This window comes from Pseudomonas sp. GW821-FHT09C08 (assembly GCF_059418125.1).
Map to the genome: position 1 here is coordinate 1 of NZ_JBWKPG010000016.1, position 55,447 is coordinate 55,447.

56 protein-coding genes (1 of these 56 cut by a window edge) are annotated in these 55,447 nt (G+C 61.8%); 24 read left to right on the top strand and 32 right to left on the bottom strand.

Annotated features, from left to right (window positions below; translation table 11 throughout):
* The 7 genes from AC07OJ_RS29370 to AC07OJ_RS29400 all read left to right on the top strand — a co-directional run.
* Positions 1 to 1,350: RHS repeat domain-containing protein (locus AC07OJ_RS29370; protein ID WP_495095711.1), on the top strand; the 1,350-nt coding region annotated here is incomplete at its 5' end.
* Between the two features lies 1 nt (position 1,351).
* On the top strand, positions 1,352 to 1,666 hold the full coding sequence (locus tag AC07OJ_RS29375) for a hypothetical protein (protein WP_495095712.1): 315 nt from the start codon (positions 1,352 to 1,354) through the stop codon (positions 1,664 to 1,666).
* 502 nt (positions 1,667 to 2,168) lie between these two features.
* Complete coding sequence (locus AC07OJ_RS29380; protein WP_495095713.1) at positions 2,169 to 3,308, top strand: Fic family protein; 1,140 nt, start codon at positions 2,169 to 2,171, stop codon at positions 3,306 to 3,308.
* Positions 3,309 to 3,382: 74 nt separating this feature from the next.
* Positions 3,383 to 3,625 carry an exodeoxyribonuclease VII small subunit gene (locus tag AC07OJ_RS29385; protein ID WP_003176346.1) on the top strand — a complete coding sequence of 81 codons (243 nt, stop codon included), beginning with the start codon at positions 3,383 to 3,385 and terminating at the stop codon, positions 3,623 to 3,625.
* A complete protein-coding gene (gene ispA, locus AC07OJ_RS29390) occupies positions 3,622 to 4,509 on the top strand; it encodes a (2E,6E)-farnesyl diphosphate synthase (protein ID WP_065909986.1) in 888 nt (295 codons plus the stop codon). The genes AC07OJ_RS29385 and ispA overlap by 4 nt, the downstream gene beginning before the upstream one ends.
* Before the next feature lie 110 nt (positions 4,510 to 4,619).
* Positions 4,620 to 6,518, top strand: coding sequence for a 1-deoxy-D-xylulose-5-phosphate synthase (gene dxs / locus AC07OJ_RS29395; RefSeq protein WP_495095714.1), 1,899 nt, complete (start codon positions 4,620 to 4,622; stop codon positions 6,516 to 6,518).
* A 136-nt stretch (positions 6,519 to 6,654) separates the two neighbouring features.
* On the top strand, positions 6,655 to 8,556 hold the full coding sequence (locus AC07OJ_RS29400) for a TonB-dependent receptor domain-containing protein (RefSeq protein WP_495095715.1): 1,902 nt from the start codon (positions 6,655 to 6,657) through the stop codon (positions 8,554 to 8,556).
* Positions 8,557 to 8,647: 91 nt separating this feature from the next.
* On the opposite strand, the gene AC07OJ_RS29405 is transcribed toward AC07OJ_RS29400, so the two are convergent.
* The 11 genes from AC07OJ_RS29405 to nrdR form a co-directional block, all read right to left on the bottom strand.
* On the bottom strand, positions 8,648 to 9,436 hold the full coding sequence (locus tag AC07OJ_RS29405; protein WP_495095716.1) for a cobalamin-binding protein: 789 nt from the start codon (positions 9,434 to 9,436) through the stop codon (positions 8,648 to 8,650).
* Positions 9,433 to 9,852, bottom strand: coding sequence for an MFS transporter (locus tag AC07OJ_RS29410; protein WP_065909981.1), 420 nt, complete (start codon positions 9,850 to 9,852; stop codon positions 9,433 to 9,435). Before AC07OJ_RS29410 ends, AC07OJ_RS29405 begins: the two co-directional genes overlap by 4 nt.
* Entirely contained in the window at positions 9,849 to 10,466 is a 618-nt protein-coding gene (gene ribA / locus AC07OJ_RS29415; protein WP_065909979.1) for a GTP cyclohydrolase II, read from the bottom strand. Before ribA ends, AC07OJ_RS29410 begins: the two co-directional genes overlap by 4 nt.
* 129 nt (positions 10,467 to 10,595) lie before the next feature.
* The gene (locus AC07OJ_RS29420) at positions 10,596 to 11,324 is read right to left on the bottom strand and encodes a substrate-binding periplasmic protein (RefSeq protein ID WP_495095717.1); all 729 of its coding nucleotides are present in this window, start codon (positions 11,322 to 11,324) and stop codon (positions 10,596 to 10,598) included.
* Positions 11,325 to 11,390: 66 nt separating this feature from the next.
* Positions 11,391 to 12,356, bottom strand: a complete 966-nt coding sequence (gene thiL / locus AC07OJ_RS29425; protein ID WP_495095718.1) for a thiamine-phosphate kinase — start codon at positions 12,354 to 12,356, stop codon at positions 11,391 to 11,393.
* Between the two features lie 17 nt (positions 12,357 to 12,373).
* Positions 12,374 to 12,874, bottom strand: coding sequence for a transcription antitermination factor NusB (nusB, locus tag AC07OJ_RS29430; RefSeq protein ID WP_044269051.1), 501 nt, complete (start codon positions 12,872 to 12,874; stop codon positions 12,374 to 12,376).
* On the bottom strand, positions 12,871 to 13,347 hold the full coding sequence (gene ribH, locus AC07OJ_RS29435; protein WP_003176356.1) for a 6,7-dimethyl-8-ribityllumazine synthase: 477 nt from the start codon (positions 13,345 to 13,347) through the stop codon (positions 12,871 to 12,873). The genes nusB and ribH overlap by 4 nt, the downstream gene beginning before the upstream one ends.
* Before the next feature lie 88 nt (positions 13,348 to 13,435).
* On the bottom strand, positions 13,436 to 14,527 hold the full coding sequence (gene ribBA / locus AC07OJ_RS29440; RefSeq protein ID WP_065909973.1) for a bifunctional 3,4-dihydroxy-2-butanone-4-phosphate synthase/GTP cyclohydrolase II: 1,092 nt from the start codon (positions 14,525 to 14,527) through the stop codon (positions 13,436 to 13,438).
* Between the two features lie 15 nt (positions 14,528 to 14,542).
* On the bottom strand, positions 14,543 to 15,205 hold the full coding sequence (locus AC07OJ_RS29445; RefSeq protein WP_065909971.1) for a riboflavin synthase: 663 nt from the start codon (positions 15,203 to 15,205) through the stop codon (positions 14,543 to 14,545).
* Between the two features lie 47 nt (positions 15,206 to 15,252).
* Positions 15,253 to 16,389, bottom strand: coding sequence for a bifunctional diaminohydroxyphosphoribosylaminopyrimidine deaminase/5-amino-6-(5-phosphoribosylamino)uracil reductase RibD (gene ribD, locus AC07OJ_RS29450; RefSeq protein ID WP_495095719.1), 1,137 nt, complete (start codon positions 16,387 to 16,389; stop codon positions 15,253 to 15,255).
* A complete protein-coding gene (gene nrdR, locus AC07OJ_RS29455; protein WP_016978538.1) occupies positions 16,386 to 16,850 on the bottom strand; it encodes a transcriptional regulator NrdR in 465 nt (154 codons plus the stop codon). Before nrdR ends, ribD begins: the two co-directional genes overlap by 4 nt.
* A gap of 139 nt (positions 16,851 to 16,989) precedes the next feature.
* Here nrdR and AC07OJ_RS29460 point away from each other — a divergent pair, with 139 nt between their 5' ends.
* The 3 genes from AC07OJ_RS29460 (at position 16,990) to trxA (ending at position 19,087) form a co-directional block, all read left to right on the top strand.
* Entirely contained in the window at positions 16,990 to 17,445 is a 456-nt protein-coding gene (locus tag AC07OJ_RS29460; RefSeq protein WP_065909967.1) for a YbaY family lipoprotein, read from the top strand.
* Complete coding sequence (locus tag AC07OJ_RS29465) at positions 17,442 to 18,098, top strand: class I SAM-dependent methyltransferase (RefSeq protein WP_495095720.1); 657 nt, start codon at positions 17,442 to 17,444, stop codon at positions 18,096 to 18,098. Before AC07OJ_RS29460 ends, AC07OJ_RS29465 begins: the two co-directional genes overlap by 4 nt.
* A gap of 116 nt (positions 18,099 to 18,214) precedes the next feature.
* Positions 18,215 to 19,087, top strand: coding sequence for a thioredoxin (gene trxA, locus AC07OJ_RS29470; protein ID WP_065909965.1), 873 nt, complete (start codon positions 18,215 to 18,217; stop codon positions 19,085 to 19,087).
* On the opposite strand, the gene AC07OJ_RS29475 is transcribed toward trxA, so the two are convergent.
* Positions 19,084 to 19,431 (bottom strand): hypothetical protein, encoded by a 348-nt coding sequence (locus tag AC07OJ_RS29475; protein WP_106802509.1) that lies wholly within the window; start codon positions 19,429 to 19,431, stop codon positions 19,084 to 19,086. The two genes, trxA and AC07OJ_RS29475, sit on opposite strands and share 4 nt — an antisense overlap.
* Positions 19,432 to 19,562: 131 nt before the next feature.
* On the opposite strand from AC07OJ_RS29475, the gene AC07OJ_RS29480 reads away from it, so the two are divergent.
* The 5 genes from AC07OJ_RS29480 to AC07OJ_RS29500 all read left to right on the top strand — a co-directional run bounded on the left by AC07OJ_RS29480 (position 19,563) and on the right by AC07OJ_RS29500 (position 23,609).
* The gene (locus AC07OJ_RS29480) at positions 19,563 to 20,162 is read left to right on the top strand and encodes a DUF2796 domain-containing protein (protein ID WP_495095721.1); all 600 of its coding nucleotides are present in this window, start codon (positions 19,563 to 19,565) and stop codon (positions 20,160 to 20,162) included.
* Between the two features lie 151 nt (positions 20,163 to 20,313).
* Positions 20,314 to 21,024 (top strand): ABC transporter ATP-binding protein, encoded by a 711-nt coding sequence (locus AC07OJ_RS29485; RefSeq protein ID WP_495095722.1) that lies wholly within the window; start codon positions 20,314 to 20,316, stop codon positions 21,022 to 21,024.
* A gap of 1 nt (position 21,025) precedes the next feature.
* Complete coding sequence (locus AC07OJ_RS29490; protein ID WP_065909957.1) at positions 21,026 to 22,291, top strand: ABC transporter permease; 1,266 nt, start codon at positions 21,026 to 21,028, stop codon at positions 22,289 to 22,291.
* Positions 22,292 to 22,302: 11 nt separating this feature from the next.
* Positions 22,303 to 22,815, top strand: coding sequence for a DUF3299 domain-containing protein (locus tag AC07OJ_RS29495; RefSeq protein ID WP_065909956.1), 513 nt, complete (start codon positions 22,303 to 22,305; stop codon positions 22,813 to 22,815).
* Positions 22,816 to 22,910: 95 nt separating this feature from the next.
* Positions 22,911 to 23,609, top strand: coding sequence for an OmpW/AlkL family protein (locus AC07OJ_RS29500; protein ID WP_106802505.1), 699 nt, complete (start codon positions 22,911 to 22,913; stop codon positions 23,607 to 23,609).
* A 165-nt stretch (positions 23,610 to 23,774) separates the two neighbouring features.
* Here AC07OJ_RS29500 and AC07OJ_RS29505 read toward each other — a convergent pair whose 3' ends face one another.
* Positions 23,775 to 24,659: a sugar nucleotide-binding protein gene (locus AC07OJ_RS29505; protein ID WP_083221509.1), complete on the bottom strand. Its 885-nt coding sequence runs from the start codon at positions 24,657 to 24,659 to the stop codon at positions 23,775 to 23,777.
* A gap of 166 nt (positions 24,660 to 24,825) precedes the next feature.
* Between AC07OJ_RS29505 and AC07OJ_RS29510 the strand changes: the two genes are divergently transcribed.
* Positions 24,826 to 29,073 (top strand): Lhr family helicase, encoded by a 4,248-nt coding sequence (locus AC07OJ_RS29510; protein WP_495095723.1) that lies wholly within the window; start codon positions 24,826 to 24,828, stop codon positions 29,071 to 29,073.
* 117 nt (positions 29,074 to 29,190) lie between these two features.
* On the opposite strand, the gene AC07OJ_RS29515 is transcribed toward AC07OJ_RS29510, so the two are convergent.
* A complete protein-coding gene (locus tag AC07OJ_RS29515) occupies positions 29,191 to 31,296 on the bottom strand; it encodes a mechanosensitive ion channel family protein (protein ID WP_495095724.1) in 2,106 nt (701 codons plus the stop codon).
* A gap of 177 nt (positions 31,297 to 31,473) precedes the next feature.
* Here AC07OJ_RS29515 and AC07OJ_RS29520 point away from each other — a divergent pair, with 177 nt between their 5' ends.
* The 5 genes from AC07OJ_RS29520 to AC07OJ_RS29540 all read left to right on the top strand — a co-directional run bounded on the left by AC07OJ_RS29520 (position 31,474) and on the right by AC07OJ_RS29540 (position 37,135).
* Complete coding sequence (locus tag AC07OJ_RS29520; RefSeq protein ID WP_106802502.1) at positions 31,474 to 32,676, top strand: MFS transporter; 1,203 nt, start codon at positions 31,474 to 31,476, stop codon at positions 32,674 to 32,676.
* Between the two features lie 554 nt (positions 32,677 to 33,230).
* Positions 33,231 to 34,157, top strand: coding sequence for a DUF72 domain-containing protein (locus tag AC07OJ_RS29525; RefSeq protein ID WP_495095725.1), 927 nt, complete (start codon positions 33,231 to 33,233; stop codon positions 34,155 to 34,157).
* Complete coding sequence (locus tag AC07OJ_RS29530) at positions 34,154 to 34,930, top strand: endonuclease/exonuclease/phosphatase family protein (protein ID WP_065909948.1); 777 nt, start codon at positions 34,154 to 34,156, stop codon at positions 34,928 to 34,930. The genes AC07OJ_RS29525 and AC07OJ_RS29530 overlap by 4 nt, the downstream gene beginning before the upstream one ends.
* Positions 34,927 to 36,189, top strand: a complete 1,263-nt coding sequence (clsB, locus tag AC07OJ_RS29535) for a cardiolipin synthase ClsB (protein WP_201145980.1) — start codon at positions 34,927 to 34,929, stop codon at positions 36,187 to 36,189. The genes AC07OJ_RS29530 and clsB overlap by 4 nt, the downstream gene beginning before the upstream one ends.
* Positions 36,179 to 37,135 (top strand): lysylphosphatidylglycerol synthase domain-containing protein, encoded by a 957-nt coding sequence (locus AC07OJ_RS29540; RefSeq protein WP_065909945.1) that lies wholly within the window; start codon positions 36,179 to 36,181, stop codon positions 37,133 to 37,135. The genes clsB and AC07OJ_RS29540 overlap by 11 nt, the downstream gene beginning before the upstream one ends.
* Before the next feature lie 105 nt (positions 37,136 to 37,240).
* On the opposite strand, the gene AC07OJ_RS29545 is transcribed toward AC07OJ_RS29540, so the two are convergent.
* The 3 genes from AC07OJ_RS29545 to AC07OJ_RS29555 form a co-directional block, all read right to left on the bottom strand.
* Positions 37,241 to 37,996: an alpha/beta hydrolase family protein gene (locus tag AC07OJ_RS29545; RefSeq protein WP_016969461.1), complete on the bottom strand. Its 756-nt coding sequence runs from the start codon at positions 37,994 to 37,996 to the stop codon at positions 37,241 to 37,243.
* Positions 37,986 to 39,095: a DUF3182 family protein gene (locus tag AC07OJ_RS29550; protein ID WP_495095726.1), complete on the bottom strand. Its 1,110-nt coding sequence runs from the start codon at positions 39,093 to 39,095 to the stop codon at positions 37,986 to 37,988. The genes AC07OJ_RS29545 and AC07OJ_RS29550 overlap by 11 nt, the downstream gene beginning before the upstream one ends.
* Before the next feature lie 171 nt (positions 39,096 to 39,266).
* The gene (locus tag AC07OJ_RS29555) at positions 39,267 to 40,226 is read right to left on the bottom strand and encodes a GlxA family transcriptional regulator (RefSeq protein WP_262134423.1); all 960 of its coding nucleotides are present in this window, start codon (positions 40,224 to 40,226) and stop codon (positions 39,267 to 39,269) included.
* 96 nt (positions 40,227 to 40,322) lie between these two features.
* On the opposite strand from AC07OJ_RS29555, the gene AC07OJ_RS29560 reads away from it, so the two are divergent.
* On the top strand, positions 40,323 to 40,886 hold the full coding sequence (locus AC07OJ_RS29560) for a cysteine hydrolase family protein (RefSeq protein ID WP_106802497.1): 564 nt from the start codon (positions 40,323 to 40,325) through the stop codon (positions 40,884 to 40,886).
* Positions 40,887 to 40,907: 21 nt separating this feature from the next.
* Here the strand turns inward: AC07OJ_RS29560 and tam are convergent, their stop codons facing one another.
* Positions 40,908 to 41,666 (bottom strand): trans-aconitate 2-methyltransferase, encoded by a 759-nt coding sequence (gene tam / locus AC07OJ_RS29565; protein ID WP_495095727.1) that lies wholly within the window; start codon positions 41,664 to 41,666, stop codon positions 40,908 to 40,910.
* Positions 41,667 to 41,767: 101 nt separating this feature from the next.
* Here tam and AC07OJ_RS29570 point away from each other — a divergent pair, with 101 nt between their 5' ends.
* Positions 41,768 to 42,676: a LysR family transcriptional regulator gene (locus AC07OJ_RS29570; protein ID WP_495095728.1), complete on the top strand. Its 909-nt coding sequence runs from the start codon at positions 41,768 to 41,770 to the stop codon at positions 42,674 to 42,676.
* Between the two features lie 67 nt (positions 42,677 to 42,743).
* Here AC07OJ_RS29570 and AC07OJ_RS29575 read toward each other — a convergent pair whose 3' ends face one another.
* Complete coding sequence (locus AC07OJ_RS29575; RefSeq protein WP_003232445.1) at positions 42,744 to 43,259, bottom strand: single-stranded DNA-binding protein; 516 nt, start codon at positions 43,257 to 43,259, stop codon at positions 42,744 to 42,746.
* A gap of 9 nt (positions 43,260 to 43,268) precedes the next feature.
* Complete coding sequence (locus tag AC07OJ_RS29580; protein WP_065909934.1) at positions 43,269 to 44,663, bottom strand: MFS transporter; 1,395 nt, start codon at positions 44,661 to 44,663, stop codon at positions 43,269 to 43,271.
* Positions 44,664 to 44,841: 178 nt separating this feature from the next.
* On the opposite strand from AC07OJ_RS29580, the gene uvrA reads away from it, so the two are divergent.
* Complete coding sequence (gene uvrA / locus AC07OJ_RS29585; RefSeq protein WP_106802493.1) at positions 44,842 to 47,676, top strand: excinuclease ABC subunit UvrA; 2,835 nt, start codon at positions 44,842 to 44,844, stop codon at positions 47,674 to 47,676.
* 66 nt (positions 47,677 to 47,742) lie between these two features.
* Here uvrA and bfr read toward each other — a convergent pair whose 3' ends face one another.
* The 12 genes from bfr to rpsE all read right to left on the bottom strand — a co-directional run.
* On the bottom strand, positions 47,743 to 48,207 hold the full coding sequence (gene bfr / locus AC07OJ_RS29590; protein ID WP_003176400.1) for a bacterioferritin: 465 nt from the start codon (positions 48,205 to 48,207) through the stop codon (positions 47,743 to 47,745).
* 155 nt (positions 48,208 to 48,362) lie between these two features.
* Positions 48,363 to 49,811 (bottom strand): catalase, encoded by a 1,449-nt coding sequence (locus tag AC07OJ_RS29595; protein WP_065909929.1) that lies wholly within the window; start codon positions 49,809 to 49,811, stop codon positions 48,363 to 48,365.
* Positions 49,812 to 50,049: 238 nt separating this feature from the next.
* Complete coding sequence (gene rplQ, locus AC07OJ_RS29600) at positions 50,050 to 50,436, bottom strand: 50S ribosomal protein L17 (protein WP_003176402.1); 387 nt, start codon at positions 50,434 to 50,436, stop codon at positions 50,050 to 50,052.
* 41 nt (positions 50,437 to 50,477) lie between these two features.
* Entirely contained in the window at positions 50,478 to 51,479 is a 1,002-nt protein-coding gene (locus tag AC07OJ_RS29605) for a DNA-directed RNA polymerase subunit alpha (RefSeq protein WP_003176403.1), read from the bottom strand.
* A gap of 22 nt (positions 51,480 to 51,501) precedes the next feature.
* Positions 51,502 to 52,122: a 30S ribosomal protein S4 gene (gene rpsD / locus AC07OJ_RS29610; protein ID WP_003176404.1), complete on the bottom strand. Its 621-nt coding sequence runs from the start codon at positions 52,120 to 52,122 to the stop codon at positions 51,502 to 51,504.
* An 18-nt stretch (positions 52,123 to 52,140) separates the two neighbouring features.
* Entirely contained in the window at positions 52,141 to 52,530 is a 390-nt protein-coding gene (gene rpsK / locus AC07OJ_RS29615) for a 30S ribosomal protein S11 (RefSeq protein ID WP_002555466.1), read from the bottom strand.
* Between the two features lie 30 nt (positions 52,531 to 52,560).
* On the bottom strand, positions 52,561 to 52,917 hold the full coding sequence (rpsM, locus tag AC07OJ_RS29620; protein ID WP_003194635.1) for a 30S ribosomal protein S13: 357 nt from the start codon (positions 52,915 to 52,917) through the stop codon (positions 52,561 to 52,563).
* 129 nt (positions 52,918 to 53,046) lie between these two features.
* Complete coding sequence (gene rpmJ, locus AC07OJ_RS29625; RefSeq protein ID WP_002555468.1) at positions 53,047 to 53,163, bottom strand: 50S ribosomal protein L36; 117 nt, start codon at positions 53,161 to 53,163, stop codon at positions 53,047 to 53,049.
* Between the two features lie 28 nt (positions 53,164 to 53,191).
* Complete coding sequence (secY, locus tag AC07OJ_RS29630) at positions 53,192 to 54,520, bottom strand: preprotein translocase subunit SecY (protein ID WP_003176406.1); 1,329 nt, start codon at positions 54,518 to 54,520, stop codon at positions 53,192 to 53,194.
* Positions 54,521 to 54,958: a 50S ribosomal protein L15 gene (gene rplO, locus AC07OJ_RS29635; RefSeq protein WP_003176407.1), complete on the bottom strand. Its 438-nt coding sequence runs from the start codon at positions 54,956 to 54,958 to the stop codon at positions 54,521 to 54,523.
* A 3-nt stretch (positions 54,959 to 54,961) separates the two neighbouring features.
* On the bottom strand, positions 54,962 to 55,138 hold the full coding sequence (rpmD, locus tag AC07OJ_RS29640; RefSeq protein ID WP_003176408.1) for a 50S ribosomal protein L30: 177 nt from the start codon (positions 55,136 to 55,138) through the stop codon (positions 54,962 to 54,964).
* A 2-nt stretch (positions 55,139 to 55,140) separates the two neighbouring features.
* A protein-coding gene (gene rpsE / locus AC07OJ_RS29645; protein WP_010566852.1) for a 30S ribosomal protein S5 crosses the window boundary here: on the bottom strand, positions 55,141 to 55,447 show its 3' portion. The gene runs 194 nt beyond the window's last position; the window shows 307 of its 501 coding nt (coding positions 195-501); its start codon lies beyond the right edge, outside the window; it ends in the stop codon at positions 55,141 to 55,143.

Consider the following 55,447-nt stretch of genomic DNA (forward strand, 5'->3'; position numbering starts at 1 on the left):
AGTTACCAATACAACGCTCAAGGACGTCTGTTCGCTCACGGTATAAGCGACGTCGAAGGCGCGATTTACCAACGCCAGTACGACTACGACAAATCCGGCAACCTCACCCGCCTGCTCGACACCCGCAAAGGCGAACACCACTACCACTACGACCCCCTCGCCCGCCTGACCCGTGCCGACCACTCGCAGGATGTGCAAGAACGCTTCGGCCACGACCCGGCCAGCAACCTGCTGATGCAAGACCGCCCAGGGCCGGACATCGTTGCTGGTAACCGGCTGATGATCCAGGGCGACCGCCATTACGACTATGACGCCTTCGGTAACTTGATTCGCGAACGACGTGGCCGTGGGCATACGCTGATCACTGAATACCGCTACGACTGCCAGCACCGCCTCATCGGAATCACCCAACCCAACGGCCAAACCGCGAGCTACCGCTACGACCCGTTTGGGCGGCGGATCAGCAAAACCGTTGATGAGACAACCACGGAGTTTTTCTGGCAAGGCGACAAGCTGATTGCCGAGCATCGCGCGGATCAGCATCGCAGCTATTTCTACGAACCCGACAGCTTTCGGCCGCTGGCGTTGCTCGAGGGCTTCGGCCCAAAGGCCACCAAGCCCTACCACTACCAACTCGACCACCTGGGCACCCCACAGGAACTCACCGCCCCGGATGGCGAAATCGTCTGGTCCGCGCATTACCGTGCCTATGGAGAAATCAGCCGCCTAGACGTCGGAAAAGTCGACAACCCGCTGCGTTTCCAAGGCCAGTACTTTGACCAGGAAAGCGGGCTGCACTACAACCGCCATCGCTACTACAATCCGGATGTTGGCCGCTACCTGACGCCGGATCCGGTGAAGCTGGCGGGAGGGATTAACGCCTACCAATACGTGCCCAATCCTACGAGATGGGTGGATCCGCTGGGACTGAGTACATGCCCAGGGAATAACGAATGTAAACCATCGTTGAGTGTTGACGAGCCGGTACCACAACATAATGATGGACAGCCAACCCTACCCACTGCCCACTCTCATTTCCCAAGCGACCCTAATGATTTAACAGACGTGCTCGGAGTAGCGCCAAAAGTCTCTATGACAAAGCATGACACTCAGCGAATGGAGTGGAGACCTAACAGTAATACCCGCATAAGATTTGAGAGCCATCCGGGAGATGAGGGTATATTCGTACAGAGACATCACGGCGAACACTATCACATAGAGTTAAAGCCCAACGAGTCCAGTTGGAAACAGGCTGAAAAAAACAATCTAGTAATGAAAGTCATGCCAAGCAATTACAAAAAAGGGCACGGAACCGGATTTTTACCGGGTGAAAAACATCCAGGAAGCTGATATGAAAAAATTCCCTGTGGCAGATGGAACAATTGAAAAACTGATTTGCAACCGCAATACATTAATAATGGAATTTACAGACTGGCAGGAAAGACGATGGGAGATAACTTTCAACGATCTAGTTGCCTTTCAAGGCTTAGGCGCTGTCGGCACCGAATTATGCGACATGTACGAAGAGGAAAACACATGGCTTTCGCAAGAAGCAACTAGACTCGAGCCTGGTGAAACTGGAACAACTTACTGCTTTACATCGAGTAATGGCGGAGAAACAATTCTTCGTGTAGTTGCTGGTAGCTATAGCGCACAAGAGATATGACATTGACTGACGCGAACGTTCAGCGAAATATCAATGAGATGCTAAAATTAAATTAGCATCCTTCAGTCGCTGGCCACGCAGCCAAACCAATATCCTTTGTGAAGAATCTAATCACTACCCCCAGCTTCCTAGAAAAAAATACGCATTGAGAATATAAAAAATTATGTATACGACCACATCAACAGATAGCCAACCATCTAAAACCAAAGCACTTTAACTAACAAAAACTTATTAACCCGAAAAAATGAAGATTATTTGTGCCCCCCTTACGCTGAACGCAATGAGATTATTTAGATATAAATGATTGCCAAGACTCTCTATCTTGAAACCATTCACGGGGGCACAGCATCAGTTATTAATTTCGGCTTGGAAGGTTGGTTTTGGGCGTGCTTACGAAACACCCACCACCAGACTAGACCCTGAGCCGAATCCGCAGCACAATCGGCTCACCAAATGAGCTGAATAACCTCTCTATTCGGCTCACGCACCCAGGCATTCCACCATGGCTCATCCGTACTGGATCTGGCAACACGCCGACTGGCCTCACTTCCACTGGCAACCCGCTCGCCTCGCGGCTTTACTGCGCGAATGCGGACAAGCCCAAGGCAAGCTGTTGGGCATGCTCGGCTCCGTCAGCCAGGCAGTCAGCGCACAGAATGAACTGGATGCGCTGCTGCAAAATATCCTAACGTCCTCGGCGATCGAGGGTGAGCAGTTGAATGTCGGCTCAGTGCGCTCGTCCCTGGCAAGGCGGATGGGCCTGGAAGCGATGGAAGACGGTCAGGTAAGCCGCCGCAGCGAAGGCCTCGCCGAGTTGATGATGGATGCCACCCAACAATTCACCCAGCCGTTTACCCTCGCCCGCCTACTGAACTGGCATCACTTATTGTTCCCGGCCCCGGAAGCGAGCTATGCCGCTCGAGCGCTCAGTATTGGATCCTTGAGGGGAGATGAGCCGATGCAAGTGGTGTCGGGCCGGCTTGATCGGCCGACCGTGCATTTCGAGGCCCCGCCACGTCTGGGACTGGAGCAGGCACTGGCGGATTTCCTGGAGTGGTTCGAAACCAGCCGCGATCAGCCGGAACTGGACCCATTGGTACGCGCCGCCGTCGCGCACTTCTGGTTTGTCACACTGCACCCCTTCGATGACGGCAATGGTCGCCTGACACGCGCTATCACCGATTTGGCACTGGCCCAAGGTGAACACCAGGCCATCCGTTTCTATGCCATGTCAGCCAGCATCCTCGAAGACCGCACCGGCTACTACAACGCGCTGGAATCCAGCCAGAAGTCCTCCCTGGATATCACTGCCTGGCTGGAGTGGTTCCTTAAAACCCTGTTACGCAGCGTGCAGCAGGCCATGGCGCGGATTGACCGGGTGCTGGAAAAAAGTCGGTTCTGGCAGCAACACCGCGACCGCCCTTTATCGGCTGAACAGATCAAGGTCCTCAATCGCCTGCTCGACAGTGGTGAGAAGGGCTTCGAGCACGGCATCAGCGCGGCGCAGTACCAGGCGGTGGCAAAGGTCTCCAAGGCGACAGCGACGCGACACCTGGCGGACCTGCTGGAGAAAAACTGCCTGGTCCGCCTCCCCGGAGGCGGCCGCAGCACGCGTTATCAGGTCAATACAGGGGGCGAGTGACACCCCGCTCATTTGCCCAGAATCCCCATGTCTGCTAGTGTCGCGCCGGTTTACCGTCTACCGGAATAGCCGCCATGGCCCGCAAAAAAGTTGCACTCGATTTCGAACAATCCCTCGCCGACCTGCAAACCCTGGTCGAGCGTCTGGAGAACGGCGAGCTGTCGCTGGAAGACTCGCTGACGGCGTTTGAGCAAGGTATCGGCCTGACCCGCGACTGCCAGAGCGCCTTGGCGCAGGCGGAGCAGAAGGTGCAGGTGCTGCTGGAACGTGACGGGGAGTTGGCCGAAGAACCTTTCGATGCGGAACAGCCGGAATGATCGACGCGTATCAGGCCAGTAGCCAAGCCCGGGTAAATGCGGCGCTGGAGCCCTTGTTTGTTGCGCCAAGCCCGGAAATGACGCGCCTGTATGAAGCCATGCGCTACAGCGTGATGAATGGCGGCAAGCGTGTGCGCCCGCTGCTGGCCTACGCGGCCTGCGAAGCCCTGGGGGCGCCAGCCGAAGAGGCGAATGGCGCGGCCTGTGCGGTGGAGCTGATTCACGCCTATTCCCTGGTGCATGACGATTTGCCGGCGATGGACGACGACGATCTGCGTCGCGGCCAGCCGACCACCCACAAAGCGTTCGATGAAGCCTATGCGATCCTGGCCGGCGATGGCCTGCAGAGCCTGGCGTTCAGCGCGTTGCTGGACCCGGCGTTGAGCAGCGTCAACGCCGAGATCCGGTTGCGCATGGTCACCGCCCTGGCCCACGCCGCAGGCCCGGCCGGCATGGTAGGCGGGCAGGCGATCGACATGGGTTCGGTCAGCCTCAAGCTGGACCAGCAAGCCCTCGAGCACATGCATCGCCACAAGACCGGCGCGCTGATCGAAGCCGCCGTGCACCTCGGCGCCCTGGCCAGCGGGCGTGCCGAAGCCGCGCAATTGGCGGCCCTGACCACCTATTCCCGGGCCATCGGCCTGGCGTTCCAGGTGCAGGACGATATTCTCGACGTAGAAAGTGACACCGCCACCCTGGGCAAGCGCCAAGGTGCGGATATCGCACGGGACAAACCGACTTATCCTGCGTTGCTCGGCCTTGAAGCCGCCAAGGCCTATGCCCTGGAACTGCGTGACCAGGCCCTGGACGCCCTGCGACCTTTCGACGCGGCGGCCGAGCCCCTGCGCGGCCTGGCGCGGTATATCGTCGAACGCCGCCACTGATAACGGCGGCTATTGCAGCCGCATATCAGCCAAGTTCGGCGCTCTGCGTGGGCAGTTTGCGATGCTTGAGGTAAACTGCCGCCTCTTCTATACCTATAACGATTCGCCTGATGCCCACGACGTTCCAAGAGATTCCCCGCAAGCGCCCGTCCACGCCCCTGCTCGACCGTGCTGCCACGCCGGCCGGCCTGCGTCGACTGGGTGAAGCCGAGCTGGAAACCCTGGCCGATGAACTGCGCCTGGAATTGCTCTACACGGTCGGCCAGACCGGTGGGCATTTCGGTGCCGGCCTGGGCGTCATCGAGCTGACCATCGCGTTGCACTACGTATTCGACACCCCGGACGACCGGCTGGTGTGGGACGTGGGCCACCAGGCGTATCCGCATAAAATCCTTACCGGCCGTCGCGAGCGCATGGGCACCCTGCGCCAGAAGGACGGCATCGCGGCCTTCCCGCGTCGCTCCGAGAGCGAGTACGACACCTTTGGCGTCGGCCACTCCAGCACCTCGATCAGTGCAGCGCTGGGCATGGCCATTGCCGCCCGCCTGCAAGGCAGCGACCGCAAGGCGATTGCCGTGATCGGCGACGGCGCGTTGACCGCCGGCATGGCCTTCGAGGCGCTGAACCACGCGCCGGAAGTGGACGCCAACATGCTGGTGATCCTCAACGACAACGACATGTCGATCTCGCGCAATGTCGGCGGCCTGTCCAACTACCTGGCCAAGATCCTCTCCAGCCGTACTTACGCCAGCATGCGCGAAGGCAGCAAGAAAGTGCTCTCGCGTCTGCCCGGCGCGTGGGAAATTGCCCGCCGTACCGAAGAATATGCCAAGGGCATGCTGGTCCCCGGCACCCTGTTCGAAGAGCTGGGCTGGAACTACATCGGCCCGATCGACGGCCATGACCTGCCGACCCTGATCGCCACGCTGCGCAACATGCGTGACCTCAAGGGCCCGCAGTTCCTGCACATCGTCACCAAGAAGGGCAAGGGTTTCGCCCCGGCGGAAGTCGACCCGATTGGTTACCACGCGATCACCAAGCTCGAACCCGTCGATGCACCCGCTGCAGCGCCGAAAAAAGCCAGCGGGCCGAAGTATTCCGGTGTGTTCGGTGAATGGCTGTGCGACATGGCCGCCGCCGACCCGCGCCTGGTGGGCATTACCCCGGCAATGAAGGAAGGCTCCGACCTGGTCGCCTTCAGCGAGCGTTTCCCGCTGCGCTACTTCGACGTGGCGATTGCCGAGCAGCACGCGGTGACCTTCGCCGCCGGCATGGCCTGTGAAGGCGCCAAGCCAGTGGTCGCGATCTACTCCACCTTCCTGCAGCGCGGCTATGACCAACTGGTCCACGATGTGGCGGTGCAGAACCTCGATGTGCTGTTCGCCATCGACCGCGCCGGTTTGGTCGGCGAAGACGGCCCGACGCACGCCGGCAGCTTCGATCTGTCCTACCTGCGCTGCATCCCCGGCATGCTGGTGATGACACCGAGCGACGAAAACGAATTGCGCAAGATGCTCAGCACCGGCCACCTGTACAACGGCCCGGCTGCCGTGCGCTACCCACGTGGCAACGGCCCGAATGCGGTGATCGAGAAAGACCTCGAGCCAATCGAGATCGGCAAGGGCATCGTGCGTCGCCAAGGCAGCAAGACTGCGTTCCTGGTGTTCGGCGTGCAGCTGGCCGAAGCCTTGAAAGTCGCCGATAAAATCGACGCGACCGTGGTCGACATGCGCTTCGTCAAACCCCTGGATGAAGCCCTCGTGCGCGAAATCGCCGGCAGCCACGAGCTGCTGGTGACTGTCGAAGAAAACGCCATCATGGGTGGCGCTGGTGCGGCGGTCAGCGAGTTCCTGGCGCGCGAGAACATCCTCAAGTCGGTGTTGCACCTGGGCTTGCCGGATGTGTACGTCGAACACGCCAAGCCGGCGCAGATGCTCGCTGAGTGCGGGTTGGATGAGGCCGGCATCGATGCATCGGTGCGCGAGCGCCTGGCACTGCTCGGCCTGTAACCCCGAATCACCTGTAGGCGCTGGCTTGCCTGCGATAGCATCACCTCGGCCTCACTGAAAAACCGAGGTGCCTGCATCGCAGGCAAACCAGCACCTGCATTGGTTTCATGCCGTGTTCAAATGCAATGGACAGCCCATGAGTCGCCTTCGCTTCGCCCTGCCCTTCCTTCTCCTGCCCACCACCGACCTGCTCGCCGATACCTTCGAGCGCGACGACGCCCTGAAACTCCCCGACGTCGTCATCAGCGCCAACCGCCAGGTCCAGGCGCGCAACGACAGCAGCGCTGCCAACACCGTATTCACCCGCGACGACATCGACCGCCTGCAGCCCACCAGCCTCACTGACCTGCTCAGCCGCGTGCCCGGCGTGCAAGTCGCGCCCACCGGTGGCCGTGGCAGCTTGCCGGGCATTTACATTCGCGGCACCAAATCCGCACAAAGCCTGGTGCTGGTGGACGGCCAGCGCATCGCCAACACCACCTCCGGCGACAGCGGCCTGCAGTACTTGAATGTCGACCAGATCGAGCGGGTGGAAGTGCTGCGCGGCTCGCGCTCGGTGATCTACGGCAGCGACGCGATTGGCGGGGTGATCCAGGTGTTTACCCGGCGCAACGCCGAGCAAGGCCTGCAACCGCGCATGAAGCTCGGGTTTGGCAGCAACGGGACGTGGGAGCGCAGCCTCGGCGTATCCGGCGGCGACGAGCACACGCGCTTCAACCTGGGTGCGAGCCTGGATGAAACCGCGGGCATCAACTCGACCCACCAATCGTTTCCCAGCGATGGCGATCATGATGCCTACCGCAACCAGTCCCTCAGCCTGAACCTCAGCCACGCGTTCAGCGACACGCTGGAGGCGGGATTCAACCTGTTGGATAACCGCGGTAAATCGGAGTACGACAACAGCTTCGGCCGCTACGACGTCGCGACCGGCCAGACCGTTGGGCAAAAGCCCTACACCGATTACACCGTCAGCAGCGCCAGCGGCTATGTCGATGCCACGCTCAATCAGCATTGGCAATCGCGCCTGGAGCTGGGCCACAGCGAAAATCGCGATACCAAGCGCGATACCCTCAGCGATGACTCCAGTGTATTCAACACCTATCGCGACTCGGTCAATTGGCAGAACGACCTGACGCTCAATGAGCAAAACCGCCTGATCCTCGGCGGCGACTGGTACGAAGACCGCTTCCACGGCTCCACCACCTTTACCGAAAACAGCCGCTGGAACCGTGCCGCCTTTGTGCAGCATCGCTTTCGCGGGGAGTGGTTTTCCACCGAGCTGGGCCTGCGCCGCGACCAGAACCAGCAGTTCGGCAGCCAGAACAGCTGGAGCGGCACCCTGACCGTGCCGGTCAACCCCGACAACGACCTGCTGCTGAGCTACAGCGAAGGCTTCCGTGCGCCGACTTTCAACGACCTGTACTACCCGCAGACGCAATACAGCAACCCCGACCTGCAACCCGAAACCTCCAAGAGCTACGAGCTGCAATGGCGCAGCCAATTGACTGACAGCACACGCCTGGAAGCCTCGCTGTACCGCACCGACTTGAGCGATGCGATCATCCTCGATCGCACCGGCAAGCCGCAGAACGTGGCGTCGGCGCGCATCAACGGGTTTGAAGCGGCGCTCAAGCAGGACCTGTTCGGCTGGCAAGGCAACCTTGGCCTCGCCGTCATCGACCCGCGCGACCGCGACAGCGGCCACACCCTGGCCCGCCGGGCGCGGCGCACAGTGAGCCTGGACTTGGATCGTCAATTCGATAAGTTGGGCCTGGGTGCCAGCTGGCAGGCGATCAGCAGCAGCTACGACGATGAAGACAATCGCAGTCGCCTGGGCGGGTATGCGCTGCTGGGGCTGCGCAGCAGTTGGGCATTGAACCGTGAAGTGTTGCTGTCGGTGAAGGTCGATAACCTGCTGGACAAGACGTACGCCCGCGCGATGTACAGCTACAACGACCCGGCGTTCCTGAACAATCACGATTATCGCGAAGAAGGCCGGGTGTGGATGTTTGGGGTGACCTGGACGCCTGAGATGTGAGGCGCGTGTGCAGGCCTCATCGCCGGCAAGCCAGCGCCTACAACGGGAATGCGCTCACCCTCTAGCAGCCGACTTGCCGGCGATAGCAGTCTCACCGGCTCGGCGCAATCACCTTACACAGCCGCCCCACCGCCTCCAGCATCTGCCCGCTGGGCCGCTCCAAGCCTTTATCCGGCACCACGCGCACCCGTCCTGCCATCGCCGGCCAGACCTTCCAGGCCTGCAGCTGAGCCGGATCACCCACCAGGATCATCTCGGGATCACGCTGCAACACTGACTCAATGCTGACCTGCGGCGCGGGCAGCTTGAGATCGTCGAACACATTGCGCGCGCCGCACACATTCAACGCATCGCTGATGATCTGCCCGCCGCCCACGGTGTACAGCGGCTGGTCCCACACCTGGTAAAACACCCGCAATGGCTCGGCACGTTGATAGCGCTGGCGCAATTCGGCCAGGCGTTGGCGCAACTGCACAGCCAGTTGCCGGCCGGCCTCGGCGCGGCCCAGCTGTTCGGCAATCGTCTGGACCTGGGTAGTGAGTTGTTCGAGGCTGTGCGGTTCGGCGACGAAAACCGGGATGTTCAGGCGCTGCAGCTGCTCGCGCTGGGCCGGGCCGACGCTGCCGGGCCAGAGCAGGATCAGGTCGGGCTTGAGGCTGAGCAGGCGCTCCATGTCCAACTGGCCGTACTTGCCAACCGACGGCACGTTGGCCAGCGCTTCCGGGCGCTCACCGCCATCGAGCACGCCGACCAGCAGGTCGGCAGCGCCCAGTTCAGCCACGATTTCAGACAAGGATGGCGCCAGGCTCACTACGCGCTCGGCCGCCCACGCCGGGGCACTCAGCGCCAGCAGCAGGACCGCCAGCCAGTGACGCTTCATCCCAGTTGACGGGGAATGCGGTAGAGGTAGAACAGCACCAGGGTCGACAGCGCCAGCAGAAACAGCGGCACCGCTTCCAGGCCGACGAACACCGCCAGCGCACCGATCCACGCGGGTATGGCAGCCACCAGCAACGCCGTGCGCCGGCGGGCCGCGAGGGTGATCCAGGCAGCCGGCTCTTCGGCGGTATCGAGGGCTTTGGCGGTAGCGATCAGCGCGTGTTTATAGCCGTGAAAATAGCGCAGGCTGAGGAACATCGAGGCCACGCCGGCAATAAAGAATGGCATCGCCAGCACCGGCAGCAGGGACTCGGCCTGGCCAAACACCAGGTTGATCACGAACAGCGGGAGCAGCGCCAGGGCCAGGTACTGCCACCAGTTGAAGGACAGTCGCCGTTTCACCTGGCCGCGGGTCACGCGCGATCGACCTCGCCCTGATGCTCGTTGCCCATCATGTGGTCGAGCTTGCTGGCCTTGGTCGCGAGGTAGAGTTTGTTATGCGGGTTGTGCCCGGTGTGCAGCGGCACGCGTTCGGCCACAGTGATGCCCATCTCGGTCAAGGCCTTGACCTTGCGCGGGTTGTTGGTCATCAGGCGTAGGGATTTGACGCCCAAGTGCTCGAGCATCGGCAGGCAGATCGCGTAGTCACGCTGGTCCGCGGCGAAGCCCAGGCGCTCATTGGCCTCGACGGTATCGGCGCCGCCATCCTGCAGCTCGTAGGCGCGGATCTTGTTCAGCAAGCCAATGCCACGGCCTTCCTGACGCAGGTACAGCAGCACGCCACGGCCTTCACGGGCGATGGCCTGCAGCGCGGCTTCCAGTTGCGAACCGCAGTCGCAGCGCTGGCTGAACAGCGCGTCACCGGTCAGGCATTCGGAGTGCACGCGCCCCAGAACCGGCGCGCCATCAGCGATATCCCCCAGGCTGAGCACAACGTGCTCGCGACCGGTGGCTTCTTCGAGAAAGCCGTTCATGGTGAACGTGGCAAAAGGGGTAGGCAGCTTGGAAGCAGCGACGAAAACGACGGGCACCGTGTGCTCCTGATTTCAGTTTTTACAGTGGCGGCCATTGTAACAGCAGGTTCCTACAGACGCTTAAGCTGAATTATCGCTGATAAAGATCAATCGGTTCGATTGGCCTTCATCCCGGTTCTATGCAGGTCAGAACGGATACGGCTGTTTCCAGCGCTCGAAAATCGGCTTCAGCTCGGCATTTTTTACCAGGGTCGCCATGCGCTGGTCGAACAGTGCCATTAACCCCCGTCCACGCTCGTTGTCGGCAAACCCGACATACAACGGCAGTTCGGCAATATGCGTCAGCCTGAAGCGCGCCGGGTCGTCGGCCTGCTTGAGGACGTAGGAAGCTTCGGTCAGGGCATCGATGTAGAAGTCGGCCCGGCCGTGCAGCAGCATCGCCAGAATGCCGTCGCGCCGCTGGATCTGGTCGAAACGGTGCACATTGGGCAAGTACTCCTCGTACTTGTAGCCGCGCACCCAGGCCAGGCGGTAATTGCCGAGGGTGGCCACGGTCGGCGTCGCGGTGCTGGCCAGGCCGAGGGCGTAGATATGATCGGAATCGAAGTTCCAGTGCGGGTACAACACACCATGGGCTTCTTCGCGATAGGAACCGACCCAGCCATCCACCTCGCCACGCTGGGTCAGGCCGACCGAACGGGTATAAGGCACGGTGCGGGTCTGCAGCCTGATCCCCGCAGGCTCGAACACCTGACGCAGCACATCCCAGGCCAGGCCGCTGCCGTCGGCGTTGGTGTAGTCGTCCCAGGCCTCACTGGCCAGCAGCACCTTGCCGGGCACCACCGGCACTTCCCGCGCCAGGGTGGGCGCCGCGACAGCACACAGCAGTATCAGCAGCCAGCGGCGCACATCCATGGTGACGACCTCCTGCAAAGCCTTGCATCCGTGATAACGCTATAGAGGGTAGCGCAGCTCGCCGACTCAGGGCGCCTCGCGAAAATGCTGATAGCCGCGAACGGCCGGGGTGATGTCCTGCCCGGCAGCATCCAGCAGCGTCACGCCCTGCCCCGCCTCGACCCGGCCGATCACATGGATCGGCCAGCCGCCGGCCAGCAGCGGCGCCAACTCGACAGGCGGCAGGGTGAACGCCAGGACATAATCGTCGCCGCCGCTCAAGGCCGCCACGCGCGCGGCGTCATCACCGACAAACGCCAGCAGCGGCGCCGACAACGGCAACCGCTCGCGCTCGATCAATAGGCTGACGGCCGATGCCTTGGCGATATGCCCGCAATCGGCCAGCAGCCCGTCGGAGATATCCATCGCGGACGTAGCCTTGCCACGCAGCGCCAGCCCCAAGGCCAACTGCGGCTGCGGCGACCAGTAATGGGCCAGCAGCGGATCGGCGATGGCCGCGTCGGCGCTGCGCTGCCCCAGGACCAGCGGCAAGGCACCGGCGGCATTGCCGAGTTCACCGCCCACGCACAGCAGGTCGCCCGGCTGCGCACCGCTGCGGGTCAGCGCCTGCCCGACGGGTACACGACCAAACACGGTCAGGGTCAGGCTCAACGGCCCGCGTGTGGTATCGCCGCCCACCAGGCCCACACCGCAGCGTTGCGCCATGGCGTTCAAACCCTGGGCGTAGCGCTGCAGCCAATCGGCATCGACCGTCGGTGTCGTCAGGGCAAGGGTAAACGCGAGGGGATGGGCGCCCATGGCGGCCAGGTCGCTCACCGCCACGGCCAGCGAGCGCTGGCCGAGCAGGAACGGGTCACAGGGGTCGGCAAAGTGCACGCCGGCCACTAACGTATCGGTGGAAATTGCCAGCTGCTCCCCGGCAGGGAGCGCCAGCAAAGCGCAGTCATCGCCAATCCCCAGGGCAACGCCTTCGCCGCCCTGCGCACAGGGCGCGGCGGCGAAGTAGGTGTGGATCAGCTCAAACTCACCCATGGGAACTCAAGCGCGGCTTAGCGCTTGTGTTCCTTCACTTCGGCTTCGCGCAGGCGCGGGGCCAGCTTGTCGAGCACGCCGTTGACGAACTTGTGGCCGTCGGTCGAACCGTAGACTTTCGCCAGTTCGATCCCTTCGTTGATCACCACGCGGTACGGCACGTCGACGCGCTTGAGCAGTTCCCAGGTGGACAGGCGCATGACGCACAGTTCAACCGGGTCCAGTTCCTCGATGGTCAGGTCCAGGCAAGGTGCCAGGGCCGTATCGATCTCGGTCAGGTTGGCGTGGACGCCGTGCAGGATGTCGTGGAAGTAGCTCTGGTCGGCGAACGTAAAGTCGTTGTCGACACGAAACTGTGCTTCGATTTCGTTCAGCGAAGCGCCTGCCAGGTGACGCTGGTACAGCGCCTGGGTCGCGAGCTGACGCGCCTTGCGACGCTTCTCGCTCTTGGAGGGCTTGCCGGCATCCGCAGGACGTGGCTCCTGAGGGTTGAACTGATCGCTCTCGTCGGAAATCACTTGGCCTCCAACTGCGACAGCAGGCTGACCATTTCCAGGGCGGACAGGGCAGCTTCAGCGCCTTTGTTACCGGCCTTGGTGCCGGAACGCTCGATGGCTTGCTCGATGGAATCCACGGTCAGCACGCCAAACGCAACCGGCACGCCGAACTCCATGGACACCTGGGCCAGGCCCTTGGTGCATTCGCCAGCCACGTATTCGAAGTGCGGAGTACCGCCACGAATGACCGCGCCCAGGGCGATGATCGCCGCGTATTCACCCTGTTGTGCAACTTTTTGCGCAACCAGTGGAATTTCGAAGGCGCCAGGCGCACGGATGATAGTGATGTCGCTCTCGCTCACACCGTGGCGAACCAGGGCGTCCACGGCACCGCTTACCAGGCTTTCAACCACGAAGCTGTTGAAGCGGCCAACCACCAGGGCATAGCGGCCTTTGGGGGCGATGAAGGTACCTTCGATGGTCTTCAGGGTCATTCGACAAATCTCTTAAAGAGCCGGGACGCGAAAAGTGCGTCCCTCAGTGATGATTTAACCGCGAACAAGGGGCAGGAATCGCCGGCCTTTATTCGGAGGGCACGTATTCTACAACTTCCAGGTCGAAACCGGATATCGCATTAAATTTCATTGGCGCACTCATCAGGCGCATTTTGCGCACACCGAGGTCGCGCAGGATCTGCGAACCGGCGCCGACGATGCTGTAGGTGGTCGGCGTCTTGACCTGGGCATGCTCGGCGGTTTCGCGAATATGCGCGAGCAGGACGTCGCCATCCACCGGGTTGCCGAGCAACAGCACCACACCACTGCCAGCCTCGGAAACCGCAGCCATGGCGGCGCGCAGGCTCCAGCGACCCGGTTGCTTGACCATCAGCAGGTCGCGCAGCGGGTCCATGTTGTGCACCCGCACCAGGGTCGGTTCGTCGGCGCAGATGGTGCCCAGGGTCAGGGCCATGTGCACGTCGCCTGCCACCGAATCACGGTAGGTCACCAGGTTGAATTGGCCCAGCTCGCTGTCCAGCGGCTGCTCGGCAATCCGCTGAACGGTACGTTCGTGGATCATGCGGTAGTGAATCAGGTCGGCAATCGTGCCGATCTTGATGCCGTGTTCAGCGGCGAAGGCTTCGAGTTCGGCGCGACGGGCCATGGTGCCGTCGTCGTTCATCACTTCGCAGATCACCCCGCTCGGCTCGAAACCGGCCATGCGCGCCAGGTCGCAGGCCGCCTCGGTGTGGCCGGCGCGCGCCAGAGTGCCGCCCGGCTGGGCCATCAGCGGGAAGATATGGCCGGGGCTGACAATGTCTTCAGCCTTGGCGTCTTTCGCGGCAGCCGCTTGCACGGTGCGCGCGCGGTCGGCGGCGGAGATACCGGTGGTGACGCCGGTGGTCGCTTCAATCGACACGGTGAACTTGGTGCCGAAGCCCGACCCATTGCGCGGCGCCATCAACGGCAGCTTGAGCAGTTCGCAGCGCTCACGGCTCATGGGCATGCAGATCAGCCCACGGGCGTGCTTGGCCATGAAGTTGATGTGCTCGGGCTTGCAGGCCTCGGCGGCCATGATGATGTCGCCTTCGTTCTCGCGGTCTTCGTCATCCATCAGGATGACCATCTTGCCTTGGCGGATGTCTTCAACCAGTTCTTCGATGCTATTGAGCGCCACGCGGCACCCCCTTGGTCAGGATTTCAGGTAGCCGTTAGCGGCCAGAAAACTTTCAGTGATGTTCCCGGCAGTTGGCTCTGCGGCCTTATCGCCCAACAACAGGCGCTCCAGGTAACGGGCAAGCAAGTCGACTTCCAGATTCACCCGGCGACCCGGCTGGTAGGACGCCATGATGGTTTCGCTGAGGGTGTGGGGAATAATCGTCAGTTCGAATTCGGCGCCATTCACGGCGTTCACGGTCAGGCTGGTGCCGTCGACGGTGATCGAGCCTTTGTGGGCGATGTACTTGGCCAGTTCTTTCGGCGCGCGGATGCGAAACTCCACGGCACGCGCATTTTCGCTGCGGGCAACCACTTCGCCGACGCCGTCGACGTGGCCGCTGACCAGATGGCCACCGAGGCGGGTGGTCGGGGTCAGGGCTTTTTCCAGATTGACCGGGCTGCCGGCCTTCAGGTCGTTCATCGCGGTGCAGTCCAGGGTTTCCCGGCTGACATCGGCGGCAAAGCCGTTGCCCGGCAGTTCGATGACGGTCAGGCACACGCCGCTGACGGCGATGCTGTCGCCCAGCTTGACGTCGCCGAGGTCGAGCTTGCCGGTTTCAACCAGCAGGCGCACGTCGCCGCCTTTGGGGGTCATGGCGCGGATGCTGCCGATGGATTCGATAATGCCGGTGAACATGGCCTTCTCCTGGAAAACGGTGCGGGCACTTGAGCGCCCGGTCAGAATTATACGCTCGCGGGTGGAAGCGGGACGGCAGTGACTCGCCAGTCGTCGCCTACCGCGCGCATTTCAGTGATCTTGAGTTGGGGGGCGTCGGCGAGTTTCTCAAGCGGCCAGTCCAGCAAAGGCCGCGCGGCGGAGCCAAGGAACTTGCCGGCGACGAAAATCACATACTCGTCGACCAGCCCCTGCTGGGCAAACGCACCGGCCAGGCTCGGGCCGGCCTCCACCAACACTTCGTTGACGCCACGGGCGGCCAGCGCCACCAGTGCCGAGCGCAGGTCGACCTGACCGTCCACGCCCGGCACCACAAGGCACTCGGGCCCGCGCGGAAACTGGTTTTCCGGGGTCACGCAGGTGATCACCAGCGCGGGGCCCGCCTTGAAGAATGGCGCATTGAGCGGCACCCGCAGGCGCCCGTCGATCAACACGCGCAGCGGTGGGCGCGACAGGGCGAGTGCCGTAGTGTCCGCATCCAGGCCCAGCTCGGCGGCGCGCACGGTCAGGCGGGCGCCGTCGGCCAGCACTGTGTCGGCGCCGGTCAGCACCACGCTGGCTTCGGCGCGCAGACGCTGCACGGCGGCGCGGGCAGCCGGGCCGGTGATCCATTGGCTTTCGCCGCTGGCCATCGCGGTGCGACCGTCGAGGCTCATCGCCAGCTTGACCCGCACAAAGGGCAGGCCATGCTCCATGCGTTTGAGAAACCCGGGATTCAGCGCACGCGCCTGTGCCTCGAGCACACCGCTGTGCACCTCGATACCCGCCTGAGCCAGGCGCTGCATGCCCCGCCCGGCCACTTCCGGGTTCGGGTCCTGCATCCCGGCGACCACCCGCGCGACGCCGGCGCTCATCAGTGCGTCGGCACACGGCGGCGTGCGGCCATGGTGGCTGCAAGGTTCGAGGGTCACGTACACGGTGGCGCCGCGCGCCTTGTCACCGGCGGCGCGCAGGGCGTTGGGCTCGGCATGCGGTTCGCCGGTGCGTTCATGCCAGCCTTCGCCAACCACCTGCCCATCGCGCACAATCACGCAGCCGACCCGAGGATTGGGATGGGTGGTGTACAGGCCCTTGCGCGCCAATTCGAGGGCGCGGGCCATGTAATGGGCGTCGAGGACGGCCTGTTCAGCAGAAGGTGGGTTCATTCTTTGACCGGCTCACGGGCCAGGCGGTCGATCTCTTCGCGGAACTCATTGAGGTCCTGGAAGCGTCGATACACCGAAGCGAAACGGATATAGGCGACTTCGTCGAGCTTTTGCAGCTCGCCCATCACCAGCTCTCCAACCACCAGGCTCTTGACCTCGCGCTCGCCGGTCGCACGCAGCTTGTGCTTGATATGCACCAGCGCCGCTTCCAGCCGCTCGACACTCACCGGGCGTTTTTCCAGGGCGCGCTGCATACCGGCGCGCAGTTTTTCTTCGTCGAAGGGCTGGCGGCTGCCGTCGGACTTGATCAGCCGTGGCAACACCAGTTCGGCGGTTTCAAAGGTGGTGAAACGTTCACCGCAGGCCAGGCATTCGCGCCGGCGACGCACTTGATCGCCCTCGGCGACCAGACGCGAGTCAATGACCTTGGTGTCGTTGGCACCGCAGAAGGGACAGTGCATGGTGGCAGGCAACAAAAAAAGGGAGGGCCATGGTAGCGCATCCCCGTGGCAAGACAAGCCATAGCCTTTACGGTATATAGGCTGACTATTATGTTTCATATTTTTTAAGCCACGGATTTTGTCCTTTCTGGAGCCGTACATGCAGTTACGACCACTTGTTTTGCTTACCCTGTTCAGTTTCCTGGTCGCCTGCAGCAGCGAAGCCCCCAAGCCGGCCGCGCCTCAACCCACGCCTGCGCAAGAGAAAAAAGTCCCAGGCATCGAGGACCTCGGCCCCCTGCCCGCCTACCAGCGTGAAATCAGCGGCAGCCTGACCAACGTGCCGGCCGGCGCCGAAGTCGAGATGGCGCTGCTGGTCATCGATGACCGTTCGCGCCCGCAACAACTGCTGGCCAGCAGTGTGCTGACCGGCAACGGCCAGCCACTTGCCTTCCGCCTGCGCTACAACCCCGAAGCCTTCCCGGCCGGTGCGCGGGTTGAATTGCGCGGTCGCGCCAGCCAGTCCGGCCAGTTGATCCTGCACCTGCCCGCCGTGCGCATCACCCAGCCGATCACCCAGACCACCGGCCCCCTGCAACTCGTCAAGGCACCATGACGCCACCGCTGGACCTGCAAGCCGCGCTGAGCGAGCTGATCGGCGACGCGCACTTGGTGCCCTGCCCTTTGCCGGGCACTGAGTTGTCGTTGTGGTTGCTTGACGCCGACAACATGGACCGCGCTTTCAGCCCCGAAGAAACCCGGCGCATCCTGCACGAGCCGCCTTACTGGAGTTTTTGCTGGGCCAGCGGCCTGGCTCTGGCACGCTACCTGGCGGCGAACCCGCAATGGGTTGCGGGAAAACGCGTGCTCGACTTCGGCGCCGGCTCCGGTGTGGCCGCGATTGCGGCGCTCAAGGCGGGTGCGCTGGAAGTGGTGGCCTGCGATCTGGATCCGCTGGCGTTGGCGTCCTGTCGGGCGAATGCCGAGCTCAATGGTTTAGAGCTGAGCTACTCGGCGGACTTTTTCGCCGAAGCCGACCGCTTCGACCTGATCCTGGTCGCCGACGTGCTCTATGATCGGGCCAACCTGCCGCTGCTGGACCAGTTCCTGAGCCGAGGCCGCGAAGCGTTGGTGGCGGACTCTCGCGTGCGCGATTTCCAGCATCCGGATTACCGGCGACTGGAGATCCTGGATGCGCTGACGTTGCCGGATTTGGCCGAGCCTTGGGAGTTTCGCAAGGTGAGCCTGTACCATTCGCGGCGTTCTTGAGGTTATCGCCGGCAAGCCAGCGCCTGCAGGTGAGCGCATTCGCCTGCCGGACACGCTTTCAGCCAATCGCGCCAGCCCTTATAGTTGCCCCATTCCCGCTTTATTCGAGACGCCCCATGAGTGAGCCCACGCCGTACATCTTCGATGTCACCACCGCCAACTTTGATCAGGCAGTGATCCAGAACTCCTTCGAAAAACCTGTGCTGGTGGATTTCTGGGCCGAGTGGTGCGCGCCGTGCAAGGCGCTGATGCCGATGCTCGCGCAGATCGCCGAGAGCTATCAGGGCGAGTTGCTGCTGGCCAAGGTCGATTGCGATGCCGAGCAGGATATCGTCGCGCGGTTTGGCATTCGCAGCCTGCCGACCGTGGTGCTGTTCAAGGATGGCCAGCCGGTCGACGGTTTTGCCGGGGCGCAGCCGGAGTCGGCGGTGCGGGCGATGCTGGAGCCGCATGTGCAGATGCCACCACCGGCCGCGGCAGATCCGCTGGAGCAGGCCCAGGCGCTGTTTGCCGACGGCCGCATCAGCGATGCCGAAGCGGTGCTGGTGGCGCTGCTGGGCGAGGACAATACCAACGCCGCGGCGTTGATCCTGTATGCGCGCTGCCTGGCCGAGCGCGGTGAGCTGGGTGAAGCCCAGACCGTGCTGGACGCGGTCAAGAGCGACGATCACAAGGCCGCCCTCGCCGGGGCCAAGGCGCAAATCACCTTCCTGCGCCAGGCCGCCGACCTGCCGGACGCTGCCGACTTGAAAAGCCGCCTGGCGCAAGACCCGCAGGACGACGAAGCGGCTTATCAACTGGCCATCCAGCAACTGGCGCGCCAGCAGTACGACGCGGCGCTCGAAGGCTTGCTCAAGCTGTTTATCCGCAACCGCAGCTACAGCGAAGGCTTGCCGCACAAGACCTTGCTGCAGGTGTTCGAACTGCTGGGCAATGATCACCCGCTGGTGACCGCGTACCGCCGCAAGCTGTTTGCCGCGCTGTACTAATCGCCGATCCAACTATACAGCGGCGTATCCCCGCCGCTGCTCACCTTGACCTTGGCACTATGGCGCAGGCGCACCAGCAGGCGCTTGCCCGCCGACGCGTCGCCCGCCAAACCTTCAAGCTGGTCGAGCAACTCCAGGCCATTCAGTTGGCCGGCGTTGCGCAACAGGTCCTGGGCGCCCTGCCACTGGTCGTCATTGTGCTTGGCCGGCGCCACCGGCGCGGCAGCCGCACTCGTCACGGGCGCAGCCTGCAACTGCGCGCCGAGCCGCGCCCAATCGCCGTCATCCAGTTCCAGCGTCAAGTCCACCGGCAGGTCGCCGACGGTTCCACGAATTCGCAACATCGTCCTTACTCCTGCACTTTTCTGACGGGCATGCTCCCATGCGGCTTGCGCAACGCCAAGCGGGCGGTCAAACTCTCGGCACTATTGTTATAAGATCACATAACAAAACTTTCATGTTCTGGAGCCTTCTCATGCGCCGTCTGCTGCTTGCTTTGCCGTTTGCCCTGTTGCCACTCGCCATCGCCCATGCTGCCGACGAGCACGATCATGAACACGAGCACGGCAGCCTGGGTGCCCACGAACACGGCGTCGGTCGCCTCAATGCCGTACTCGACGGCCAGGCCCTGGAGCTTGAGCTCGACAGCCCGGCGATGAACCTGGTGGGCTTCGAACACCTGGCCACCACCCCTGCAGACAAGGCCAAGGTCGCCACTGCACGCAAGCAGCTGGAAAACCCTGTCGCCCTGTTCAACCTGCCCAAAAGTGCCGGTTGCGTCGTGAGCACCCAGGAACTCAACAGCCCATTGTTCGGCGACAAACCCGAAGTTGACCACGACGACGATGACGATCACGACGCCAAAGACGGCGCCCACGAGCATCATCACGACCACAGCGAAATCCACGCGCATTACCAATTCACCTGCGCCACGCCGACAGCCCTGAGCAACCTGGACCTGAGCCAGGTGTTCAAGACCTTCCCTGCCACGCAGAAAATCCAGGTACAACTGATTGGCCCGAGTGGCCAGCAAGGTGTGGAAGCGACGGCACAGGCAGCTACCCTGAAATTTTGAGTTCATGCCTCAGTCAAGGTGGAAGCTGGCTTGCCTGCGATAGCATCGACGCGGTGTTTTCTGATACACCGCGTCGCTTGCATCGCAGGCAAGCCAGCTTCCACACCTGATCGGTGTCATCATTCAAATCAAACCAGACCACTGACTCCCCATGACCCAAGCGCTAATCGAACTGTCTGACCTGGGCTTCAACTGGCCCGGCCACCCACAGTTGCTGGACATCCCCGCGTTCCGCCTGGAAGCAGGGGAAACCCTGTTTCTCAAGGGCCCGAGCGGCAGTGGCAAAACCACCTTGCTCGGCCTGCTCGGCGGCGTGCAGAAGCCCAGCCGCGGCAGTATTCGCCTGCTCGGCCAGGAGCTGACCGAACTCTCGGCCGGCGCCCGCGACCGCTTTCGCGTCGACCATACCGGCTACATCTTCCAGCAGTTCAACTTGCTGCCGTTCCTGTCGGTGCGCGAAAACGTCGAGCTGCCCTGCCACTTTTCCAAGCTGCGTGCGCAGCGGGCGATCCAGCGCCACGGCAGTGTCGACGAGGCCGCTGCCACCCTGCTCGCGCACCTGGGCTTGAAGGACCGGGACTTGCTGGAGCGCCGCGCCGACTCGCTGTCGATCGGCCAGCAACAACGCGTTGCCGCCGCCCGTGCGTTGATCGGCCAGCCAGAATTGGTGATCGCCGACGAGCCCACCTCGGCCCTGGACTACGACGCCCGCGAAGCCTTCATCCAGTTGCTGTTCGCCGAATGCCGCGAGGCCGGCGCCAGCCTGTTGTTTGTCAGCCATGACCAGAGCCTGGCGCCGCTGTTCGACCGCAACCTGTCGCTGGCCGAACTCAATCGCGCCGCCACGCCCGCAGAGGTTTGAGATGTATTTGTTCCGTCTAGCCATGGCCAGCCTGGCGAACCGCCGCTTTACCGCGATCCTCACCGCCTTCGCCATCGCTTTGTCGGTGTGCCTGCTGCTGGCGGTGGAACGCGTGCGCGTTGAGGCGCGCAACAGCTTTGCCAGCACCATCAGCGGCACCGACCTGATCGTCGGCGCGCGCTCCGGCTCGGTCAACCTGCTGCTGTACTCGGTGTTTCGCATCGGCAACGCCACCAACAACATCCGCTGGGACAGCTACGAACACTTCGCCGCCAGCCCCCAGGTGAAATGGGCCATCCCGATTTCCCTGGGCGACTCCCACCGCGGCTACCGCGTGATGGGCACCAACGAATCCTACTTCGAGCACTACCAGTACGGCCGCAAGCAGAACCTCGAACTGGCCAGCGGCCGCGCCTTCGCCACTGACCCGTTCGAGGTGGTGCTCGGCGCCGAAGTCGCCGATGCGCTGCATTACAAGCTCGGCGACAAGCTGGTACTGGCCCACGGCGTGGCAGTGGTCAGCCTGGTGAAACACGATGACAAGCCGTTCACCGTGGTCGGGATCCTCAAGCGCACCGGCACGCCGGTGGACCGCACGCTGCATATCAGCCTGGGCGGCATGGAAGCGATCCACATCGACTGGCACAACGGCGTGCCTGCCCAGGGCAAAGGCCGCATCAGCGCCGACCAGGCGCGCAACATGGACCTCACCCCGCAGGCCATCACCGCGTTCATGCTCGGCCTGAACAACAAGATTTCCACTTTCGCGCTGCAACGCGAGATCAACGAGTTCCGTGGCGAGCCGATGTTGGCGATCCTGCCGGGCGTGGCGCTGCAGGAGCTGTGGAGCATGATGGGCACCGCCGAAAAAGCCTTGTTCGTGATCTCGCTGTTCGTGGTGCTGACCGGGCTGATCGGCATGCTCACGGCGATCCTCACCAGCCTCAACGAACGCCGCCGCGAAATGGCGATCCTGCGTTCGGTGGGCGCACGGCCCTGGCATATCGCGACCTTGCTGATCTTCGAAGCCTTTGCACTGGCCTTGTCCGGCGTGATCGCGGGGGTCGGCCTGCTGTACGTGTGCATCGCCGCGTCGCGCGGGTATCTGCAGGCCAATTACGGCCTGGACCTGCCGATGTCGTGGCCGAGCGAATATGAATGGACGCTGCTGGCCGGTATCCTCGGCGCAGCGCTGTTGATGGGCAGCGTGCCCGCGTGGCGCGCCTATCGACAATCCCTGGCCGATGGCCTGTCCATACGTTTATGAGGAAGGCTTTGATGCGTCGCGTCCTGTTTGCACTGTTTCTGCTGATGGCCCTGCCGGCCTGGGCCGATGAGCCTAAAGAGCTGACCTGGTCGGAGCTGATCCCGCCGGATGCCGAACCGGAAATACCGAACATGCAACCGCTGCACAACTTGTCCGGGATGGCCGACGCACTGGAGTCGGCGCCAGCGGCCAAGCAGGAAATGCCCCACGCACCGGTGGTACAGGGCCTCGATGGCCAGCATATTCGTCTGCCGGGATATATCGTGCCGCTGGAAGTCAGCGAAGCAGGCCGCACCACCGAGTTCTTGCTGGTGCCGTATTTCGGCGCGTGCATCCATGTGCCGCCGCCGCCGTCGAACCAGATCGTGCATGTGAAAAGCGAAGTCGGCGTGAAGCTCGATGAGCTGTACCAGCCGTACTGGATCGAAGGCGCGATGCAGGTCAAACCGTCCACCAGCGAGCTGGCCGACGCCGGTTACCAGATGGACGCCGAGAAGATTTACATCTACGAATTGCCGCAATAGCGCTGATCGACCTTTCATTGAGCTGAGTCAAAAGATCGAGCGGAACGATCTTTACCATTGGACGTACAACTTTTAAACGTCCTTTTGGAGCTCCCATGAACAAGTCTCTGCTCGGCGCGTCCCTCTTCGCGCTCGCCCTCGCCGCCCCGGTCGTCCACGCTCACGAAGCGGGCGATATTCTGGTGCGCGCCGGTGCAATCACCGTGAACCCGAAAGCCGACAGCGGTCACGTGAAGGTTGACCAGGGTCCATTGGCGGGCACCAACCTGGGCGGCAAGGCGACCATGAGCAGCGACACCCAGCTGGGCTTGAACTTTGCCTACATGCTGACCAACCACGTGGGCATCGAGCTGCTGGCGGCCACCCCGTTCGAGCACGACGTGAAGATCAAAGGCACCGCCCTGAGCCCGGCCAACGGCAAGCTCGGCACCCTCAAACACCTGCCGCCGACCCTGAGCGTCGTGTACTACCCGCTGGACAACAAGTCTGCGTTCCAACCGTATGTGGGCGCCGGTATCAACTACACCTGGATCTACGACGAACACGTCGGCAGCCGCGCACAGGGCGAAGGCTTCAGCAACTTCAAGGCCGAGAACTCCTGGGGCTGGGCGGCGCAGATCGGCGCGGACTACATGATCAACGACAAGTGGATGATCAACGCCCAGGCGCGCTACATCGACATCAGCACCAAGGCGACCGTGGAAAACAACGCCGTGGCACCTGGCACTCGCGCCAAGGTAAACGTTGATGTGGACCCGATGGTGTACATGGTGGGCATCGGCTACAAGTTCTAACCCAGGTCCACTCACGCTGCATAACCTATGTGGGAGCGGGCGGGTGCAGGAGCTGGCTTGCCTGCGATAGCATCGCCTCGGTGCAACTGACAGACCGAGGCGATTTTATCGCGGGCAAGCCCGGTTCCCACACCCGCCCGCTCCCACGTTGGGTTTGGGGTTGGGTCAGCCGTGCCGGTAGAACCGATCCAGCAACGCCGGCAACCCCGCCCGCCACGCCCGTGGCTTGATGCCGAAGGTGTGGAGGATTTTCTTGCAGGCCAGCACCGCGTGCTGCGGTTCGTCGCCAGCATCCGGCCGGGCCGCGTGGGCCTGGGCGGTGGGCGCTTCGATAGCCAGCGGGTGGAAGTTGCGCGCCTCGGTCAGGATCGCCTGGCCCAGCGCCAGCGGGGTGGTCGCCTCATGCCCGGCGTAGTGGTAAGTGCCCCACAGCGGCGCGGCACAATCGAGTTGCTTGAGCACCGAGATGATCACCCGCGCGGCGTCGTCCACCGGCGTCGGGTTGCCGCGACGGTCATCTGCCATCAGCAATTCATCCGGCTTCTCGGCCCGCGCGAGGAAGCGCCCGAGCGTGCCGTCGATGCTGTCATCCAGCAGCCAGCCAAAGCGCAGCAGCACATGTTGCGGGCACGTGGCGCGCACACTTTGCTCGATACGCCACAACGCCTGGCCGCGCAGGCCCAAGGGCACCGGCTCGTCTTTTTCGCTGTAGGCGGTGGCGCGGGAGCCATCGAACACGCGGTAGCTGGACGGTTGCAGCAAGGTGATGTTGTGGTGCTGGCACAGTTCGGCCAGGCGTTCGATGGCGAACTCCTGGGCAGCCAGGCGGGTTTCGCTGACAGCCTCGGCCTGGAACCAGTCGAAATAGTAGGCGAGGTTGATCAACGCATCGGGACGGGTGTCGTCGAGCAATTGGGTGAGGCTTGCGGCATCCCAGCCGTCGGTGGGCGGTTTGGGTGCGAGGAAACCAATGTCTTCCTCTGCACCGAGGCGAATCAGCGCCTGCCCGAGGGCATTCCCGCCGCCCAGTAACATAAGGCGCATTCGCATAGATTGAGCAGGCCCGGTCTGTTTGGAACGATGGTTATTGTCGGCAGGCCCGTGAGCCAGCCGTAGGTGTATTCCAGAATCGTTGCATTTTGCGGGTTTGTAGCGCAACCGTCACGGATAAAGTGCGGGGGTTGCAACTTGACCTCATGGGTTGCATATAAGAGTCATGAACCTTCCCGAATCAACGGACACGGTATTGGACGGCTTCCACCCCGCCGTCCGCACCTGGTTCCGCAGCACCTTCCCTTCGGTGACCAGCGCGCAGGCCCAGGCATGGCCGCTGATCCGTCAACGCCGCTCGACGCTGATCGCCGCACCTACCGGCTCGGGCAAGACGCTGACCGCGTTCCTGGCGGTGCTGGACGACCTCGTCCACCAGGGCCTGGCCCACGGTGGGCAGCTGCCGGACGAAACGCTGGTGGTGTACGTGTCGCCGCTCAAGGCGCTGTCCAACGATATCCAGATCAACCTGCAAACCCCGCTGGCCGGAATCACCGAGCACCTGCAGGCCATGGACCTGCCGCCGCTGGTGATCCGCACCGCCGTACGCACCGGCGACACCCCGCAAAAAGACCGGGCGCTGATGCGCAAGCGCCCGCCGCATATCCTGGTGACCACCCCGGAATCGCTCTACGTCCTGCTGGGCTCGGACTCCGGCCGGCAAATGCTGGCCAGCACGCGCACGGTGATCGTCGATGAAATCCACGCGATCGCCGCCGGCAAGCGCGGTAGCCACCTGGCCTTGAGCCTGGAGCGCCTGCAGGGTTTATGCGGCGAACCGCTGACCCGCATCGGCCTGTCGGCCACGCAGAAGCCTATCGAGGCCGTGTCGCGCTTTCTGGTCGGCACGGGCCGCTCGTGCGACATCGTCGACATCGGCCATGCCCGCCCCCGCGACCTGGATATCGAAGTGCCGCCGGTGCCGCTGTCGGCAGTGATGGCCAATGATGTCTGGGAACTGGTCTACGATCGCCTCGCTGCGCTGGCCCGCGAACACCGCACCACGCTGATTTTCGTCAACACCCGTCGCCTGGCCGAGCGCCTGGCCCGGCACTTGAGCGAGCGCCTGGGCAAGAACGCTGTCGCCGCCCACCACGGCAGCCTGGCCAAGGAACTGCGCCTGGACGCCGAGCAACGGCTCAAGGCCGGCGCGCTGCAAGTGCTGATCGCCACCGCCTCGCTGGAGCTGGGGATTGATATCGGTGACGTCGACCTGGTGTGTCAGATCGGCTCGCCAGGATCCATCAACGGCTTTCTGCAACGGGTCGGGCGCTCCGGCCACCAGGTTGGCGGCACGCCCAAGGGCCGTCTGTTCGCCACCACCCGTGATGACCTGATCGAATGCGCCGCGCTGCTCGACTGCGTACGCCGGGGTGAACTCGACACGTTGCACATTCCCGTGGCGCCGCTGGACGTGCTGGCCCAGCAGATCATCGCCGAGGTCAGCACCCAGGAGTGGTCGGAAGCGGCGCTGCTGGCGCTGATCCGCCGCGCCGCGCCATATGCAGAACTGGATCAGGGCCACTACCAGGCGCTGCTGCAGATGCTCGCCGACGGCTACAACGGTCGCCAGGGCATCCGCAGCGCCTACCTGCACCGCGACGCTGTGACCCATACCCTGCGCGGCCGCCGGGGCGCCCGGCTGACCGCCGTGACCAGCGGCGGCACCATCCCGGACAATGCCGACTACAGCGTGTTGCTGGAGCCGCAAAGCCTGAACATCGGCAGCGTCAACGAAGACTTCGCGGTGGAAAGTATCGCCGGGGATATCTTCCAGCTCGGTAATACGTCCTACAGGATTTTGCGGGTCGAGGCCGGCAAGGTGCGCGTCGAGGATGCCCACGGCCAGCCACCGACCATTCCGTTCTGGCTCGGCGAGGCACCGGGGCGCAGCCATGAATTGTCGGCGGCCGTGGCACGTTTGCAGGGGCAGTTGGACTCGCTGCTCAGCGCCAGCCCCGGTGACCTGCAACCGGCGCAGGACTGGCTCACCGACACCCTCGGCCTGAACCGCGCCAGCGCCGAACAGATCCTCGACTACCTGGCCCGTGCGCGCCTGGCCCTCAGCGCGTTGCCGTCCCAGGACACGTTGATCATGGAACGGTTTTTCGACGAGTCCGGTGGCACCCAACTGATCATCCACACGCCGTTCGGCAGCCGCATCAACCGCGCCTGGGGCCTGGCCCTGCGCAAGCGTTTTTGCCGTACGTTCAACTTCGAGCTGCAGGCGGCGGCCAGCGAAAATGCCATCGTGCTGTCGCTGTCCACCAGCCACAGTTTCGAGCTGGACGAAGTGTGGCGCTATCTCAACAGCCACAGCGCCGAACACCTGCTGATCCAGGCGGTGCTGGACGCGCCGCTGTTCGGCGTGCGCTGGCGCTGGAATGCCGGCGTGGCCCTGGCGCTGCCGCGTTATACCGGCGGGCGCAAGGTCGCGCCGCAAATCCAGCGCATGAAGAGCGAAGACCTGATCGCCAGCGTGTTCCCCGACCAGATCGCCTGCCTGGAAAACCTTGCCGGCGAACGCGAAGTGCCCGCGCATCCGCTGGTGGAACAAACCCTCGATGACTGCCTGCACGAAGCCATGGACAGCGACGGTTGGCTGGCCCTGCTGCGGCGCATGGAGGGCGGCGACGTGCGCTTGATCAGCCGTGACCTGCCGGCGCCCTCGCCGATGGCCGCGGAAATCCTCAGCGCGCGCCCCTACACTTTTCTCGACGATGCCCCGCTGGAAGAACGCCGCACCCAGGCCGTGCTCAACCGGCGCTGGAGCGACCCGCAGAGCACCGACGACCTTGGCGCACTGGATGCGGATGCCATCGCCGGGGTCCGCGAAGAAGCCTGGCCTGCGCCCCATAGCCTGGATGAAATGCATGAGGCGTTAATGAGCCTGGCCTGCATCGCCGCTCACGAAGTCACGCCGCAATGGGCCGAGTGGCTGCACGCCTTGGCCAAGGGTGGGCGCGCCTCTGCATTGCACAACGGCCTGTGGGTGGCGGTCGAGCGCCTGAGCTGTTTGCAGGCGATTTATCCCAACGGCTTGCCGCTGCTCCCCGGCTTCGATGAGCCCTGGACCTACGACGAAGCGCTGGTGGAAGTGCTGCGCGCACGCCTTGGCGGCTTCGGTCCGCTGACCTTGATCGAGATCGCCGCGCCCCTGGCCTTGCCGGTGGCTGATGTCACGCAGGCGTTGGCCCGCCTGGAGCAGGAAGGCTACGTGCTGCGTGGGCGTTTCAGCCCTGGCGCCGACGCAGAGCAATGGTGCGAACGCCACCTGCTGGCGCGCATTCATCGCTACACGGTCAAGCGCCTGCGCCGGGAAATCGAGCCGGTGGCGCTGCAGGACTTCATGCGTTTCCTGTTCGATTGGCAGCACTTGTCCGAGAGCACCCGAGGCCAGGGCAGCGCGATGTTGGCGCAGATCGTCGGGCAGTTCGAAGGCTACGCCGCTGCCACGTCCGCCTGGGACACTGATTTGCTCAGCGCGCGGCTCAAGGATTATTCCTCCACCTGGCTCGATGAGTTGTGCCGCAGCGGCAAGCTGGTGTGGACGCGCTTGAGCAACAAGGCCAGCGCCATCGCCCTGCGCAGCACGCCGGTGGTGCTGTTGCCGCGCAGCCAGGTGCCGCTGTGGAGCGGGCTGACCGAACTCACCGACAGCACGACGCTGTCGCCCAAGGCGCAGAAAGTCCACCTGGCCCTGCGCGAACATGGCGCGCTGTTTTTTGATGAGCTGGTGCACGAAGCCCATCTGCTGCGCAGCGAGCTGGAAAGCGCCTTGCAGGAACTGGTCGGTGCCGGCCTGGTGAATGCCGACAGTTTTGCCGGGCTGCGGGCGTTGACCACGCCGGCGAGCAAACGCCAGGCGCGCAGCAGCCGGCGCGGGCGTGGGGCGTTTGTCGGCGGCATGGACGATGCCGGGCGCTGGGCGCTGATCCGGCGCCCCGCGACCGCCGCCGGCGCGCACTCGGCAGAGACCTTGGAGCATGTGGCGATGACCTTGCTGCGCCGCTACGGCGTGGTGTTCTGGCGGCTGCTGGAGCGAGAGGCGGACTGGTTACCGAGCTGGCGCGAATTGCTGCGCACGTTCCATCGGCTGGAAGCGCGCGGTGAGATTCGCGGCGGGCGGTTTGTCAGTGGCTTGGCGGGGGAACAGTTTGCGTTGCCGGAAGCGATCCCGCTGCTGCGTGAGGTGCGACGGCGCCCGCATGATGGGAGTCTGATTGCAGTGTGCGGGGCCGATCCGCTGAATCTGGTAGGCACGTTGTTGCCCGGCAGCAAAGTGCCGGCGGTGAGCGGCAATCGGATTGTGTACCGCGATGGGTTGCCGGCGGCGGTGATGGTCGCGGGCAAGCAGCAGGTGTTGCTGGAGGTGGACCCGCAGGCGGTGCAGGAGAAGTTGATCAGGCATTAGGGATGCCTGATCTGACGCCATCGCAGGCAAGCCAGCGCCCACATTTGTACGGGTTCACACGGTCGACAATGTGGGCGCCGGGCGTGCCCGCGATGAGGCCAGCCCGGGCGACATCGATCACTGGGTACGCGGCTGCTCCGTCAGCACCACCGACGCCGGCACCGCTTCATCCGGCTCATCTACCTGTGGCGTGCGCTTGGGCAGCAGCACCTGCTGTGGATAAGTCTGCGCGAAGTGCACCTCATCGCAGTTATCCACAAGCTTTTTCAGGCGCTGGTTGAAAGCGCGACTGACTGCATATTGCCCACCCGACACGGTGCGGAACTGCGCGGTGAGGACCACACCGTTGAGGTCCATCTTGTCGACGCCAAACACCTCCAGCGGCCCTTGCAGGTTGTACTTGAGGAACACGTCGTCGCGGATCGACTGCCCGGCTTCGCGGATCAGCTCCACGGCCTTGTCCACATCGGTGTCGTAAGTGAACTGCACCGAGAAGAACGCATAGGCAAACTGGCGTGACTGGTTGGTGACCGCCTTGATCTGCCCGAACGGCACCGAGTGCACGAAGCCCTTGCCGTCGCGCAGGCGCAGGGTGCGGATGGTCAGGCCTTCGACGGTACCGGCGTGGCCGGAGTCGAGCACCACCCAGTCGCCGATGGACAGTGTGTCTTCGATGATGATGAACAGGCCGGTGATCACGTCCTGCACCAATTGCTGGGAGCCGAAACCAATCGCCAGGCCGACCACACCGGCACCCGCCAGCAGCGGCGCGACGTTGATGCCCAGGTTGGCCATGGTGGTGATCGCGCAGATCACCACCAGGATGATTTTCACCGCATTGCGCAGCAGCGGCAGGATGGTCTTGACCCGCGTGCTGGGCTGACGGCTGGAGCGTTTGTTCACCGGCGGCTTCAGCGCTTCCTGGATCGCCGTGTCGAGGACCACCCAGAACAGCCAGGTCACCAGCAGGATCAGGCCGATGCTGCTGAGCGAGTCGCTGATGGCGCGGCCCACCGAATTGCGCTGGGCGAATTCGAACAGCGAGACGCCCCAGATACGCCCGAGGATTTCGATAAAGGCGATCGCCATGGCGATGCGCAGGATCGCGTGCAGCAGGCTGAGGAAGCGCTCCTTGTAGGCACTGCTGCGCTGGATCGCCACCTGGCTGCGCGACTTGAACAGGTGTTGCAGCACGGTGCTGAGGAACACCGTGCCGATCAACAGGATGGTAGTGAACAGCGCGCAACGCAGGGCCTTCTGGTTGTCGTCGCCGGCGCCGATCAGGTTGATTGCCGAGACCAGCACCATCAACAGGATCGGCCAGTACCACAGCCCCGAAAACACCCGCAGCGACTGTTGCAGCGCCGGGTGTTTCAGGCGCTGGGCCAAGGGTCGGTTGCGGATCAGGTGCGCCACCGGACGGCGCAGGCGCACCACCAGCACACCGAAGATCACCGCGGCAAACAGGCCGGTAAACACCGCGATGCTGCTGGTGATATTGCCACCGAGCTGACGGGCGATCTGCGGGCTGGTCAGCGCATCACTGAGGGCAGCGAGGAAGCCGATCAGGAACAGCGGCTTGGGGCAGTAACCGCGAATGATCTGCACCGCCGGGCGCTTGTGCCCTACGTTGAACATCACGATGACGCACAGCAGCATCGAGGTCGAGAAGATGCCGCTGCTCGTGGCGTAGGCAAAACACAGCGCCAGCGCGCGACCGATAGAGGTGGGTAAAAAATGGCTGACGTAGAGGGTCAGCGGCAGGCAGATCAGCGCGGGGATCGTGTAGGGCAGCACATACCCGAGCACCGCCTGCAATCGCTTGCGCTGCTGAATGAACGTGCGCTGGCTCAGGCGCCGTACGATGAAGCGCGCGAGCAACGTCAACACCGCGAAGGCGCCTATCCACACCCCCGACAGCAACAGGAAATCCCCGGCGACGCTCCACGGCGAGCGCTCGGCCGTCTGATCGACCAGCCGGCCGACTTCATCCGCGGCGCGGTCGGCACGCAAACGCCATTCATCGATCAGGTTCTGATTGAGGTCGAGCTTCTCCTGCACGTCATCGATGCTGGAGCTGATGGCACCGAGCAGGCCGCCTTCGACGAGCAATTCCGGCTTGGCCGGCGCTTCGGGTTCAGGCGCGGTGGCCGCGGCTTGCAGTGCGCCGCTGCCACAAAACAGCAGCGCGCCGAGCAGTAATGCAGTCTTGAGATTCAGCAAAACGCCGGGCCTCCATCAACAGGGTGTGTAAGGAACTGACGGGTTTGAACCCTGATCGTTCCCCTGTTTCGAGATCTTTGACCTGCAGGCAAATATCAAATGCCGATCCCTGGCTTTTTCCGCACAGGCCAAAACCAGACACTGCGCTCCTGAATGAAACCCACCGGAGTTGCAGCCATGCCCATTGCCTTGCTCGCGCTGACCCTCAGCGCTTTCGCCATCGGGACGACCGAGTTCGTCATCGTTGGCCTGTTACCCACCATCGGCGCCGACCTGGGTGTCGACCTGCCGTCCGCCGGCCTGTTGGTCAGCCTCTACGCCCTCGGCGTGGCCATCGGCGCGCCGGTGCTGACCGCGCTCACCGGCAAGGTGCCGCGCAAATTCCTGCTGCTGTCGCTGATGGTGCTGTTCACCCTTGGCAACTTGCTGGCATGGCAGGCGCCGAGTTATGAATCGCTGGTGCTGGCGCGGATCGTTACCGGCCTGGCCCACGGGGTGTTTTTCTCGATCGGCTCGACCATCGCCACCAGCCTGGTGCCCAAGGAAAAGGCCGCCAGCGCAATTGCCATCATGTTTACCGGCCTCACCGTCGCCCTGGTCACGGGTGTGCCGCTGGGCACCTTTATCGGGCAGCACTTCGGCTGGCGCGAAACCTTCCTCGCCGTGTCGGCCCTGGGTGTGATCGCGTTTATCGGCAGCCTGATCTACGTGCCCAAACACATCGCCCACAGCAAACCCGCGTCGCTGCTGCAACAACTGCAAGTGCTCAAGCAACCGCGTTTGCTGCTGGTGTACGCAATGACAGCTGTCGGCTACGGCGGCTCGTTTATCGCGTTTACCTTCCTGGCGCCGATCCTTCAGGACATCTCCGGCTTCAGCGCCGGCACGGTCAGCCTGGTGCTGCTGGTGTATGGCATCTCGGTCGCGGCCGGGAACATCTGGGGCGGCAAACTGGCGGATAAACGCGGCCCGATCAGCGCGTTGAAAATCATCTTTGCGCTGCTCGCGGCCGTGCTGTTTGTCCTGACGATGACCGCCAGCAATCCTTGGCTGGCCCTGGCCACCGTGCTGGTGTGGGGCGCGGTCGCCTTCGGCAACGTGCCCGGCCTGCAGGTGTATGTGGTGCGCCAGGCCGAACATCACACGCCGAATGCGGTGGACGTGGCGTCGGGGCTGAATATCGCCGCGTTCAACCTGGGAATCGCCGGTGGCGCCTGGGCGGGTGGTTTGATCGTGGCCCATATGGGCCTGATCCACACGGCGTGGATTGGTGGGCTGGTGGTGCTGGTGGCCCTGGCGCTGACCGCGTGGAGTGGCCGGCTGGACCGCCTTGGTCCGGTGTATCCCGAGAGTTCGACACGCAGTGTGGTCGGGCACTGATCCGGTAGCACCTTCAATCCTATGTGGGAGCTGGCTTGACGGCGATGGCGGGGGGTCAGTCGATGAATTGATTGCTGACAAATCGCTATCGCAGGCAAGCCAGCTCCCACAGTTTTTACCGGGCGCTGATCCGGCAACACCTTCAATCCCACAGTTTTTTTCCGGGCACTGATGCGGCCACGCCTAAATCCCATGTGGGAGCTGGCTTGCCGGCGATAGCGGCGGGTCAGTCGATGAATTGATTGCTGACAGATTGCCTTCGCGAGCAAGCCCGCTCCCACAGTTTTTTACCGGGCGCTGATCCGGCAACACCTTCAATCCCACAATTTTTTTCGGGCACTGATTCGGCCACGCCTCAACCCCATGTGGGAGCTGGCTTGCCTGCGATGGCGGTGGGTCAGTCGATGAATTTATTGCTGACAGATTGCCTTCGCGAGCAAGCCCGCTCCCACAGTTTTAGCGGGTGCCGTCTGTAGGACCGTGGAAACTTTCGCGCAAATAGCGCAGTCATTCCAGAACGGAGGTCACTCGACCCACCATTCACGGGAGTCACCATGGCGGCGATTCATATCGGCATTTCCGGCTGGCGCTACACGCCCTGGCGCGGGGATTTCTACCCCGAGGGGCTGACCCAGAAACGCGAGTTGCAGTTTGCGTCACGTGCCGTCAACAGCATTGAAATCAATGGCTCGTTCTACGCGCTGCAAACCCCCAAGCGCTACGCCGAGTGGTACGCCGACACCCCTGAAGACTTCATGTTCAGCGTCAAGGCACCGCGCTATATCACGCATATCCTGCGCCTGCGTGAGGTGCACAAGCCAATGGCGAATTTCTTCGCCTCCGGGGTACTGGAGCTGCAGGAAAAACTCGGCCCCATCCTTTGGCAATTTCCGCCCAGCTTCACCTTCGACCCAGCGCTGTTCGAAGCCTTCCTCGCCGACTTGCCCACTGACACGGTGCAAGCCGCGACCCTCGCCCGCCAGCATGAGCCACGCCTGAACGGCAAGGCGAGCCTGCAGGCTCATGGCAAGCGCGCCCTGCGTCATGCGGTGGAGATCCGACACAAGAGTTTTGCGGTGCCTGAGTTTGTGCAGATGCTGGCTCGGCACGGCGTGGCCCTGGTGGTGGCGGACACCGCCGGCAAGTGGCCGTACCTTGAAGACGTCACCGCCAATTTCCTCTACCTGCGTTTGCATGGCGACAAGCAGCTGTACGCCAGCGGCTACACCGATGAAGCCCTCGAGCGCTGGGGTGATCGCATCGAGCGCTGGGCACACGGCAAGCAGCCGGCGGATGCGCACCTGGTCGACCCGCAGCGCAAGCCCGCCGCGCGCAAGCAGCGCGAGGTCTTCTGTTTTTTCGACAACGACATCAAGGTGCGGGCGCCCTTCGATGCCCGTCAATTGCTAGGGCGTTTCGGGCTGGATAAGCACCTCCTCACCGAACCCGGCAAGTTGCCGGAACCCGGGGTGTTGCCATGACACAGCCGGAATGGGTACCCATCGCCCCCACCACCGCGATAACGCGTTTTACCGTGTTGACGGTGAATATTCACAAGGGCTTCACTGCGCTGAATCGGCGTTTCATCCTGCCCGAGTTGCGTGAGGCGGTGCGCAGTATCGGCGCCGACATGGTGTTCCTGCAGGAAATCCATGGCACCCACGAACGCCATCCCCAGCGCTATAGCGACTGGCCGAACATGCCGCAGTACGAGTTCCTCGCCGACAGCATCTGGCCGCAGTTCGCCTACGGGCGCAACGCGGTCTACCCGCATGGCGACCACGGCAACGCGCTGCTGTCGAAATTCCAGATCGTGCGCTACGACAACCTCGACATTTCGCAAAGCGGGCATGAAAACCGTGGCCTGTTGCATTGCGTGCTGCGCCTGCCGGGCACCGGCCAAGAGGTGCACGCCATCTGTATTCACCTAGGCCTGCGCGAGGTGCATCGCCAGCAGCAATTGCGCTTGCTGGAGCAGCGCATCCGCGAGATTCCGGACGATGCACCGTTGGTGGTTGCCGGCGATTTCAACGACTGGCGCCAGCGTGCCGACCTCAGCCAGAGCGGCCTGAAGGAAGTGTTCATCGAAACCCACGGCAAACCCGCACGCACCTTCCCGGCGCGCCTGCCATTGCTGCCGCTGGATCGCATTTATGTGCGCAACGTGAAGGTGCATAACCCGCGAGTGCTCACTGCCCGCCCCTGGTCACATTTGTCAGACCACGCGCCCCTGTCGGTGGAGATTGAGCTATGAACGTTGCCGTGGAACACATCGCTACCGATCAGCCGCCGGATGAAGCCAAGGCCCGCGACCTGGATTACGGCTGGCAGAGCGATAACCGGGTCGAGTTGCTGGAGAACGGCGAGGCGTATTTCCCCCGGGTCTTCGAAGCGATGCGCGAAGCGCATCGGGAGATCCTGCTGGAGACCTTTATCCTCTTCGAAGACAAGGTCGGCCACGAGCTGCAGGGCATCCTCATCGAGGCGGCGCAACGCGGGGTCAAGGTGGTGGTAAGCCTGGATGGTTTTGGCTGCGGCGAGCTGAGCCCGGGGTTTCTCGGTGAGCTGGCGGAGGCAGGAGTGACGGTGCAGATGTTTGACCCGGCGTCCAAGACACTGGGCATCCGCACCAACTGGTTTCGCCGCCTGCACCGCAAGATTGTGGTGGTGGATGCGGCCGTGGCGTTTATCGGCGGGATCAATTTTTCCGCCGACCATCTGGGCGATTTCGGCCCCGAGGCCAAGCAGGATTACGCGGTGCAGGTGACGGGCCCGGCGGTGGCCGACCTGCATCATTTCGCCCTCGCGCAAAGCGGTCGACAGGTCCGCACACGCCGCGGTTGGCGCCGGCGCCAGCAACGCCCTTCGCTGTGGGCCACCGAGAAAGGCAAAGGCCTGGTGCGCCTGATCTATCGCGACAACGTCCAGCATCGCGACGACATCGAAGAGGCGTATATCCACGCCCTGAGCAAGGCGCAGAAACGCGTGGTGATCGCCAACGCGTATTTCTTCCCCGGCTACCGCCTGCTGCGCGAGATTCGTAACGCCGCGCGCCGTGGCGTGCACGTGCAGCTGATCATGCAGGGCCAGCCTGACGTGCTGCTGGCCAAGCTGGCTGCGCGCATGCTCTACGACTACCTGCTCAAGGACGGTGTGGTGATTCACGAGTATTGCCAGCGGCCACTGCACGGCAAGGTAGCGTTGGTGGATGACGAATGGAGCACCGTCGGTTCAAGCAACCTCGACCCGCTGAGCCTGTCGTTGAACCTGGAGGCCAATGTGCTGATTCGTGACCGCGCCTTCAACCAGCAGCTCTACGAGCGCCTGGAAGTACTCGCTGACACGCATTGCCGGACCATGCCGGAGAACCGCAAGCCGCGCCTGTGGCTGTGGCGGCTGACCGTGGGTTTCCTGGTGTTCCATGTGATGCGCCACTTCCCCGCGCTGACGGGCTGGTTGCCGGCGCACAAGCCCCGCCTGAAACCTTTCGAGCGTTCGCCCCATGACGTCTGAAGCCAGCGGTTCTCGGTTCGCGCGCTGGAAGAAACCGCTGACTGTCGCGTTCTTCCTGTTGTTGATCGTGCTGTTCACCCTGCTCGCCCGGCGCATCGACTGGAGCGAGGTGTTCGAGACCCTCGGCAATTTCAAGGTGCGCACGCTGATCATCGCGGGCGGGCTGACAGCGTGCAGCTTTGTCGTCTACGCCTGCTTCGACCTGATCGGCCGCACCTACATTCGTCAGCCCCTGCGCTGGAAACAGATCCTGCCAGTGGGCATCATCAGCTATGCGTTCAACCTCAACCTGAGCGCCTGGGTCGGCGGGATTGCCATGCGCTATCGGCTGTATTCGCGGCTGGGGGTGAGCACTGGCAACATCGCCAAGATCCTCGGCCTGAGCCTGGCCACCAATTGGTTTGGCTATATGGCCCTGGCCGGGGTGGTGTTCAGCAGCGGCCTGGTGACGATGCCGCCAGGGTGGAAAGTCAGCAGCGGTGCCTTGCAGGGCATTGGTGTGTTGCTGGTCCTGGCCAGCCTGGGGTATCTGGCGGCCTGCCAGTTTTCGAAAAAGCGCGCCTGGTCGATTCGCGGGATCGAGATCAACCTGCCGTCGCTGCGCATGGCATGCCTGCAATTGGCGCTGGGGGCGTTGAACTGGTCGTTGATGGCAGCGGTGATTTTCACCTTGCTGCCGGCGAAGCTGGATTACCCGCTCGTGCTCGGCGTGTTACTGATCAGCGCGATTGCCGGCGTGATCACGCATATCCCCGCCGGGCTTGGCGTGCTGGAGGCGGTGTTTATCGCCCTGCTGCAACATGAAGCCTCGCGCGGCAGTTTGCTTGCCGGGCTGATTGCCTACCGCGCGATCTACTTTATTCTGCCGCTGCTGATCGCGCTGGTGATGTACGTCGGTGTCGAGGCGAAGGCCAAGGCGTTGCGGGTGAAGAAAACACCGGCTTGAGAAAGATGTTGCCGGGGGCATCGCTATCGATGGCAAGCCAGCGCCTACATTGCGATGCGTTCCCCTGCAGATGTCGGCTTGCCGCCGATAGCGATCCAAAGCCCCCTATTGAGACTGGATAATGCTCAACCGCTCGCCTACCACCATCTCGGTAATCCAGTCCACCAGGATCGAGGTGTAGGCCTGCTGGGACACTGGATCGCTAAGGGAGTGATCCGCGCCATCGATGATGCGGTGAGTCAGCGAGTGCGTCTGCTGGCAGGCCGCGCGGTAGCTCATGATGGTCGCATGGGGCACATGGTCGTCGGTTTCCGATTCGACGATCAGCACATCCCCGGTGAATTGCGCGCAGGCATGCAGCGCGCGATTGGTCTCAGCGTGGACCAGCGTGCTGCGGTAATCCATCAGGTCGGCCTTGTCCAAATCGCGCTTGGGCTTGAGCCATTCCTGATCGCGATACAGCGCCGGCACACGCAGCGCCAGCCAGCGCACCGGGCGCAACGAGGTCAGAATCGCCGCCAGGTAACCGCCGTAGCTGGTGCCCACCACCGCCACTGCGGAGGTGTCGATGGCCGGGTGCGAGAGCAGCCGGTCATAGGCTGCCAGCAGGTCGCGCAGGTTGTCTTCGCGGGTGACGCGCGACAACGGGATACCGGTGCCGGCATGCCCCCGCAGGTCGAAGGTCAGGCACACGCAGCCGAGGCCGGCGATGCCTTTGGCACGCTCCAGGTCGCGCTCCTGGCTACCGCCCCAGCCGTGCACAAACAACACGCCCGGCACTTTGGATTTGGGGCTCAGGAAGGTGGCGCTCATCTGTTCGTCGTCGATATCGATCGCAATGCTTTCGCTTCTAGCCGTCATAAGATTTAACCGTCACATACTTGAGAAGAAACTCGCTGTTTTCCGCCGGGCCGCGGTACACCTCGATGGCATCGGCGGGCAGCGCCTGGTCCACGTAGGTTTCCACCGAGGACACCCGGATCGCGCGCAGGCCGGGGTGGTTGATGAAGCTTTGCAACGCCGCGACTTCCGCGCTGCTGGCCCCGCCCATGCGCCAGGATTGTTCGAGCACGCCACTACGGCGCTGGCCGTCACTGTCCAGGCCCTGGGCGATGTCGTAGTTGCGCCGCGAGGCATAGAAGCCAGGGTAGGCCTCATCGGCGGCCGCGTCGAAAACCTGTGCTTGTTCGATGGCTTGGCGCACGTCGTCCGGCAGCGCGAGGGCGAGCAGCTTTTCGTAGTCGCCCGGCACCACGATTAAATCGGAACCGCCGTACACCTCTTCGCCGTGTGCGTCTTGTGTCAGGAACTGCTCGCCGCAATAACTGAGCACGTGCTCGCCAATAAAGCTCTGGCCCACGCTGTGGGTGATGACGTCGTGCAAGTCCTGCTCCAGCACCACGCCGCTCTCAAACATTTGCGCGGCGTTCGGTCGCGCCAGCACCGCATCGAACGCGTCGAGACTGCGGATCACTTCCTGGCCACGTCCGGCGCAGGCATGTACCGGTTTCAAGCGAATCGGGCCGCTGTAGAGCAAGCGTGTCGCGGCTTCGCGTGCATCCTGCAGGGCAAATACGCTGAGGCCGTCGAGCACGACGTCGCGTACCCGCTCGCAGAACAATGGCGACCAGCCGGGTGGGGTCACCGCATCCGGGCCCAAAATGCCATGGCTGATGGCTTTGGTGCAGATGATGTCGTGATCCACATAGCCGCCCCACAGGTCTTCGGGGCCGTTGACGTTCAGCGCGCGGGCCTGGGCCGCGCCGACCAGGGTTTGCGTGGGCAACAGGTAGAGGGCTCGGTCGGCGTGCTGGTCGGGGTCATAGCTGCCGCCGAACTTCAGCCCGAGGATCTGCGCCAGCCAGCGCGCCAGCGCACGATTGGTTTCCACCTCATGCTGTGGCGCACCCTCCCGCGTGGAGTGGGCAACCACGAGTTTCTTGCGATTCTTCGGGGTCATGCGTCCCCCTTGGCCTTCCCGCCATGTGTGTGGTGGGAAGGTTGCAGGGATCAGGCCAAGGCGGTTTCAAGGAGGATGCGAGTGAAATCAACCGGTTGTCGAAAAAGCGATGGCAGTTAGCCTGTTTGATTCTGCACGACGCCGCCTTGAAGCTGCGGCGTTCTGCACGATTCACACGCCGAAACGGTTGCGATAATCGCTGGGGGCCAGGCCAGTGATCTTCTTGAAGATGGCTCGAAATGCACTGGGGTCCTGGTAGCCCACGGTCCAGGCGATATGGTCGATGGTGCCGTTGGTGAATTCCAGCATCTGCCGCGCTTTGCCGACGCGCAGGTGCTGGCAGTATTCGGTGGGTTTCAAGCCGGTGGCGGCGCGAAACCGCCGCAGGAAGGTGCGTTCTTCCAGGCCCGCCTCCTGCGCCATCGCCGCCACCGACACGTCCACTGCGCCACTGGCTTGCAGCCAATGCTGAACCTTGAGGATCGCGCTGTCGCCGTGCCCCAGGATCGGCGCAAAGTTGCTGCCGCATTGGCTGGCGCTGTCACTGTGCTCGATCACCAGGAAGCGCGCGGTACCGGCGGCGATGCTCGGGCCCATCAGGCGATCGACCAGGCGCAGGCCCAGTTCGGACCAGGCCATCAGCCCGGCAGTGGTGATCAGGTCGCCGTCATCGACGATAGGTTTATCGGCCTCCAGGCGCACCGCCGGATACCGTGTGGCGAAGGCACTGGCGGAGGACCAATGGGTGGTGGCGCTGCGCCCGTCCAACAGGCCGCTGCGCGCCAGCATGATTGAGCCGATGCACACACCGCCGAGCACAGTGCCCACCGCATGTTGCTGGCGAATCCACTCGAGCAGCGCGGGCGGTGCCTGTTCTTCGCTGAACTCACCGATTGAAGGCGGCACCAGCAGGGCCATCATCGGTTGCCCGGGGCCGGGGTGAGTGTCGAATACCCGCGCAGGCGTGCCATGGGCATCCACCTGCCAGTGGCTGACCCGCAGCAACGGCAGTTGCGCGGATTGATGCTCGGCAGCAATCCGGTTGGCCACCCCGAACAAATCGGTCAGGCCGTGGACAGCCGCCAGCTGTGCACCGTGGTAGATCAACACGCCCAGCTCCACAACCGCCATTGTCAGTTTTCCCCCTGTTATTGTCGGTGCAGCCAATCCCGCGCGCCGGCGCCAGCTAACATACTGGCCCCATCAACCCATCACGAGGCAACACCCATGGCCAAGCAAGCGCTCATCCTAATCGATATCCAGAACGACTACTTCCCCCAGGGCAAGTGGCCGCTCGACGGCGTGGAAGCCGCGGCAGACAAGGCCGCGCAGGTGCTCCAGGCCTTTCGCCAGGCGGGCGATGCGGTGATTCATGTGCGCCATGAATTTACCTCGGATGACGCGCCCTTCTTCACCCCGGGCTCCGAGGGCGCTTATTTGCACCCCAAGGTGCTGAATGAGGGCAGCGAGCCGGTGGTGCTCAAACATTTCGTCAATGCGTTTCGCGAGACCAACCTGCGCGCACTGCTGGAACAACGCAGCATCACGGAGTTGGTGGTGGTCGGCAGCATGAGCCATATGTGCATTGATGCGGTGGTGCGAGCGGCGGCGGACCTGGGCTACAAGGTCACACTGATCCATGACGCCTGCGCCACGCGGGACCTGGAATTCAATGGCAAGGTGATCCCGGCGGCGCACGTGCATGACACCTACATGGCATCGTTGGCGTTTGGTTATGCCGGCGTGGTGTCGGCACAGGAGTATTTGCAGGCACAAGCGGCGGCCGCGTAACCGCCACTCGTGTGGAGCGCCTCAGCGCGTGGCGATGATGAACAGGCGCGGAAATGGCAGCAACACGGTGCCATCGTTCAGGGCTGGGTAAGCCTGGGTAATTCGCGCCTGATATTCACGTAGGAAGGCGGCCTTTTCTTCGTCGGTCAACGGCGCCAGAAACGGCCGCAACGCCGAGGCCTTGAACCACTCCACCACAGCCGCGTGGTCGGCCAGTGGATGCAGGTACGTGGTGCGCCACACGTCCACGGTGCTGTGCTTGCTCAGCAACTCGTAATAGTAGTTCGCGCTGTGCCGCTCATTGTGTTTGACCGCACCGATCCTGGCCGCCCATGGGCAGTCGGCAGCCACCTCGCGGGCCAGCCGGTGGGCGGGTTCGTCGAGGTTGTCCGGTGTCTGCACGGCCAGCGTGCCGCCGGGCGTCAGTTGGTTGACCAGATGCGGGTAGAGCGTGGCGTGGTCGGGCAGCCACTGCAGGGAGGCGTTGGCCAGGATCACATCGTAAGCCTGTGCAGGGCGCCAGGCACCGATATCCGCCAGTTCGAAGCTCAACGCCGGCAGCCGTTTGCGGGCATCGACCAGCATGTCATCGGAGCTGTCCATGCCCGTGACGTGCGCCTGCGGGAAGCGCTCGGCGAGTACTTCGGTGGAATTGCCGGGGCCGCAGCCCAGGTCAACGGCGTTGCGCACCTCAGTATTCGGAATGGCCGCGACCAGGTCACGGACAGGACGAGTGCGCTGCTGTTCGAACATCGTGTACTGCTTGGCTGACCAGGTCATCACGGCTTTCCTTCTTTTTGAGGTTGGCTACAGCCTAATTCTTGTGAGCCATGAGAACAAATGCCAGGATTGGCTACCTCCCATACCTCAAAAGTATTCCTATGCTGGAGCTTCGCCAACTCAAAGCCTTCGTGGCCATTGCCGAAGAAGGCTACATCACCCGGGCGGCGCAACGCCTGGGCATGCAGCAGCCACCGTTGACGCGCTTGCTGCAAAGCCTTGAAGCCGAATTGGACGTGGTGCTGATGGAACGCCTGCCACGCGGCGTGCGGCCGACCCCGGCCGGGTTGGCCCTGCTGGATGAAGCACGCGAGGTGCTGGCGCGCGTCGACGGTGTCGCCGATGTCGTGCGTCGCGCCGCTCGGGGAGAACGCGGGCGCCTGGCCATCGGCTTTACCAGCTCAGCGGCCTTGCACCCGTTTGTGCCGAGTGTGTTGCGACTGTTTCGGGAAACCTTCGTGGGAGTCTCGGTCGTACTGGAGGAAGCCGGAACCGGCGAACTGCTGGACGCGCTGGCGCATGAGAAACTCGACGCGGCGTTTATCCGCTCACCGCTCAGCGGCACGCAATCATTGCAGGACGAGCCGATCCTGGTGGAGCCGATGTTGCTGGCGCTGCCGACCGATCATCCGTTGGCGATCGACTTTGACATCCCCCTGCCCTTGTCTGCGCTGGCCACCGAGTCTTTCGTGCTCTATCGCCGTCGTGTCGGACTGGGGTTATTTGACGCAATCCTGGTAGCCTGCCGTGAAGCGGGGTTCAGTCCGCAGGTGGTCCAGGAAGCCCCGCGCATGACCGCCACGTTGAGCCTGGTGGCTGCGGGCCTTGGGGTGTCCATCGTGCCGGCCTCGATGCAGCGCCTGCGCGGGGATGGCATCGTCTACCGGGAGTTGAGCGATTGCCGCAGCCTGGTAGCGCCCTTGCATCTGGCGACGCGGGTGGGTGATGGCTCGGCAGTGCTGCAACGCTTCAAGGAAATGGTGGTGCGAGCGGCCTCGACAGACGCCTGACAAACGGCAATAAAAAACCCCCGAGGCTTGCGCCGTCGGGGGTTTTGCTCGTTCCGGTGGTTAAACCTTAGAACGGGATATCATCGTCAAAGCTGTCGAAATCCGGCGCAGGCTGCGGCGCGGCCTGTTGTGGCGCTGGACGCGACTCACGCTGTGGCTGCTGGCTTGGCTGCGGACGCGACTGTTGTGGACGCGGTGCCGAGTTGGACATGCCGCCCTGGCCCTGTTGGTCGCCCTGTGGACGGCCGCCCAGCAGTTGCATGGTGCCTTGCATGTCGACCACGATTTCGGTGGTGTAACGCTTGATGCCGTCTTTTTCCCACTCGCGGGTCTGCAGCTTGCCTTCGATGTAGACCTGCGAACCTTTGCGCAGGTACTCACCGGCGATCTCGGCGACCTTGCCGAACATCGATACGCGGTGCCATTCGGTTTTCTCGACCTTCTGGCCGGTCTGCTTGTCGGTCCACTGTTCGCTGGTCGCCAGACTCAGGTTGGTCACGGCGTTACCGTTAGGCAAGTAGCGAACTTCGGGATCCTGGCCGCATGTACCGACCAATATGACTTTGTTAACCCCACGGGCCATAACGTTCTCCTAGGCTGGGCGCGCTGTCGGCACTGGGTTGACCAGTTGCTCGAGCGTCGCGCGATCCAATAATTCGGTGTCCAGTTTGATGTAAATGGCCGCCTCTTCAGCGACCACGACTGCATCTGTTACCCCTACGACGGCCTTCAGGCGCTCTACCAGACCGCTTTCACGGATCGCCTCTGGCGACAGCGGCAAACGCAGACTTGTGACGTAGGGAGGTTCGCGCATGGTAACAGCAAAGGCCAGCCAAAGTGCAGCCAGCCCGGCGCATCCGAGGAACACAACCGACAAACCGCCATGCTGGAACATCCAGCCGCCCATGATGCCGCCCAGTGCGGAACCCAGGAACTGGCTGGTGGAATACACCCCCATCGCAGTGCCCTTGCCCCCGGCCGGTGAAACTTTACTGATCAGCGACGGCAGCGAGGCCTCCAGCAGGTTGAACGCGGTGAAGAACACCACCGTGCCGATTACCAGTGCCCGCAGGCTGTCGCCGAACTGCCAAAAGAATAGCTCAGTGAGCATCAGCGTCGTGACGGCGCCGAGCAAAACTCGTTTCATTTTGCGTTTCTTCTCGCCGTAGATGATGAACGGGATCATGGCGAAGAACGAAACCAGCAGCGCTGTCAGGTAGACCCACCAGTGCTGCTCCTTGGGCAGACCGGCTTTTTCCACCAGTGCGAGAGGCAAGGCGACGAAGCTGCACATCAGCATCGCGTGCAATACGAAGATACCTAAATCCAGGCGCAACAGGTCCGGGTGCTTGAGCGTCGGTAACAACGCCTTGCGCGCGACACCCGATTCACGGTGCTGCAGGGTGCCGGTGGACCGCGGCACCATAAAGGCCACGATCACGATACCGAACAACGCCATGCCGCCAGTGGCCAGGAACAGCCCGTGCAAACCGAAGGCACGCGTGAGCAAGGGGCCGACCACCATCGCCACGGCGAAGGACAGACCGATGGTCATGCCGATCATGGCCATGGCCTTGGTGCGGTGTTGCTCGCGGGTCAGGTCCGACAACAGCGCCATGACAGCGGCGGAAATTGCCCCGGCGCCTTGCAGGATTCGTCCGGCGATCACGCCCCAGATCGAATCGGACTGGGCCGCGAGCACACTGCCGAGGGCGAACACGATCAGCCCCAGGTAAATCACCGGACGACGGCCGATGCGGTCGGAAATGATCCCGAAAGGAATCTGGAAAATTGCCTGGGTCAGGCCATAGGCGCCAATCGCCAGGCCGATCAATGCGGGGGTCGCGCCTGCGAGGTCCATCCCATAGGTCGCCAGCACCGGCAACACCATGAACATGCCAAGCATACGGAAGGCGAACACCAGGGCCAGACCGCTTGCTGCTCGGGTCTCGCCGCTACTCATGCGTTCGCTGTGGGGATCGTGCATGGAAAAACCTCGTGTGAACCGGCGGCGATTCTACCAGTCCCATCGATTGAGAGGGTATATGCGGCGGTTTGCCGCGCAGCTTTCATGTAAGGCTGCAAGCGGCCTTTTGACAGTGTATATTCATCCAGTCTTTAGCCGTATACTCCGGCATTATTTACGCCCGCCGTGCGAGGCCATCTTGGACAAGATCCTGATTCGTGGGGCTAGAACCCACAACCTGAAGAACATCGACCTGACCCTGCCCCGGGACAAACTGATCGTCATCACCGGCCTGTCCGGCTCCGGCAAATCGTCCCTGGCGTTCGACACGCTGTATGCCGAAGGCCAGCGCCGCTATGTGGAGTCGCTGTCGGCCTACGCCCGCCAGTTCCTGTCGATGATGGAAAAGCCAGACGTCGACACCATTGAAGGCCTGTCGCCGGCGATCTCCATCGAACAGAAGTCGACCTCCCATAACCCACGCTCCACTGTGGGCACCATTACCGAAATCTACGACTACCTGCGCCTGCTCTACGCGCGAGTAGGTATTCCACGCTGCCCGGACCACGACATTCCGCTGGAGGCCCAGACCGTCAGCCAGATGGTCGACCTGGTGCTGGCGCAGCCGGAAGGCGCCAAGCTGATGCTGCTGGCACCGGTGATTCGCGAGCGCAAGGGTGAACACCTTTCGGTCTTCGAAGAGCTGCGTGCGCAAGGTTTTGTACGCGCGCGCATCAATGGCAAGCTCTATGAGCTGGACGAAGCGCCCAAGCTCGACAAGCAGAAGAAGCACTCGATCGATGTGGTGGTCGACCGCTTCAAAGTGCGCGCCGACCTGCAGCAGCGTTTGGCGGAGTCGTTCGAGACCGCGCTGAAGCTGGCCGATGGCATCGCCCTGGTCGCGCCGATGGACGACGAGCCAGGCGAAGAGATCATCTTCTCCGCGCGCTTCGCCTGCCCGATCTGTGGCCACGCCATCAGCGAGCTGGAACCCAAGCTGTTTTCCTTCAACAACCCGGCCGGCGCCTGCCCCACCTGTGATGGCCTGGGTGTGAAGCAATTCTTCGACATCAAGCGCCTGGTGAATGGCGAACTGACACTGGCGGAGGGGGCGATACGCGGCTGGGACAGGCGCAACGTCTATTACTTCCAGATGCTCGGGTCGTTGGCCTCCCACTATAAGTTCAGTCTTGAAGTGCCCTTCAACCAACTGCCGGCCGACCAGCAGAAGGTCATTCTCAACGGCAGTGGTTCGCAGAACGTCGACTTCAAGTACCTGAACGACCGTGGCGACATCGTCAAGCGCTCGCACCCGTTCGAAGGCATCGTGCCGAACCTGGAACGCCGTTACCGCGAGACCGAGTCGGCAAGCGTGCGCGAGGAGCTGGCGAAATTCCTCAGCACCCAGCCGTGCCCGGATTGCCGTGGCACGCGCCTGCGCCGTGAGGCCCGGCATGTTTGGGTCGGCGAGAAGACCCTGCCGGCGGTGACCAACCTGCCAATCGGCGATGCCTGTGAATACTTTGGCGTACTGAAGCTGACCGGACGCCGCGGGGAAATTGCCGACAAGATCCTCAAGGAAATCCGCGAGCGCCTGCAGTTCCTGGTTAACGTGGGCCTGGACTACCTGTCGCTGGATCGCAGCGCCGATACCTTGTCCGGCGGTGAGGCCCAGCGGATTCGACTGGCCAGCCAGATCGGTGCAGGCCTCGTGGGCGTGCTGTATATCCTTGATGAACCGTCGATTGGCCTGCATCAGCGCGACAACGACCGCCTCCTGGGTACGCTGAAGCACCTGCGGGATATCGGCAACACGGTGATCGTGGTCGAGCACGATGAAGACGCGATCCGCCTGGCGGATTATGTCGTCGACATTGGCCCGGGTGCGGGTGTGCATGGCGGACATATCGTCGCTGAAGGCACACCTGCCGAAGTCATGGCCCACCCGGACTCGCTGACCGGCAAATACTTATCTGGCCGCGTGAAGATTGAAGTGCCGGCCAAGCGCACTCCGCGCAACAAGAAGCTCGCGCTGCACCTCAAGGGAGCGCGTGGCAACAACCTGCGCAACGTGGACCTGGAAATCCCCTTGGGCCTGCTGACCTGCGTGACCGGCGTGTCCGGCTCGGGCAAGTCGACGCTGATCAACAACACGCTGTTCCCGCTGAGTGCCACCGCCCTGAATGGCGCGACTACGCTGGAAGCTGCGGCGCACGACAGCATCAAGGGTCTGGAACACCTGGACAAGGTGGTCGATATCGACCAGAGCCCGATTGGCCGTACACCGCGCTCCAACCCGGCAACCTACACCGGGCTGTTCACGCCGATTCGCGAGCTGTTCGCCGGTGTACCGGAGTCCCGCTCGCGGGGCTACGGGCCGGGCCGGTTCTCGTTCAACGTCAAGGGTGGGCGCTGCGAGGCCTGCCAGGGCGATGGCTTGATCAAGGTCGAGATGCACTTCCTGCCGGACATCTACGTGCCATGCGATGTGTGCAAGAGCAAGCGCTACAACCGCGAAACCCTGGAGATCAAATACAAGGGCAAGAGCATCCACGAAACCCTCGAGATGACCATCGAGGAAGCCCGGGTGTTCTTCGACGCCGTCCCGGCGTTGGCGCGCAAGCTGCAGACACTGATGGATGTGGGCCTGTCGTATATCAAGCTGGGGCAATCGGCGACCACCCTGTCCGGCGGTGAAGCGCAGCGGGTGAAGTTGTCGCGCGAGCTGTCCAAGCGCGATACAGGCAAGACCTTGTATATCCTCGATGAGCCAACCACCGGCCTGCACTTCGCGGATATCCAGCAACTGCTGGACGTGCTGCACCGCCTGCGGGACCACGGCAACACCGTGGTAGTGATCGAGCACAACCTGGATGTGATCAAGACCGCCGACTGGCTGGTAGACCTGGGGCCGGAAGGCGGCTCCAAGGGCGGCCAGATCATTGCAGTGGGGACGCCGGAGCAGGTCTCCGAGATGCCACAGTCCCACACCGGTTACTACTTGAAACCGCTGCTGGCGCGCGATCGGGCCTGACCTTCCCGGGCTCAATAAAAAGCCCCTGTCACTTCAAGATGACAGGGGCTTTTTTGTAGCCGGAAATCAGAACTGCGATTGCAGGTAGTTCTCCAGGCCGATCAGCTTGATCAGGCCAAGCTGTTTTTCCAGCCAGTAGGTGTGATCTTCTTCAGTATCGTTCAACTGCACCCGCAGGATTTCCCGAGTGACGTAGTCGTTGTGCTGCTCGCAAAGCTCGATGCCTTTGCAGAGGGCGGCACGGACCTTGTACTCGAGGCGAAGATCGGCAGCGAGCATGTCAGGCACCGTGGTGCCCACATCCAGATCGTCGGGCCGCATACGTGGCGTGCCTTCGAGCATCAGGATACGGCGCATCAGAGCGTCGGCGTGCTGTGCCTCTTCTTCCATTTCGTGGTTGATACGCTCGTAGAGCTCGGTAAAGCCCCAGTCTTCGTACATACGCGAGTGGATGAAATATTGGTCACGAGCTGCCAGTTCGCCCGTCAGCAACGTGTTGAGGTAATCGATTACGTCGGGGTGACCTTGCATCGCCCTACATCTCCCTGCTTGAAAGCCTGTAGTTTGAACCATGCTGACCTATAGGTCACGGGATCAACGGCAGAAAAGTGAAGATTTCCGGAGAAAAGTAGCTGAAATAACGCAAAAACCGCCCAAATGAGGGCGGTTCTGCTTATCGTTTAGAGTTAGTTAAGCGATACACCCAGTGCCTTTGCGATTGCTTCTCCATAAGCAGGGTCTGCCTTGTAGAAGTGCTGCAATTGACGCTGAACCACATCGCTGGAAACCCCGGACATTGCACCGGCGATGTTACTGGTGAGCAATGCTTTCTGCTCATCATTCATCAGGCGGAACAGCGCACCTGCATGGCTGTAGTAATCGGTGTCTTCGCGGTGATCGTAGCGATCCGCGGCACCGCTCAGCGCCAGGGCAGGCTCAGCGTACTGCGGCGCTTGCTTCGGTGCGTCACTGTAGCTGTTAGGCTCATAGTTGGGCGCCGCACCACCGTTGCTGCCGAATGCCATCGAGCCGTCACGCTGGTAGCTATTTACCGGGCTACGCGGGGCATTCACCGGCAGTTGCTGGTGATTCGTGCCGACGCGGTAGCGGTGGGCATCTGCGTACGCGAACACACGCCCCTGCAGCATGCGGTCTGGCGACAAGCCAACACCTGGCACCATGTTGCTCGGACCGAACGCAGCTTGTTCCACTTCGGCGAAATAGTTCTGCGGATTGCGATTAAGCTCCAGCTCACCCACTTCGATCAGCGGAAACTCTTTCTGCGACCAGGTCTTGGTTACGTCGAAAGGGTTCTCATAGTGAGCGTTTGCCTGGGCTTCAGTCATGATCTGGATGCAGACGCGCCATTTCGGGAAATCACCGCGCTCGATTGCACCGAACAAGTCGCGCTGGGCGTAATCAGGATCGGTACCGGCCAGGCGTGCAGCCTCGGCAGGCGCCAGGTTCTTGATGCCTTGCTTGGTCTTGTAGTGCCACTTCACCCAGTGACGCTCGCCCTTGGCGTTGATCAGGCTGTAGGTATGGCTGCCGAAGCCGTGCATGTGACGGTAGCCATCGGGGATGCCACGGTCCGAAAACAGGATGGTGACCTGGTGCAGCGCCTCAGGGGAGTGCGACCAGAAGTCCCACATCATCTGCGCGCTTTTCAAGTTGCTTTGCGGCAGACGTTTCTGGGTGTGGATGAAGTCAGGGAACTTCAATGGATCACGAATGAAGAATACCGGCGTGTTGTTACCCACGATGTCCCAGTTGCCTTCTTCGGTGTAGAACTTCAGGGCGAAACCACGCGGATCGCGCTCAGTGTCAGCCGAACCACGCTCGCCGCCTACCGTCGAAAACCGCAGGAAGGTTGGGGTTTGCTTGCCAATAGACTCGAACAGTTTGGCACTGGTGTATTGAGTAATGTCTTTTGTCACGGTGAATGTACCGTAAGCACCCGAGCCTTTGGCGTGTACGCGACGCTCAGGGATGTTCTCACGGTTGAAATGGGCAAGCTTCTCGATCAGGTGAAAGTCGTCAAGAAGCAGCGGGCCACGAGGGCCGGCGGAACGGGAATTCTGGTTATCCGCAACGGGCGCGCCACTGGCAGTAGTAAGGATTTTGTTCTGGCTCATGCTCAATTTTCCTCAGGTCGGACTTGGAACTGCCGGCTATCGGCTTGGAGGAAGTATCGATCATCAACATGACGTCTACAAATTCATTAAATTGCAGACATCAATAGAGAAAAACTACCGACAATCCCTCCATTCATAGTGCCAATCTTGACCTGACGAAAGCTTGTACACGTGGCGCTTTTATTACGCGCACAAAAAACCGGGCACTAGGCCCGGTTCTTCGTTACAGCTTGTCGTCTTACTCGGCGCTTACAGCTTCGCCAGCAGTAGCACGATCAACCAACTCGACGTACGCCATAGGCGCGTTGTCGCCAGCGCGGAAACCGCACTTGAGGATGCGCAGGTAGCCACCCTCACGGGTAGCGTAACGCTTGCCCAGGTCGTTGAAGAGCTTACCAACGATAGCTTTCGAACGAGTACGGTCGAAAGCCAGACGGCGGTTAGCCAGGCTGTCTGTCTTGGCCAAAGTAATCAGCGGCTCAGCAACGCGACGCAGTTCTTTAGCTTTCGGCAGTGTAGTTTTGATCAGCTCGTGCTCGAACAGCGACACCGCCATGTTTTGGAACATGGCCTTGCGGTGCGAGCTGGTACGGCTCAGGTGACGACCACTTTTACGATGACGCATGGTTCATTCCTTACCAAACTCACGTTCGGTGATTACGACGATCAGGCAGTCGCCTTGTCGTCCTTCTTAAGACTTGCAGGCGGCCAGTTGTCGAGGCGCATGCCGAGGGACAGACCGCGGGAGGCCAGAACGTCCTTGATTTCAGTCAAGGATTTCTTGCCCAGGTTCGGAGTCTTCAACAGTTCTACTTCGGTACGCTGAATCAGGTCGCCGATGTAGTAAATGTTTTCCGCCTTAAGGCAGTTAGCCGAACGTACAGTCAGTTCCAGATCGTCAACCGGGCGAAGCAGGATCGGATCGATCTCGTCTTCCTGCTCGATTACCACTGGTTCGCTGTCACCTTTGAGGTCGACGAACGCAGCCAACTGCTGTTGCAGAATGGTTGCAGCGCGGCGGATAGCCTCTTCAGGATCCAGAGTACCGTTGGTTTCCAGATCAATAACCAGCTTGTCCAGGTTAGTACGCTGCTCGACACGGGCGTTTTCCACCACGTATGCGATACGGCGAACCGGGCTGAACGAAGAGTCAAGCTGCAAGCGACCAATGCTGCGGCTTTCGTCTTCATCGCTCTGACGCGAGTCGGCCGGTTCATAACCACGACCACGAGCTACGGTGAGCTTCATGTTCAGGGCGCCGTTAGACGCCAGGTTAGCGATTACGTGATCGGGGTTAACGATCTCGACATCATGATCCAGCTGAATATCGGCAGCGGTAACCACCCCCGAACCCTTCTTCGACAAGGTCAGCGTAACTTCGTCACGGCCGTGCAGCTTGATAGCCAGACCTTTAAGGTTCAACAGGATTTCAATTACGTCTTCCTGTACACCTTCGATGGCGCTGTACTCGTGGAGCACACCGTCAATCTCGGCCTCGACTACTGCACAGCCGGGCATTGAGGACAACAGGATGCGGCGCAGCGCGTTGCCCAGGGTGTGGCCAAAACCACGCTCGAGAGGCTCGAGAGTGATCTTGGCGCGGGTTGGACTGACAACCTGCACATCAATGTGGCGGGGTGTCAGGAACTCATTTACCGAAATCTGCATGGATGCACCTATTTTCTAGCCCTTACTTGGAGTAGAGCTCGACAATCAGGCTTTCGTTGATGTCGGCGGACAGATCACTGCGAGCAGGAACGTTCTTGAAAACGCCCGACTTCTTCTCAGTGTCTACTTCTACCCATTCTACGCGGCCACGTTGGGCACACAGATCGAGAGCTTGGACAATGCGAAGTTGGTTTTTTGCTTTCTCGCGAACTGCGACCACGTCACCAGCACGAACCTGGTAGGACGGAACGTTTACGGTCTGACCGTTAACGCTGATCGACTTGTGCGATACCAGCTGACGGGATTCGGCACGAGTCGAACCAAAGCCCATACGGTATACAACGTTGTCCAGACGGCATTCGAGCAGTTGCAGCAGGTTTTCACCGGTTGCACCTTTCTTGCCAGCAGCTTCTTTGTAGTAGCCGCTGAACTGACGCTCGAGAACGCCGTAGATACGACGGACCTTCTGCTTTTCACGCAGTTGGGTGCCGTAATCGGACTGGCGACCGCGGCGTTGGCCGTGGATACCAGGTGCTGCTTCAATGTTGCACTTCGATTCGATCGCGCGCACGCCGCTCTTCAGGAAGAGATCGGTGCCTTCGCGACGAGCGAGTTTGCATTTTGGACCAATGTAACGAGCCATTCTTTACAATCTCCTGGATTACACGCGGCGCTTCTTCGGCGGACGGCACCCGTTGTGCGGGATTGGCGTCACGTCGGTGATGCTGGCGATCTTATAGCCACAGCCGTTCAAAGCACGGACAGCAGACTCACGACCTGGACCTGGACCTTTGACGTTAACGTCGAGGTTTTTCAGGCCGTATTCCAGCGCAGCTTGACCAGCACGTTCAGCAGCTACTTGAGCAGCAAACGGGGTGGACTTGCGGGAACCGCGGAAACCCGAACCACCGGAGGTAGCCCAAGAAAGCGCGTTACCTTGACGGTCGGTGATGGTCACGATGGTGTTGTTAAAAGAAGCATGGATGTGGGCGATGCCATCAACCACTGTCTTTTTAACTTTTTTACGAGGACGAGCAGCAGGTTTTGCCATGATAATTTTCCTGTCGATTCGCTGGGGCGATTACTTGCGGATCGGCTTACGCGGACCTTTACGGGTACGCGCGTTAGTCTTGGTACGCTGACCGCGTACTGGAAGACCACGACGATGACGCAGACCGCGATAGCAACCGAGGTCCATCAAACGCTTGATTTTCATGTTGATTTCGCGACGCAGGTCACCTTCAGTGGTGAACTTCGCCACTTCGCCACGCAGCTGTTCAATCTGCTCGTCGCTCAGATCCTTGATCTTAGCGGCTGGGTTTACCCCAGCAACTGCGCAAATTTTCTGCGCAGTAGTGCGACCAACACCATAGATGTAGGTCAGCGAGATAACAGTGTGCTTGTTATCTGGAATGTTAACGCCTGCAATACGGGCCATTCAGTGGGACTCCAATTGACAGCTACCTACGCCCCGGAAGCCAAGAAATAGGGCGCGAGATAATATCGCTGTAATAACAAATAATCAACCCGGCAGCGCACTAGCTGCCGGGCTTCAAGCGGATCACACTCAGCCTTGGCGCTGTTTGTGACGCGGTTCCGCGCTGCAAATTACTCGAACAACACCTTCGCGGCGAATAATCTTGCAGTTACGGCACAGCTTTTTCACCGATGCACGAACTTTCATCACCAACTCCTCGAACCTTATGGGGTACTCAGCGCAACATGCCGCTGCCGTAGCCCTTCAGGTTGGCTTTCTTCATCAGGGATTCGTACTGGTGCGAAACGAGGTGCGATTGTACTTGGGACATGAAGTCCATCACAACCACGACCACGATCAGCAACGAGGTCCCGCCAAGGTAGAACGGAACGTTTGCTGCAACCACCAGGAACTGGGGCAACAAGCACACGGCCGTCATATATAGAGCACCGAACAGGGTCAAACGAGTCAGAACGCCATCAATGTAGCGTGCAGACTGCTCACCTGGACGAATACCCGGAATAAAGGCACCGGACTTCTTCAGGTTTTCCGCTACGTCTTTCGGATTGAACATCAACGCCGTATAGAAGAAGCAGAAGAAAATAATCCCTGCACTAAACAGCAGAATATTCAACGGCTGACCAGGAGCGATCGACTGAGAGAGGTCCTGCAGCCAGCCCATATTTTCAGACTGACCAAACCAGGTACCCAACGAAGCCGGAAACAGCAAAATGCTGCTCGCGAAAATTGCCGGAATAACACCGGCCATATTCACTTTCAGCGGCAAGTGGCTGGTCTGCGCAGCAAAGACCTTACGGCCCTGCTGACGCTTGGCGTAGTGAACAGCAATACGACGCTGGCCACGCTCAATGAACACCACAAAACCGATAATCGCTACTGCCAGCAAACCGATGGCAACCAGGGCGAAAATATTGATATCACCCTGACGCGCAGACTCGAAAGACTGCCCGATTGCTCTCGGAAGACCGGCGACGATACCTGCGAAAATCAACATCGAGATACCGTTGCCAACACCACGCTCAGTAATCTGCTCACCCAGCCACATCATGAACATCGCACCAGCCACAAAAGTGGATACCGCGACGAAATGGAAGCCAAAGTCACCAGTGAACGCAACACCCTGCCCTGCCAGGCCAACGGACATGCCGATAGCTTGAACCAGGGCGAGGATGACAGTGCCGTAGCGGGTGTACTGGCTAATCTTGCGACGGCCAGCTTCACCTTCCTTCTTCAACTGCTCCAGCTGCGGACTGACGGCGGTCATCAGTTGCATGATGATCGATGCCGAAATGTACGGCATGATCCCCAGTGCAAAGATGCTCATCCGTTCCAGCGCGCCGCCGGAAAACATGTTGAACAAGCTAAGAATGGTCCCCTCATTCTGTCGAAACAGGTCTGCGAGTCGGTCCGGGTTGATACCTGGAACCGGGATGTGTGCGCCTATTCGGTAGACGATAATCGCCAGGAACAGAAAACGCAGACGAGCCCAAAGTTCAGACATACCGCCTTTGCCGAGCGCTGAGAGAGCACCTTGCTTAGCCATTTATTCCTCGAACTTGCCGCCAGCTGCTTCGATAGCCGAACGCGCACCTTTGGTGGCGCCGATTCCCTTGCCGATAGTGACAGCGCGAGTCACTTCACCGGACAGCATGATTTTCACACGCTGTACGTTGACGTTGATCACGTTGGCATCTTTCAGGGTCTGCACAGTAACGATGTCGCCTTCCACTTTGGCCAGCTCGGACAGACGCACTTCTGCGCGGTCCATGGCTTTCAGGGAAACGAAACCGAACTTAGGCAGGCGACGATGCAGCGGCTGTTGACCGCCTTCAAAGCCTGGAGCAATGGTGCCACCGGAGCGGGAGGTTTGACCTTTGTGGCCACGGCCACCAGTCTTACCCAAACCGCTACCGATACCACGGCCCGGACGATGCTTTTCGCGACGGGAACCCGGCGCTGGACTCAGATCATTGAGTTTCATCGATTAACCCTCTACACGCAGCATGTAGTAAGCCTTGTTGATCATCCCGCGATTCTCGGGAGTATCCTGGACTTCTACAGTGTGACCGATGCGACGCAGACCCAGACCTTTAACGCACAGTTTGTGGTTAGGGATGCGGCCGGTCATGCTTTTGATCAGCGTTACTTTAACGGTAGCCATGATCAGAAGATCTCCTGGACGCTTTTGCCACGCTTGGCGGCAATGGATTCAGGGGATTGCATAGCTTTCAAACCTTTGAAAGTGGCGTGAACCACGTTTACCGGGTTAGTCGAGCCGTAGCACTTGGCCAGAACGTTCTGAACGCCAGCAACTTCGAGGACAGCACGCATAGCGCCGCCAGCGATGATACCGGTACCTTCAGAAGCAGGCTGCATGTACACCTTCGAAGCGCCATGAGCGGACTTCATTGCGTACTGCAGCGTGGTGCCGTTCAGATCAACTTGGATCATGTTGCGACGAGCAGCTTCC

What these genes read in the sequence shown, in the direction of transcription:
- AC07OJ_RS29545 (WP_016969461.1), bottom strand. Translation starts at nt 37,996, where the DNA reads ATGACGGCTAGAAGCGAAAGCATTGCGATCGATATCGACGACGAACAG.
- rpsK (WP_002555466.1), bottom strand. Translation starts at nt 52,530, where the DNA reads ATGGCAAAACCTGCTGCTCGTCCTCGTAAAAAAGTTAAAAAGACAGTG.
- AC07OJ_RS29580 (WP_065909934.1), bottom strand. Translation starts at nt 44,663, where the DNA reads ATGCACGATCCCCACAGCGAACGCATGAGTAGCGGCGAGACCCGAGCA.
- AC07OJ_RS29555 (WP_262134423.1), bottom strand. Translation starts at nt 40,226, where the DNA reads ATGGCGGTTGTGGAGCTGGGCGTGTTGATCTACCACGGTGCACAGCTG.
- AC07OJ_RS29495 (WP_065909956.1), top strand. Translation starts at nt 22,303, where the DNA reads ATGCGTCGCGTCCTGTTTGCACTGTTTCTGCTGATGGCCCTGCCGGCC.
- rplO (WP_003176407.1), bottom strand. Translation starts at nt 54,958, where the DNA reads ATGAAACTCAATGATCTGAGTCCAGCGCCGGGTTCCCGTCGCGAAAAG.
- AC07OJ_RS29400 (WP_495095715.1), top strand. Translation starts at nt 6,655, where the DNA reads ATGAGTCGCCTTCGCTTCGCCCTGCCCTTCCTTCTCCTGCCCACCACC.
- AC07OJ_RS29540 (WP_065909945.1), top strand. Translation starts at nt 36,179, where the DNA reads ATGACGTCTGAAGCCAGCGGTTCTCGGTTCGCGCGCTGGAAGAAACCG.
- clsB (WP_201145980.1), top strand. Translation starts at nt 34,927, where the DNA reads ATGAACGTTGCCGTGGAACACATCGCTACCGATCAGCCGCCGGATGAA.
- ribD (WP_495095719.1), bottom strand. Translation starts at nt 16,389, where the DNA reads ATGAACCCACCTTCTGCTGAACAGGCCGTCCTCGACGCCCATTACATG.
- rplQ (WP_003176402.1), bottom strand. Translation starts at nt 50,436, where the DNA reads ATGCGTCATCGTAAAAGTGGTCGTCACCTGAGCCGTACCAGCTCGCAC.
- trxA (WP_065909965.1), top strand. Translation starts at nt 18,215, where the DNA reads ATGAGTGAGCCCACGCCGTACATCTTCGATGTCACCACCGCCAACTTT.
- AC07OJ_RS29375 (WP_495095712.1), top strand. Translation starts at nt 1,352, where the DNA reads ATGAAAAAATTCCCTGTGGCAGATGGAACAATTGAAAAACTGATTTGC.
- dxs (WP_495095714.1), top strand. Translation starts at nt 4,620, where the DNA reads ATGCCCACGACGTTCCAAGAGATTCCCCGCAAGCGCCCGTCCACGCCC.
- AC07OJ_RS29480 (WP_495095721.1), top strand. Translation starts at nt 19,563, where the DNA reads ATGCGCCGTCTGCTGCTTGCTTTGCCGTTTGCCCTGTTGCCACTCGCC.
- AC07OJ_RS29460 (WP_065909967.1), top strand. Translation starts at nt 16,990, where the DNA reads ATGCAGTTACGACCACTTGTTTTGCTTACCCTGTTCAGTTTCCTGGTC.
- AC07OJ_RS29485 (WP_495095722.1), top strand. Translation starts at nt 20,314, where the DNA reads ATGACCCAAGCGCTAATCGAACTGTCTGACCTGGGCTTCAACTGGCCC.
- rpsM (WP_003194635.1), bottom strand. Translation starts at nt 52,917, where the DNA reads ATGGCCCGTATTGCAGGCGTTAACATTCCAGATAACAAGCACACTGTT.
- thiL (WP_495095718.1), bottom strand. Translation starts at nt 12,356, where the DNA reads ATGGGTGAGTTTGAGCTGATCCACACCTACTTCGCCGCCGCGCCCTGT.
- secY (WP_003176406.1), bottom strand. Translation starts at nt 54,520, where the DNA reads ATGGCTAAGCAAGGTGCTCTCTCAGCGCTCGGCAAAGGCGGTATGTCT.
- AC07OJ_RS29500 (WP_106802505.1), top strand. Translation starts at nt 22,911, where the DNA reads ATGAACAAGTCTCTGCTCGGCGCGTCCCTCTTCGCGCTCGCCCTCGCC.
- AC07OJ_RS29510 (WP_495095723.1), top strand. Translation starts at nt 24,826, where the DNA reads ATGAACCTTCCCGAATCAACGGACACGGTATTGGACGGCTTCCACCCC.
- rpmJ (WP_002555468.1), bottom strand. Translation starts at nt 53,163, where the DNA reads ATGAAAGTTCGTGCATCGGTGAAAAAGCTGTGCCGTAACTGCAAGATT.
- AC07OJ_RS29530 (WP_065909948.1), top strand. Translation starts at nt 34,154, where the DNA reads ATGACACAGCCGGAATGGGTACCCATCGCCCCCACCACCGCGATAACG.
- nrdR (WP_016978538.1), bottom strand. Translation starts at nt 16,850, where the DNA reads ATGCACTGTCCCTTCTGCGGTGCCAACGACACCAAGGTCATTGACTCG.
- ribH (WP_003176356.1), bottom strand. Translation starts at nt 13,347, where the DNA reads ATGACCCTGAAGACCATCGAAGGTACCTTCATCGCCCCCAAAGGCCGC.
- AC07OJ_RS29380 (WP_495095713.1), top strand. Translation starts at nt 2,169, where the DNA reads ATGGCTCATCCGTACTGGATCTGGCAACACGCCGACTGGCCTCACTTC.
- AC07OJ_RS29570 (WP_495095728.1), top strand. Translation starts at nt 41,768, where the DNA reads ATGCTGGAGCTTCGCCAACTCAAAGCCTTCGTGGCCATTGCCGAAGAA.
- AC07OJ_RS29490 (WP_065909957.1), top strand. Translation starts at nt 21,026, where the DNA reads ATGTATTTGTTCCGTCTAGCCATGGCCAGCCTGGCGAACCGCCGCTTT.
- AC07OJ_RS29465 (WP_495095720.1), top strand. Translation starts at nt 17,442, where the DNA reads ATGACGCCACCGCTGGACCTGCAAGCCGCGCTGAGCGAGCTGATCGGC.
- tam (WP_495095727.1), bottom strand. Translation starts at nt 41,666, where the DNA reads ATGACCTGGTCAGCCAAGCAGTACACGATGTTCGAACAGCAGCGCACT.
- AC07OJ_RS29550 (WP_495095726.1), bottom strand. Translation starts at nt 39,095, where the DNA reads ATGACCCCGAAGAATCGCAAGAAACTCGTGGTTGCCCACTCCACGCGG.
- AC07OJ_RS29520 (WP_106802502.1), top strand. Translation starts at nt 31,474, where the DNA reads ATGCCCATTGCCTTGCTCGCGCTGACCCTCAGCGCTTTCGCCATCGGG.
- AC07OJ_RS29575 (WP_003232445.1), bottom strand. Translation starts at nt 43,259, where the DNA reads ATGGCCCGTGGGGTTAACAAAGTCATATTGGTCGGTACATGCGGCCAG.
- AC07OJ_RS29525 (WP_495095725.1), top strand. Translation starts at nt 33,231, where the DNA reads ATGGCGGCGATTCATATCGGCATTTCCGGCTGGCGCTACACGCCCTGG.
- AC07OJ_RS29505 (WP_083221509.1), bottom strand. Translation starts at nt 24,659, where the DNA reads ATGCGAATGCGCCTTATGTTACTGGGCGGCGGGAATGCCCTCGGGCAG.
- bfr (WP_003176400.1), bottom strand. Translation starts at nt 48,207, where the DNA reads ATGCAAGGTCACCCCGACGTAATCGATTACCTCAACACGTTGCTGACG.
- AC07OJ_RS29595 (WP_065909929.1), bottom strand. Translation starts at nt 49,811, where the DNA reads ATGAGCCAGAACAAAATCCTTACTACTGCCAGTGGCGCGCCCGTTGCG.
- AC07OJ_RS29605 (WP_003176403.1), bottom strand. Translation starts at nt 51,479, where the DNA reads ATGCAGATTTCGGTAAATGAGTTCCTGACACCCCGCCACATTGATGTG.
- AC07OJ_RS29475 (WP_106802509.1), bottom strand. Translation starts at nt 19,431, where the DNA reads ATGTTGCGAATTCGTGGAACCGTCGGCGACCTGCCGGTGGACTTGACG.
- AC07OJ_RS29445 (WP_065909971.1), bottom strand. Translation starts at nt 15,205, where the DNA reads ATGTTCACCGGCATTATCGAATCCATCGGCAGCATCCGCGCCATGACC.
- AC07OJ_RS29405 (WP_495095716.1), bottom strand. Translation starts at nt 9,436, where the DNA reads ATGAAGCGTCACTGGCTGGCGGTCCTGCTGCTGGCGCTGAGTGCCCCG.
- rpmD (WP_003176408.1), bottom strand. Translation starts at nt 55,138, where the DNA reads ATGGCTACCGTTAAAGTAACGCTGATCAAAAGCATGACCGGCCGCATC.
- rpsD (WP_003176404.1), bottom strand. Translation starts at nt 52,122, where the DNA reads ATGGCTCGTTACATTGGTCCAAAATGCAAACTCGCTCGTCGCGAAGGC.
- AC07OJ_RS29560 (WP_106802497.1), top strand. Translation starts at nt 40,323, where the DNA reads ATGGCCAAGCAAGCGCTCATCCTAATCGATATCCAGAACGACTACTTC.
- AC07OJ_RS29385 (WP_003176346.1), top strand. Translation starts at nt 3,383, where the DNA reads ATGGCCCGCAAAAAAGTTGCACTCGATTTCGAACAATCCCTCGCCGAC.
- AC07OJ_RS29420 (WP_495095717.1), bottom strand. Translation starts at nt 11,324, where the DNA reads ATGGATGTGCGCCGCTGGCTGCTGATACTGCTGTGTGCTGTCGCGGCG.
- ispA (WP_065909986.1), top strand. Translation starts at nt 3,622, where the DNA reads ATGATCGACGCGTATCAGGCCAGTAGCCAAGCCCGGGTAAATGCGGCG.